General features: G+C 34.4%; 54 protein-coding genes and 1 pseudogene (2 of these 55 cut by a window edge). 9 read left to right on the top strand and 46 right to left on the bottom strand.

Annotated elements, in window-relative coordinates; all coding sequences use genetic code 11:
- From EDD63_RS01345 to EDD63_RS01300, 10 genes are all read right to left on the bottom strand, one after another.
- Nucleotides 1-872: the 5' portion of an aldose epimerase family protein gene (locus EDD63_RS01345; protein WP_134167700.1), read on the bottom strand. Its footprint begins 139 nt before the window's first position; only the first 872 of its 1,011 coding nucleotides appear in the window; the start codon lies at nt 870-872; the stop codon falls past the left edge of the window.
- 23 nt (nt 873-895) lie between these two features.
- Complete coding sequence (locus EDD63_RS01340) at nt 896-2,380, bottom strand: UDP-glucose--hexose-1-phosphate uridylyltransferase (protein WP_134167698.1); 1,485 nt, start codon at nt 2,378-2,380, stop codon at nt 896-898.
- Nucleotides 2,380-3,357: a UDP-glucose 4-epimerase GalE gene (gene galE / locus EDD63_RS01335; RefSeq protein ID WP_243833715.1), complete on the bottom strand. Its 978-nt coding sequence runs from the start codon at nt 3,355-3,357 to the stop codon at nt 2,380-2,382. The genes EDD63_RS01340 and galE overlap by 1 nt, the downstream gene beginning before the upstream one ends.
- 14 nt (nt 3,358-3,371) lie before the next feature.
- Complete coding sequence (locus tag EDD63_RS01330; protein ID WP_134167696.1) at nt 3,372-4,655, bottom strand: galactokinase; 1,284 nt, start codon at nt 4,653-4,655, stop codon at nt 3,372-3,374.
- A gap of 13 nt (nt 4,656-4,668) precedes the next feature.
- Complete coding sequence (locus tag EDD63_RS01325) at nt 4,669-5,679, bottom strand: LacI family DNA-binding transcriptional regulator (protein WP_134167694.1); 1,011 nt, start codon at nt 5,677-5,679, stop codon at nt 4,669-4,671.
- A 188-nt stretch (nt 5,680-5,867) separates the two neighbouring features.
- Nucleotides 5,868-8,075: a glycosyl hydrolase 53 family protein gene (locus tag EDD63_RS01320; protein WP_134167692.1), complete on the bottom strand. Its 2,208-nt coding sequence runs from the start codon at nt 8,073-8,075 to the stop codon at nt 5,868-5,870.
- Nucleotides 8,076-8,107: 32 nt separating this feature from the next.
- Nucleotides 8,108-8,767, bottom strand: coding sequence for an HAD family hydrolase (locus EDD63_RS01315; protein WP_208318276.1), 660 nt, complete (start codon nt 8,765-8,767; stop codon nt 8,108-8,110).
- The gene (gene lacG / locus EDD63_RS01310; RefSeq protein WP_134167690.1) at nt 8,764-10,167 is read right to left on the bottom strand and encodes a 6-phospho-beta-galactosidase; all 1,404 of its coding nucleotides are present in this window, start codon (nt 10,165-10,167) and stop codon (nt 8,764-8,766) included. Before lacG ends, EDD63_RS01315 begins: the two co-directional genes overlap by 4 nt.
- Before the next feature lie 68 nt (nt 10,168-10,235).
- Nucleotides 10,236-11,894: a PTS transporter subunit EIIC gene (locus EDD63_RS01305; protein WP_134167688.1), complete on the bottom strand. Its 1,659-nt coding sequence runs from the start codon at nt 11,892-11,894 to the stop codon at nt 10,236-10,238.
- 2 nt (nt 11,895-11,896) lie between these two features.
- Nucleotides 11,897-12,217: a PTS sugar transporter subunit IIA gene (locus tag EDD63_RS01300; protein ID WP_134167686.1), complete on the bottom strand. Its 321-nt coding sequence runs from the start codon at nt 12,215-12,217 to the stop codon at nt 11,897-11,899.
- Between the two features lie 360 nt (nt 12,218-12,577).
- On the opposite strand from EDD63_RS01300, the gene EDD63_RS01295 reads away from it, so the two are divergent.
- Nucleotides 12,578-13,345, top strand: a complete 768-nt coding sequence (locus tag EDD63_RS01295; protein WP_134167684.1) for a DeoR/GlpR family DNA-binding transcription regulator — start codon at nt 12,578-12,580, stop codon at nt 13,343-13,345.
- Between the two features lie 35 nt (nt 13,346-13,380).
- On the opposite strand, the gene EDD63_RS01290 is transcribed toward EDD63_RS01295, so the two are convergent.
- Nucleotides 13,381-14,733: an MATE family efflux transporter gene (locus EDD63_RS01290; RefSeq protein ID WP_134167682.1), complete on the bottom strand. Its 1,353-nt coding sequence runs from the start codon at nt 14,731-14,733 to the stop codon at nt 13,381-13,383.
- Between the two features lie 84 nt (nt 14,734-14,817).
- A complete protein-coding gene (locus EDD63_RS01285) occupies nt 14,818-15,708 on the bottom strand; it encodes a DMT family transporter (RefSeq protein ID WP_134167680.1) in 891 nt (296 codons plus the stop codon).
- A gap of 113 nt (nt 15,709-15,821) precedes the next feature.
- On the opposite strand from EDD63_RS01285, the gene EDD63_RS01280 reads away from it, so the two are divergent.
- Complete coding sequence (locus EDD63_RS01280; protein ID WP_134167678.1) at nt 15,822-16,544, top strand: DUF5131 family protein; 723 nt, start codon at nt 15,822-15,824, stop codon at nt 16,542-16,544.
- Nucleotides 16,545-16,581: 37 nt separating this feature from the next.
- Here the strand turns inward: EDD63_RS01280 and fucO are convergent, their stop codons facing one another.
- The 5 genes from fucO to nrdD all read right to left on the bottom strand — a co-directional run bounded on the left by fucO (nt 16,582) and on the right by nrdD (nt 21,403).
- Nucleotides 16,582-17,739 (bottom strand): lactaldehyde reductase, encoded by a 1,158-nt coding sequence (gene fucO, locus EDD63_RS01275; RefSeq protein WP_134167676.1) that lies wholly within the window; start codon nt 17,737-17,739, stop codon nt 16,582-16,584.
- A gap of 126 nt (nt 17,740-17,865) precedes the next feature.
- Nucleotides 17,866-18,177, bottom strand: coding sequence for a PTS sugar transporter subunit IIA (locus EDD63_RS01270; protein ID WP_134167674.1), 312 nt, complete (start codon nt 18,175-18,177; stop codon nt 17,866-17,868).
- 103 nt (nt 18,178-18,280) lie between these two features.
- Nucleotides 18,281-18,772 carry a dCTP deaminase/dUTPase family protein gene (locus EDD63_RS01265; RefSeq protein ID WP_134167672.1) on the bottom strand — a complete coding sequence of 164 codons (492 nt, stop codon included), beginning with the start codon at nt 18,770-18,772 and terminating at the stop codon, nt 18,281-18,283.
- A gap of 9 nt (nt 18,773-18,781) precedes the next feature.
- Nucleotides 18,782-19,267, bottom strand: a complete 486-nt coding sequence (gene nrdG, locus EDD63_RS01260) for an anaerobic ribonucleoside-triphosphate reductase activating protein (protein WP_134167670.1) — start codon at nt 19,265-19,267, stop codon at nt 18,782-18,784.
- Between the two features lie 3 nt (nt 19,268-19,270).
- Nucleotides 19,271-21,403, bottom strand: coding sequence for an anaerobic ribonucleoside-triphosphate reductase (gene nrdD, locus EDD63_RS01255; RefSeq protein ID WP_134167668.1), 2,133 nt, complete (start codon nt 21,401-21,403; stop codon nt 19,271-19,273).
- 406 nt (nt 21,404-21,809) lie between these two features.
- On the opposite strand from nrdD, the gene EDD63_RS01250 reads away from it, so the two are divergent.
- Nucleotides 21,810-24,146, top strand: a complete 2,337-nt coding sequence (locus EDD63_RS01250) for an ABC transporter ATP-binding protein/permease (RefSeq protein WP_134167666.1) — start codon at nt 21,810-21,812, stop codon at nt 24,144-24,146.
- A gap of 32 nt (nt 24,147-24,178) precedes the next feature.
- Here the strand turns inward: EDD63_RS01250 and EDD63_RS01245 are convergent, their stop codons facing one another.
- Complete coding sequence (locus EDD63_RS01245; protein WP_134167664.1) at nt 24,179-25,789, bottom strand: ABC transporter permease; 1,611 nt, start codon at nt 25,787-25,789, stop codon at nt 24,179-24,181.
- Between the two features lie 12 nt (nt 25,790-25,801).
- Complete coding sequence (locus tag EDD63_RS01240) at nt 25,802-26,692, bottom strand: ABC transporter ATP-binding protein (RefSeq protein ID WP_134167662.1); 891 nt, start codon at nt 26,690-26,692, stop codon at nt 25,802-25,804.
- Between the two features lie 79 nt (nt 26,693-26,771).
- Between EDD63_RS01240 and EDD63_RS01235 the strand changes: the two genes are divergently transcribed.
- Nucleotides 26,772-27,395 (top strand): TetR/AcrR family transcriptional regulator, encoded by a 624-nt coding sequence (locus tag EDD63_RS01235; protein WP_166667501.1) that lies wholly within the window; start codon nt 26,772-26,774, stop codon nt 27,393-27,395.
- A 24-nt stretch (nt 27,396-27,419) separates the two neighbouring features.
- Here EDD63_RS01235 and EDD63_RS01230 read toward each other — a convergent pair whose 3' ends face one another.
- The 8 genes from EDD63_RS01230 to EDD63_RS01195 form a co-directional block, all read right to left on the bottom strand.
- On the bottom strand, nt 27,420-27,839 hold the full coding sequence (locus EDD63_RS01230) for a flavodoxin (RefSeq protein ID WP_134167658.1): 420 nt from the start codon (nt 27,837-27,839) through the stop codon (nt 27,420-27,422).
- A 267-nt stretch (nt 27,840-28,106) separates the two neighbouring features.
- Nucleotides 28,107-28,775 (bottom strand): Crp/Fnr family transcriptional regulator, encoded by a 669-nt coding sequence (locus EDD63_RS01225; RefSeq protein ID WP_243833714.1) that lies wholly within the window; start codon nt 28,773-28,775, stop codon nt 28,107-28,109.
- A 43-nt stretch (nt 28,776-28,818) separates the two neighbouring features.
- Nucleotides 28,819-29,115: an iron-sulfur cluster repair di-iron protein, ric gene (locus tag EDD63_RS01220; RefSeq protein ID WP_134167654.1), complete on the bottom strand. Its 297-nt coding sequence runs from the start codon at nt 29,113-29,115 to the stop codon at nt 28,819-28,821.
- An 18-nt stretch (nt 29,116-29,133) separates the two neighbouring features.
- Nucleotides 29,134-29,361, bottom strand: a complete 228-nt coding sequence (locus tag EDD63_RS01215) for a heavy-metal-associated domain-containing protein (RefSeq protein WP_134167652.1) — start codon at nt 29,359-29,361, stop codon at nt 29,134-29,136.
- Between the two features lie 73 nt (nt 29,362-29,434).
- The gene (locus EDD63_RS01210) at nt 29,435-31,288 is read right to left on the bottom strand and encodes a heavy metal translocating P-type ATPase (protein WP_134167650.1); all 1,854 of its coding nucleotides are present in this window, start codon (nt 31,286-31,288) and stop codon (nt 29,435-29,437) included.
- A gap of 123 nt (nt 31,289-31,411) precedes the next feature.
- Nucleotides 31,412-34,018 carry a cation-translocating P-type ATPase gene (locus EDD63_RS01205; RefSeq protein ID WP_134167648.1) on the bottom strand — a complete coding sequence of 869 codons (2,607 nt, stop codon included), beginning with the start codon at nt 34,016-34,018 and terminating at the stop codon, nt 31,412-31,414.
- A 92-nt stretch (nt 34,019-34,110) separates the two neighbouring features.
- Nucleotides 34,111-34,899, bottom strand: coding sequence for an ABC transporter permease subunit (locus tag EDD63_RS01200; RefSeq protein WP_134167646.1), 789 nt, complete (start codon nt 34,897-34,899; stop codon nt 34,111-34,113).
- Entirely contained in the window at nt 34,889-35,803 is a 915-nt protein-coding gene (locus tag EDD63_RS01195) for an ABC transporter ATP-binding protein (RefSeq protein ID WP_134167644.1), read from the bottom strand. The genes EDD63_RS01200 and EDD63_RS01195 overlap by 11 nt, the downstream gene beginning before the upstream one ends.
- Before the next feature lie 942 nt (nt 35,804-36,745).
- Here EDD63_RS01195 and EDD63_RS01190 point away from each other — a divergent pair.
- Both EDD63_RS01190 and EDD63_RS01185 read left to right on the top strand, forming a co-directional pair.
- Nucleotides 36,746-37,084 carry a PadR family transcriptional regulator gene (locus EDD63_RS01190; RefSeq protein WP_166667500.1) on the top strand — a complete coding sequence of 113 codons (339 nt, stop codon included), beginning with the start codon at nt 36,746-36,748 and terminating at the stop codon, nt 37,082-37,084.
- On the top strand, nt 37,077-37,454 hold the full coding sequence (locus tag EDD63_RS01185) for a DUF6120 family protein (RefSeq protein WP_134167640.1): 378 nt from the start codon (nt 37,077-37,079) through the stop codon (nt 37,452-37,454). Before EDD63_RS01190 ends, EDD63_RS01185 begins: the two co-directional genes overlap by 8 nt.
- 120 nt (nt 37,455-37,574) lie before the next feature.
- Here EDD63_RS01185 and EDD63_RS01180 read toward each other — a convergent pair whose 3' ends face one another.
- Nucleotides 37,575-37,925 carry an iron-sulfur cluster biosynthesis family protein gene (locus EDD63_RS01180; RefSeq protein WP_134167638.1) on the bottom strand — a complete coding sequence of 117 codons (351 nt, stop codon included), beginning with the start codon at nt 37,923-37,925 and terminating at the stop codon, nt 37,575-37,577.
- Nucleotides 37,926-37,986: 61 nt separating this feature from the next.
- The gene (locus tag EDD63_RS01175; RefSeq protein ID WP_134167636.1) at nt 37,987-38,274 is read right to left on the bottom strand and encodes a rhodanese-like domain-containing protein; all 288 of its coding nucleotides are present in this window, start codon (nt 38,272-38,274) and stop codon (nt 37,987-37,989) included.
- A gap of 127 nt (nt 38,275-38,401) precedes the next feature.
- Between EDD63_RS01175 and asnA the strand changes: the two genes are divergently transcribed.
- Nucleotides 38,402-39,415 (top strand): aspartate--ammonia ligase, encoded by a 1,014-nt coding sequence (gene asnA, locus EDD63_RS01170; protein ID WP_134167634.1) that lies wholly within the window; start codon nt 38,402-38,404, stop codon nt 39,413-39,415.
- A gap of 27 nt (nt 39,416-39,442) precedes the next feature.
- On the opposite strand, the gene ytvI is transcribed toward asnA, so the two are convergent.
- From ytvI to EDD63_RS01145, 5 genes are all read right to left on the bottom strand, one after another.
- On the bottom strand, nt 39,443-40,549 hold the full coding sequence (ytvI, locus tag EDD63_RS01165) for a sporulation integral membrane protein YtvI (RefSeq protein WP_166667499.1): 1,107 nt from the start codon (nt 40,547-40,549) through the stop codon (nt 39,443-39,445).
- 122 nt (nt 40,550-40,671) lie between these two features.
- Nucleotides 40,672-41,208 (bottom strand): HdeD family acid-resistance protein, encoded by a 537-nt coding sequence (locus EDD63_RS01160; RefSeq protein ID WP_134167630.1) that lies wholly within the window; start codon nt 41,206-41,208, stop codon nt 40,672-40,674.
- Between the two features lie 61 nt (nt 41,209-41,269).
- Complete coding sequence (locus EDD63_RS01155) at nt 41,270-42,010, bottom strand: YaaA family protein (RefSeq protein ID WP_134167628.1); 741 nt, start codon at nt 42,008-42,010, stop codon at nt 41,270-41,272.
- Nucleotides 42,007-42,525, bottom strand: coding sequence for an SMI1/KNR4 family protein (locus EDD63_RS01150; RefSeq protein WP_134167626.1), 519 nt, complete (start codon nt 42,523-42,525; stop codon nt 42,007-42,009). Before EDD63_RS01150 ends, EDD63_RS01155 begins: the two co-directional genes overlap by 4 nt.
- A gap of 18 nt (nt 42,526-42,543) precedes the next feature.
- Nucleotides 42,544-43,029 (bottom strand): hypothetical protein, encoded by a 486-nt coding sequence (locus tag EDD63_RS01145; protein WP_134167624.1) that lies wholly within the window; start codon nt 43,027-43,029, stop codon nt 42,544-42,546.
- A gap of 90 nt (nt 43,030-43,119) precedes the next feature.
- On the opposite strand from EDD63_RS01145, the gene EDD63_RS01140 reads away from it, so the two are divergent.
- Nucleotides 43,120-44,349: an MFS transporter gene (locus tag EDD63_RS01140; protein WP_208318275.1), complete on the top strand. Its 1,230-nt coding sequence runs from the start codon at nt 43,120-43,122 to the stop codon at nt 44,347-44,349.
- Nucleotides 44,350-44,388: 39 nt separating this feature from the next.
- Here EDD63_RS01140 and EDD63_RS01135 read toward each other — a convergent pair whose 3' ends face one another.
- From EDD63_RS01135 to EDD63_RS01125, 3 genes are all read right to left on the bottom strand, one after another.
- The gene (locus EDD63_RS01135) at nt 44,389-45,954 is read right to left on the bottom strand and encodes a putative ABC exporter domain-containing protein (protein ID WP_134167620.1); all 1,566 of its coding nucleotides are present in this window, start codon (nt 45,952-45,954) and stop codon (nt 44,389-44,391) included.
- Nucleotides 45,935-46,651, bottom strand: a complete 717-nt coding sequence (locus EDD63_RS01130) for an ABC transporter ATP-binding protein (protein WP_134167618.1) — start codon at nt 46,649-46,651, stop codon at nt 45,935-45,937. The genes EDD63_RS01135 and EDD63_RS01130 overlap by 20 nt, the downstream gene beginning before the upstream one ends.
- A 76-nt stretch (nt 46,652-46,727) precedes the next feature.
- The gene (locus EDD63_RS01125) at nt 46,728-47,810 is read right to left on the bottom strand and encodes a glycerol dehydrogenase (RefSeq protein ID WP_134167617.1); all 1,083 of its coding nucleotides are present in this window, start codon (nt 47,808-47,810) and stop codon (nt 46,728-46,730) included.
- A 94-nt stretch (nt 47,811-47,904) separates the two neighbouring features.
- On the opposite strand from EDD63_RS01125, the pseudogene EDD63_RS01120 reads away from it, so the two are divergent.
- Nucleotides 47,905-48,126: pseudogene (locus tag EDD63_RS01120) on the top strand (DnaJ domain-containing protein); the annotation flags it as partial.
- Between the two features lie 323 nt (nt 48,127-48,449).
- Here the strand turns inward: EDD63_RS01120 and EDD63_RS01115 are convergent.
- The 9 genes from EDD63_RS01115 to EDD63_RS01075 all read right to left on the bottom strand — a co-directional run.
- Entirely contained in the window at nt 48,450-48,680 is a 231-nt protein-coding gene (locus EDD63_RS01115; protein ID WP_134167615.1) for a hypothetical protein, read from the bottom strand.
- Between the two features lie 129 nt (nt 48,681-48,809).
- Nucleotides 48,810-50,333 (bottom strand): ATP-binding cassette domain-containing protein, encoded by a 1,524-nt coding sequence (locus tag EDD63_RS01110; protein WP_134167613.1) that lies wholly within the window; start codon nt 50,331-50,333, stop codon nt 48,810-48,812.
- 171 nt (nt 50,334-50,504) lie between these two features.
- Entirely contained in the window at nt 50,505-52,367 is a 1,863-nt protein-coding gene (locus tag EDD63_RS01105; protein ID WP_134167611.1) for an extracellular solute-binding protein, read from the bottom strand.
- Nucleotides 52,367-53,191 (bottom strand): ABC transporter permease, encoded by an 825-nt coding sequence (locus EDD63_RS01100; RefSeq protein ID WP_134167609.1) that lies wholly within the window; start codon nt 53,189-53,191, stop codon nt 52,367-52,369. The genes EDD63_RS01105 and EDD63_RS01100 overlap by 1 nt, the downstream gene beginning before the upstream one ends.
- Before the next feature lies 1 nt (nt 53,192).
- Nucleotides 53,193-54,764 (bottom strand): ABC transporter ATP-binding protein, encoded by a 1,572-nt coding sequence (locus tag EDD63_RS01095; protein WP_134167607.1) that lies wholly within the window; start codon nt 54,762-54,764, stop codon nt 53,193-53,195.
- A 12-nt stretch (nt 54,765-54,776) separates the two neighbouring features.
- On the bottom strand, nt 54,777-55,307 hold the full coding sequence (locus EDD63_RS01090; RefSeq protein ID WP_134167605.1) for a helix-turn-helix domain-containing protein: 531 nt from the start codon (nt 55,305-55,307) through the stop codon (nt 54,777-54,779).
- Nucleotides 55,308-55,439: 132 nt separating this feature from the next.
- On the bottom strand, nt 55,440-56,615 hold the full coding sequence (locus EDD63_RS01085) for an SPFH domain-containing protein (protein ID WP_134167603.1): 1,176 nt from the start codon (nt 56,613-56,615) through the stop codon (nt 55,440-55,442).
- Nucleotides 56,616-56,627: 12 nt separating this feature from the next.
- Entirely contained in the window at nt 56,628-57,497 is an 870-nt protein-coding gene (locus EDD63_RS01080) for a TIM44-like domain-containing protein (protein WP_134167601.1), read from the bottom strand.
- A gap of 28 nt (nt 57,498-57,525) precedes the next feature.
- On the bottom strand, nt 57,526-57,671 hold the final stretch of the coding sequence (locus EDD63_RS01075) for a TIM44-like domain-containing protein (protein WP_279586072.1). It continues 748 nt past the right edge of the window; the window shows 146 of its 894 coding nt (coding positions 749-894); its start codon lies off the right edge, out of view; its stop codon occupies nt 57,526-57,528.

The following is a 57,671-nucleotide window of genomic DNA, read 5'->3' as shown; positions in this document are numbered from 1 at the left end:
GCATGATTTTGTTTGCCTTGAATTGCTGGTTCATAGTTAGGAACATATAAGTGAAATCCAGGTAAATCTGTTTTTACAATCAGTTTATTTCCACTTTTTGCATCTTTTACAATAACTTCCTTTGGTTGATCTTCATCAAAAATAAAGAAATTATCAAATCCATCACATGTTTTGATTTGTTCATCTTCATCATGTTGCAATGCATCTACAATCGAACTTGTTGTACGAAAATCATGTGGTCGACCTTGTACTGATGCAATTTTACCTGTAGCTAAATGATCTGTTTGGTTTTCCATGAACGTGCTAGCTTGTACTTGCATCGTTTGATATTCAATACTGCCATTTCCTTCACCTTGTAAAGCAAAGTACATATGATTGGTTAAATTAATCAATGTATCTTTTGAAGGTGTTGCATGATAAGAGATGCTTAATGTTTCTTTATCTAATTGAAATACAACTTGCACATCTAAATCACCAGGATAGCCTTCTTCACCATCCGCACTTAGATATTGCATGCTCACACCGTTTGCAATGGTTGTCGCATGAAAGATCTTCTTATTAAATCCTTCTTTTCCACCATGCAAAGAATGAATTCCATCATTTGGATATAATTCGTAATCTTTACCATCTAATGAAAAGGTTGCATTTGCAATTCGATTTGCACACCGTCCAATTGTTGCTCCAAAATAATTTGGATTCTCATCATATAAAAGAATATCATCGTAGCCAAGTATGACATCTGTGCCATCTTTATACATCACAGAAACAACACTAGCACCTAGGTTTGTAATTTTGATGGTTAGGTATTCGTTTTCAAGTGTGTATAATAAAATATTACTTTTCTTATCAATGACTTCATTATGTATATTCATTTTGTCCTTCTTTCCTTTGATGACTAATCAATTGTTTTTAAGAATCGTGTAAATGCTTGTTGTCCTTCTACATCTTGTTTAAACACACCAGCATTTTCTAATACATGTAAAAATACCTGTCCTACTTCATCTTGTAACATCGTATCTACTTTGTTAGCATCGATATTTGCATGTTTTTCTAACAAGTTTTCATACCAGTTTTGATGAACACGAATTTCTGTAGGCAATTGTGCTTTTCCTTGAAGAAAACTTTCTTTAATCACATCTAATTCATGTACAAGACGTGCAGGTAACACTGCAAGTCCCATTACTTCAATTAAACCAATATTTTCTTTTTTAATATTATGATATTGCCTGTGTGGATGGAATATTCCATCTGGATACGTATCACTTGTTCGATTATTACGTAATACCAAATCCATTTCATATATATCATTTACTTTACGAACAATTGGCGTAATCGTATTGTGTCTTTCTCCATTTGTATTTGCTAGAACATGTACCTTTTCATCTGAATACTTCTTCCAATGTTCAAGTACATCACAAGCAAATGAAACCATATCTTCTTTATTTTTAGAGGTTGCGCGGATTACAGACATTGGCCAATTTAGACGACCATAATGTAAGTCTGCATATCTTGTGCTTCCATATTCATCAAGTGTGTTTGCTTTTGCCATTGCAAAGGTATAGTTTCCACCTTGGAAATGATCATGACTTAAAATACTTCCTCCCACAATTGGTAAATCTGCATTACTACCAATAAAGTAATGAGGTAAGAAATCCACAAAGTCACATAACGCTTGAAACGCATTTTGATCAATTGCCATCGGCTTATGTTCCTTATTGAAGATAATGCAGTGCTCGTTGTAATACACATATGGTGAATATTGCATAAAATATGTTTGCTCATTTAATCGTAAAGGAATTATACGATGATTGCTTCGTGCTGGATGACTAAGTGTTCCAGCATATCCTTCATTTTCCTTACATAACAAACATTTTGGATACCCTGTAGATTTTACATTCTTTGCGGCTGCAATATCTTTTGGATCCTTTTCTGGTTTTGCTAGATTGATTGTAATGTCAATTTTCCCATATGGTGTTGCAGTTTTCCACTTACGATTTAAACCCATTCGATCTTTTTGAATATAGTTTGTATGAATCGAAAAATTATAATATTGGTCACTTGCATGTTTAGGATGTTGCTCATAGTCCACATAAAATTTTTCAATAACCGTATGTGGTCTAGGAACCATTGTATTCATTAGTTTTGCCCGAAAGATCTCTTTTGTTGCTTGCAAGTCTTCTAATTTACCTGCTTCTAGTTGTTGTGCTTGTATATCATCAAGAATCTCCACCAATTCTCGATTTTCATGAACTTCTTGTAGTGCAAATGTATCAAGCCCTAATACATCCAATATTAAATTTGCGCTATATACAACTTCCTCATCCCCAATAAGGTTTGTATGTATACCATAATTTAATAATTCACTTACTAAGTAATCCATTAGTTTTGTCCTTTGTGAAAGTTCCAAGCACTTTCAATAATTGCTTTTACGTCTGTCCATGCTGGATTCCATCCAAGCACTTCTTTTGCTTTTTTATTCGAAGCAATTAAACGAGCAGGATCTCCTGCACGACGTGCTTCGATTTTACGATTGATTGAATTACCAACAACTTCACTCGCTGCATCAATGATTTCAAGTACAGAGAAACCAACACCATTTCCTAAGTTAAATACATTGCTTTCGTTTCCTGCTTTTAAATATTCTAGTGCACGTATATGTGCATCAGCTAAATCTAGAACATGAATGTAATCACGAATACAAGTTCCGTCAGGTGTATCATAATCATCACCAAATACAGAAATGAATTCACGTTTTCCTAATGGAACTTGTAGCACAAGTGGAATTAAATGCGTTTCTGGTTGATGTAGTTCTCCAATTTTCCCATTTGGATGTGCACCACATGCATTGAAGTAACGAAGTGCAACATACTTTGTTCCATATGCAACGTCACACCACTTCATCATTTTTTCCATTGTTAGTTTTGTTTCCCCATATGTATTTGTTGGATTGGTGATATCTGTTTCTTCAATTGGCATTTTTTTAGCATCACCATATGTTGCTGCAGTTGATGAGAACACAATATCCTTCACACCTGTTTCATGCATCACTTCAAGTAATATTTGCGTACCATAGACATTATTATCATAGTAAGCTAATGGTTTTTGCATACTTTCACCAACTAGTGAATTTGCCGCAAAGTGAATGACTCCATCGACGTTTTCTTTTTTAAATACATCAAGTAAAAATTCTTTATCTCTTAGATCACCTTTGTAAAAGGTTGCTTTTGGATGAATTAAACTTTCAAAACCCGTTTGCAAGTTATCCACGATAACAACTTCATACCCGCGATCAATTAATGTGTAAACCGTATGTGAACCGATGTAACCAGCCCCACCTAATACTAGTACTTTCATCATTATTCCTTCTTTCTTTACGCAAATACTTTATATCCACCAAATGGACGGACTTTTAATACATAACAACTACCTTCACCAAATACTGCTTCAATTCCTTGTTTGTATGCTGTAAGCATTTCATTTGGTACAAATGCTTGAATCGTTCCAGCAAATCCTCCACCATGTACACGACATACACCTTTTCCTTGAAGTAAGTATTCACTCATCGCAAGACCAGTTGAGATATTTTGCTCATTGATGTTTTTATTTGAGTATACGTTTTGTAAGTATTTAAACGAACTACCTCCACTTGCCTTTACTAAGTTTTTAAATGTTTCAAAATCGTTTGCCTTTAATGCAGCTACTTCATCAACCACTCGATCATTATCGCCAAAGAAATGATATGCACGAAGTACTGGTCGATCACCAATCGCATTACGGATATCTCCTACATTTGCATAGAATTCATTTGGATCTACTTCACGTAATACATCTTTTCCAAAATAGTTTGCTACTTTTTTCATATCTGCAGGTACAGATGCATATTCATCTGTTAAATCTGCATGACTTCCTTTCGTATCAACAATACATAAGCTGTGATTTGAAGAGTCAAAATCAAAGTCTACTTTTTCGACAATTGGGTTTTTTGGATCCTTGAAGTCAATTGTAATAAAACTTCCTACAGAACTAGCCATTTGATCCATCAAACCACAAGGTTTCATAAAGTATTCATTTTCAGCATATTGACCAATTTTCGCAATATCGACTGCAGAAATACTTCCTTCGTTATATTCATGTGAAAGAATCGTTCCAAGTAATGTTTCAAATGCAGCACTACTTGATAACCCAGCTCCTTCAAGGACATCACTTGTCATATACGCTTCAAATCCACCAATAATTCCACCTTTGTTTTTGATACCTGCTGCAACACCACGAATAATTGCTTCAGATGTTCCTGCTTCTTTTTCATTGATGTCTAAGATTGCAGCATTTACTGGTTTGATGTTAAACCCTTCTGAATCTACCACAATGACATCGTCATCACGTTTTGCAACTACAGCAATCGTATCTAAATTTACTCCAGCAGCAAGTACACGTCCACGTTGGTGATCTGTATGATTTCCACCAACTTCACTACGCCCAGGTGCAGAGTATACACGAACCTCTTTATCACCAAAATGATCTTTGAATGTTTCAAGTGCAAGTACATAACGTGCTTTTTGACGTTCAATTACACTTTCATCCACATATAATTCCAATAAATCTGCATCATGTTTTCCGGTTTTCATTTCTTCAATGAGTGTTTGAATGTTTGCCATTTTATTTTCTCCTTTACGATTTGGCTGCTGATTCACGAACAATCAGACTTGTATTTAAGACAATGCGTTTTCCACGTTGTCCTGTTTCAATATTTTCTAAAACCAATCCACCTGCATTATAGCCAAGTAGATGCATATGTTGATCCACGGTAGTAAGCATTGGACTACAATATTTACTTAGTAAGGTATTATCAAACCCAATAAGTGCAAGATCTTGAGGTATTTGAATTTGTAACTTCTTACATGCACTCATACATCCCATTGCCATCAAGTCATTACAACAAAAGATTGCATCATATCTTTGCTTGGATAATACGTCATAGAGTAGTCTAGCTGTATTTTCAATTACTTGCGCACTATTTCCATCTCCACTAGTCACAATCCGGTTTGTTGCATCTAGTGAATGTTGTGCACAAAACTCGATGAAAATTTCTTGTTTGATATCGTATGAATAACTATCATTTCCTCTAACAAAAAGAATATCTTTATGTCCTATTTCCCAAAGAAAATCAAGTGCTTCTCTAGTTCCTTTTACTTCATCACTTAAAACAAAAGAGAAATCACTGTGACTTGGATCTCCGTTAATAAAGATTAGTGGAACATTTCCAACAATACTTTTGAAATTTTCTTGATCCATATTTTCCGTAACCGGGTCAGCAATAATAATCCCAGCAACATTTCTTGCAATTAAGTTACGTACACAAGCAAGTTCCATATCCTTTTGGTTTTTTGAAAACGTTAATAATAACGAATAGTTTTTCTCATTTAAAGCGCGTTCGACTCCATTTACAACCTCAGAGAAGAACATGTTATCAATACTAGGTACGATCACTCCGATTGTTTTTGATGCACCAAGCTTAATTTCCTGCGCTTGTACATTTGGCACAAACTGTAATTCATCAATTACTGCTTGTACTTTTTCCTTTGTTTTTATATTTACTGGATAATTTCCATTTACTACTCTTGATACAGTAGCTACAGATACACCAGCTTTCTTTGCGACATCATGTATTGTTACTTTCATAGACTGCCCCCTTACATATTTATAGTAAACGTTTACTATAATCGTGTCAATATGTTTGTTAATTTATACAAATGACTTGTTAAATAAGACAAATATGCATAGATAACGTTTACTATTTCATTTTAATAAAAAGGTTAGTCATAAAACCAACCTTTTTATTGATTATCATAAGTCAGAGATTCGAAACTTTATATATTACGATAGTTTAGTCTTTTTCTTACTGTGATGCCTACTATACTAAGTGAAGCCAGCACAAGAAGTAACCATGCGGCTTTATTACTTGCATCAAAAGTTGCAATACTTGGATTCTTTGATGCTTCGTTGTTTTTTGTATTATCATTTTGATTATTAATATTTTGATTTTTGTTACTTAAATCATTATTTTCTTTATCACTTTGATTATTCTGTTTATTTTCGTCACTGCTATCTATTTGAAGCTTCTTAAGATCTGCTTGCTTTTGTGTTAATAATTGAATTGCTTCATCAACTTGTTCTTGTGTTGCTTGCACATCATTTAACACAAATTTTGCATGATCTAAAGCAGTTACATAGTTTACCCAAGTTGATGATGTATAAAGATCTGCTTGTTCCAGTGGAATTGCTTTGTCGATTAGCTCTTGTAAGTTATCTTTATTAACTATGCTCAATTTCTCTTTTGTAACAAGTTGCCAATCATCACTAGTTCCCCAACTGAACGCTTCTGCTTTTACATACAGACCAACTTTTACTGTCGCTTCGGATTCCAAATCAAAAGTAATCGTTGGTTCTTGCCAATTGCACCAACCATCAAGTTCGATACGTTGTTTGTGATTTTTCTCTCCATCGATTTCAATAAATGAATAAATATCTGAAGTATCTGTATTTGCCCCACCTTGAATATGTAGTGTGAATTTATGTTTACCTGCTGGTAGACTCACTTCTTGACTTATCTCAAATTCAATTGGTTCCTCATTATAAAAGTGCACACTATAATCACCAGTAAGTGGATCATCCGTTTTACGAGATACATAACTTTGCGATATATCATACATTGTCATATCTTCATCTTCAAATCCTGGATTTTGGAGAAGGTTTATTACATCTACTTCAGGTTCTTCGTTGTAACCTGTAAAAACATACTTATATACATTCAATGAAGGTAAAGCATGTCCAGCAAAATCAAACATCGCTTGATTATCAACTTCAGTACCACCATAGTTTGAAGTAGTTGCAATCCCACTACCTGTAGGACTTTTATCATATGATGTTGCAGCTTTTGTTGCCCATCCTGATCCATACGTTTCCCATAACGCTAAGTTATCAGCGCGTTTTCCTTTTCCTTCGTTTACTGGAATCCAAGTATTCTCCCAATAAAAGACACCAATCCCTTTATTGTTCTTTACATCATTATTTACGGTATTAACAACATCTCTAAACATATCCGCTTGGCCATCAACTGAAGCTTCATATCCTTTAAGTTGGTTTGTGTTTTTAATTAAGTTTGCTTGATCATCACCATCTGCCAATGTATAAGGATACGCTGTTTCGGCTACCATCACCTCTTTATCAAAATCATCAGCAATTCGATTTAATTGCGTTGATAATTGTCCTAAAGTTCCATGCCACACTGGATAGTATGAAGTAGCAACAACATCAAAGTCTACTCCTGCATCATATAATTCTTTTGTATAATTATATGGATTTCCTTTTTCAGGATTTGTAAAATGTACTACCACTTTAATATCTGAATTTACATCACGAATCGCTTTACTTCCTGCATGAAACAACTTAACTTTATTTTCTAGTTTTGTTTCTCCACAGATTCCCTGACCTGTTGTCTCATTTCCTACTTGAACCATACCAACATCAACACCAGCTGTTTGAAAAGCTTCTAAACTTTCTTTTGTATAATTGTATATTTCAACAGCTTTTTGATCTGCTGATAATCCTTCCCATGCTTTTGGTGCATTTTGACGACCTGGATCTGCCCAAAAATCTGAATAGTGAAAATCAACTAAGAGTTTCATTCCATTTGCAGTTGCACGTTCTCCGATTTCAATCGCTTTCGCTAAGTCGGAGTTTCCTCCACCATACCCATTGCCATTTTCATCATATGGGTCATTCCATACTTTTACACGAATGTAGTTGACCCCTGCATCTGCCATAATCTCAAACACATCTTGTTCTACTCCATCAAAGTTATAGTACTTCCCTCCACTATCTTCAACAGATATTACACTTGATGCATCTGCACCCAGTATAAAATCACTACTCAAATTATCTACTTTTTGAACACTTATTTCTTCATTTGCATCTTCATCTTTCATCATTGTAGGATGTTTATAGTTCGCTAAACATGTAAGCACAATGAAAACACCCATTAAGAATATGGTTCCATTTTTAATTATTTTATTCATTTTTGTCCCCTTTTTTCACACATGAATTTTACTTATACTAATTCTGTAAAATCCTTAATTACCTTTTTTACATAAGGTAGTTTCTTATAAATCTCATATTGATTTGCTGAATCGACCACAACAATATTGCGACATCCAGCTTCTGCTGCATTTTTTATCCCACTGATAGAATCTTCGATAACTAGAATATCTTCAATTGGTGTATGTAATTTTTTTGCTGCATTTTTAAACATTGCAACTTTGTTTTTATAAGTTCCATCATCAAATATAATATCAGATGGTTGAATCCAAACATCTAAGCCAAAAGATTCTATAAAGAAATCGATGTTTTCCTTTATTGATGCACTTGCTATTGTAAATGGTATATTTTGGCTTTTGAGTTTATCAAAATATTCTACACTCCCCTTAACCAAATGAAATGTATCCGTATCTTTCTTACAAAAATCTCTATATATTTCTTCTTTTAGTAAGGAATACTGTTCCATCTGTTGGGCAGTAGCTTTACCATCCAACATATATTGGATAACTTTGTTGTTTGGAACACCATTAATGTGTTCCAACAACTCAGCTTCTTGAAGTTCGATTCCACGTAGTTTTTTTGAAATTTCTCCCCACGCTTTAATATGTTTGTCGTTATCAAAAAACAACGTTCCATTGAAATCGAAAATGACTGCTTTATAATCTATATTCATTCTAACTCCTTTGTTTGTGAGATACGTTTATACCAATATGCAGATGCTTTTGGATAACGTTTTTGACTTTCATAGTCAATGTAGAATAGACCATAACGCTTATTGTATCCATTTGTCCATGAGAACATATCCATTAACGACCAGATAAAATATCCTTTTACATTTACTCCTGATTCTACTGCTTTAAGCAAGTAATATAAGTGTCTTCTTACATAGTCAATTCTTGGTGTATCATCAATAATCCCATCTTCAAAATCATCTTTGTAACCCATACCGTTTTCTGTGATATAGATTTCTTTATAGTTTGGATACTGTAACTTAATTCGAAGTAACATATCAAACATACTTTCAGGATGGATTAACCAATCCCAATCCGTACGATCAATTCCATCTTTTTCCATACGTTCCCCAACGCCTTGCAAACGGAATCGAGAGGTACCTTTCTCACCAGTTCCATTATGGAAAATATCGTTTTCTCCATCATACGCTTGAATGAAACGACTTTGATAATAGTTCATTCCAAGATAGTCATTTACCTTTGCTGCTTTACGCATCACTTCTAAATCTTCATCACGAATGATAATCTTCCCACCTTGTAAAGATGCTAATTTATTTGCAATTTCTAATGTCTCACAACTGTATTCCCCTAAGAATGTAGCATCAAGTAAAAATTGATTTTGCAACACATCTTCATTTTTGGCTGCTTGAATATCTTCAATTTTCAACTCATTAAACGGATATTTATACTCAAGTGATTGTACAACACCGATTTTTCCTTCATAGTTTTTTTCTTTATACACCAAGACTGCTTTTGCATGCGCTAGCATCATATTATGCATGGCTTGAAATGCTTTGGTTACATTGTATTTTTCTCCATATGGAAACGTCCCTTCAATATATTGATTTGTTGCAACTGCCCATATTTCATTGAAAGTAAACCAATATGTGACTTCATCTTTGTATTCTTCAAAGCAGAATGCTGCATATTTCACAAATGCATCAATGGTATCATTACTTAAGAAATCTCCGTTTTTGTACAATCCGATAGGTGTATCAAAATGATGTAATGTAACAAATGGTTCAACCCCGTTCTTGCGACATTCCTTAAACACATCATGATAGTAATCAATACCTTGTTGATTGATAGCGCCAGTTCCATCTGGAAAGATTCTTGCCCAAGAAATAGAAATACGAATTCCATTAACTCCAAACATTTTGCACAACTTCAAATCAACTGGATATTGATGATAGAAATCACTTGCTGGATTTGCTTGGAATCGTCCTTTTTCTTCTAAAAACTCATCCCAAGACACAGCCCCTTTTCCATATGCTCGTGTGCTTCCTTCACATTGATATGCTGCAGTCGCTCCACCAAAAATAAAATCTTCTGCGAATTTCATGTTTACCTCCAAATTTCAAACCTATATTTGGAAAGTAACAGTTAAGTTACTTTCCGTATTCATTATTTTTATTTTTCTAATACATCCAAAATAAAGTTCACAGCTCCTTTTGGATCTTTTGTTAATGCGATATACTGTGCACCTTTTGTTGCTACAACTTTAATACCTAAATCTTTTGCTGCATCTTTGACTTCATCTAAGTGCGATTGAACTTGTGGTGATAAAACCACAACATCGAAGTTTTTAAGAATGTCATAATGTGACCCATACGCTCCAGCTTGTGCAGTCATTGGTGTTCCAGATTCTTTTGCACCTTCTTCAATTGCATTTGCAAACATTGCACTTGTTCCTGCACCAACGCAAAGTACAAGTACATTTACATTATCTGTAAGTTCTTTACGTACTTTTTCTACTGTAACTGTTGTCTCTTGTGCATCCATCGTTTCAAGTTCTTTTGCCTTTTGCGCTTCTTCGATTAGTAAACTATCATCATATGCTTTAATAAATGGTAAATATATTATTGAATCCACAACAATAAGAACAACTGCTAATACAACTGCTAAAATACTAACTCCGGTTCCAAGGATCAACCCAACTGGTGCTGGCGTTGCCCATGGAAGTACGTACATAAATGAATCCATATTCAAGACATCTACAAAGAACTTGAAGATACTAACATTTACCATTGGTGCTAATAAAAATGGCACAAAGAAGTATGGGTTCAATACAATCGGTGTAGCAAATAGCAATGGCTCATTTACTGCAAAACATACAGGCACAAATGATGCTTTACCAACTGCTTTTAATTGTTTTGATCTTGCAAATAACATGAATAAGAATGGAACAACTAATGTAGCTCCTGTACCACCCATCGTACCAACAAAGTTTCCTAACCCAACTGTAAGTACATTTGATGCATGTTCACCTGCTTTGAATAACTGTAAGTTTGTTTCTACATTTGCATAAATAATTGCGGCAATTGCAGGTTCAACAATTGATGGTCCATGTACTCCAACAAACCAGAACATTGCCATAGCTCCCCAAATAATACAAATCCCTAAATATCCATCAGCAGCACTAAATAATGGTTGTAATAATGTAATGACTGCTTCAGCAAATGTCGTTCCTACTGTATATGTAGTAACAACATCAATAATCACACAAATAAGTACTGCAAATGAGAATGGGAAAATATCTCTAAACATTTGTGATATTGTTCCTGGAACTTCTTTAGGCATACGAATCGTAATGTCTTTCTTAACACAGAAACGATATACCCAACATGTAATAAATGCTGCGATAAAACTTGCAATTAAACCTTTTGTTCCCATGAACGCAGTTGAGAAGTTTCCATCAACTTGCGCAACACTTAGGAATAAGAATCCACAAATACTTGCCAACATAACGGATACTGGATTGATCTTTTTGTTTTGTGGCATTTTACGGTTCATTGATTCTGCTAAACAACGTGCTGTTGTTGCAGTTACAAGCAACCCAACAACTCCCATCGTATATCCATATACTTTCCATAACCAAGTAGATACTTCCTCTGGCCATGCAAATCCGAAAATTTCAGGAATTGCTGCTGCTAGAATGAATACACTAGAGAATAGAATTGCAGGCATTGCTGTTAAAAATCCATCTCTAATTGCCCCTAAATAAATGTTTTGTGCTAATTTATCAAAAAACGGTTTTGCTTTTTCAATTTGGCGAATAATTCCCCCCATATTTATTTCTCCTCCTTTTGTTTGTAAAGTTCAATAAAATCAGTAACGATATCTCTTAGTAAAATCGTAGTCATTAAATGGTCTTGTGAGTGAATAAAAATAAATCCAAGTTCCATTTCTTGACCAGCTGCTTCCTCAGCTAAAATCTTTGTTTGTGCTTGATGTGCAAGATTAAGATTTTCATCAGCTTCCTGTAATCGTGCATCCACATTTTCAAAATTTCCTTTTCTTACTTCTTTTAATAATTCAAGAAGTGAACTTCTTGCATCTCCTGCGTAGGCTACGATTTCAAAACCTACCATAATCAATTCGCTTTTTTCCATCGATTATTTCTCCTTACTTTTAAATTTTGATACATCGGTAATTCGTTTCAAACAATAGAAGCTCTTTCATATATATAAGATTCATATGCATAAGAGCCAACACGTATCAATCTCATATATACTTCCCCTATGAAGCAAAAGTTTGAATTCCTTGTATATTCAAATTGTAAACGCTCACAAAAAATGAGTCAACACTTCCAAACATTTTTAATCAAATAAAAACGCATTAATTTCAATATTTGTTTGATTTTCGACACAGAACTATAATAATTGTTTGTTTTTGTTTGTTTCTTGTTGACTATGAGTATATCAGGGTGTATATTCAAAGTAGATAGAAACTATAAATATAGGAGATAGAACATGTTAAAAAGAGAACGTTTATTAAAAATATGCAACATGGTAAACGAATTTGGAATTGTAACTGTAAATGATATTATCAATGCACTTGATGTATCAGATATGACTGTGCGACGTGACTTAGATGAACTTGAGAAATCCGGGAAACTTCTACGTATACATGGTGGTGCGCAGAGTTTAACCTTTTCATTAGACCATGAATTGTCACACGTTGAAAAAGCAACTGTTCAATCTATAGAAAAACAGCAAATCGTAAAACATGCGAGTTCCCTTATAAAAGAAGGAGAGACTATTTTCTTAGGACCAGGAACAACGATTGAAATGTTGGCAAACCGAATTCGCGGTAGAAACATTCGCGTAGTTACAAACAGTTACCCTGTATTTGAAACGCTCATTAATCACAAACCAACAGAAGTAATTCTTACAGGTGGTGAATATCGTAGTCATACGGGAGCCTTTGTCGGTCCTATTGCAAATTCCATTTTACTTAAATTGAAATATACAAAAGCTTTTATTGGTTGTAATGGTATTTTCAATAGTCAAATTACAACATACTCACTTGAAGAAGGTGAAGTTCAGGCAATTGCTTTAAGCAATTCTCGCAATCGATATTTACTTGCAGACTATAAAAAGTTTAATCGTGAGGATTTTTATGTATACTATGATTTACATGATTTTGATGCAATTATCACCGATCAAAATCTAAGCAAAGATACGCAAGAACACTACCAACAATATACTGACATTATTATCGCAAGTACAAAGTTTTAAAAAGGATGAACTCCGATATGAAGTTCACCCTTTTCTTATACCCATTGATTATTGTTTTTAGAATAACGATTCATAATGTAACGATAAATGATTAACAGAAATAAAGCAGCAGTAATCCATGCCGCTGGACTTGCTAAACAAATCACATCATAGCTTTTCATACCAGCACCAATAAACCCTACAACAATTCGTGCAAGTAGTTCAACGACACCTGCAAACATCGGTAGAAAACCAAATCCCATTCCTTGAATTCCACTACGATACGATAAGATAATATGTAATGGCACAAAAGTTAATCCTACATACAGCATATATGTATCAACATAACCAATAATTCGATCCACATGATTACTTACAAATAAATACGTTACATACTTACCAAAAAAGATAACAACGATTCCAATAACAACGGAATATGTAATTCCAAAGATATTTGCTGCTTTGAATCCTTCTTTGATTCGATCCAAACGACTTGCTCCCATGTTTTGTGCACAATACGTTGCCATCGTTGTTCCTATAGATGCTAACATCTGTGTTGCAACTTGTTCAATTTTAACTGCAGCTGCAAAACCTGCAGCAGGAATGCTTCCAAGTGTATTTAGTGCACTTTGTACAACGATGGTTCCAATTGCAGTAATTGAAAACTGTAATGCCATGGGTAATCCAATTGCAAGTTCACGACGAATCAAATATCCATTTAATTGCCAATGCTTCTTACGTGTATGAAACTCTGGCACTTTCTTAAGTATGTAATACAAACATAAAAGTCCAGACACACCTTGTGAAATTACAGTTGCTAGTGCTGCCCCATCTGCTCGCATTTTAAATATAATAATAAACACTAAATCTAAAATGACATTTAAAGCTGCAGCTAACACAAGAAAGTATAATGGACGTTTACTATCACCAATTGCACGCAATAATCCAGCTAGTAAATTATAGAGCACTTGCCACACAATCCCTAAGCAAATGATATACATATATCCATACGCATCTTGATACATATCTTGTGGTGTATTCATAAGTTCTAATATTCCATCAAGAGAATAGATACTTACAAATGTTAGGATAACAGAAACGACAATAGAAATAATACATGCCATAGCAAAAGACTTTTTGATTTCTTCATGATTTTTTGCACCAAAGAAGTTGGCAACCACGACCCCAAACCCACTTGTTAGTCCCATCAAAAAACCAATGATTAAAAACACAAGCGTTCCACAAGATCCCACTGCCGCTAATGCTTCATGACCAACAAATTGACCAACGATTAACGTATCTGCTAAATTATAAAACTGTTGAAATAATCCACCTAAAAATATCGGCATGGTGAAAGCCACAATTATACGCATTGGCTTTCCAGTAGTCATATCACTTCGTCCACTCATAAGCTTTCCCCCCCAATAAAAATCTTTCCCCATTATACTTCTTTATACTACATGAAACAATATGTACATCGCATAATTCGCACACTATTTCTTTATAAAGCGATTGCTTTCTGATAGCCATAATCCAAGTAAGGTTAAACCTGCTCCAATAAGTAAAACTGGTGTTAATTTCTCATCAAGAATGATAACTGAAGAAACAAGTGTTACCACCGGAACTACATAGATATACACACTACTTTTTAAAGCACCAAGAATTCGTACTGCTTGATTCCATGTCACAAAACAAATCGCAGAAGCCCCAACACTCAAAAATAGTAGATTTGCAATTACAGGTACAGACTGAAAGTCTTCAAGCTGAATATGAAAATCCATAAAAAATAAAAACGGCATCATAAATAGTAATCCATACATAAATATATGACGTGTCATTTGTATAGTCGGAAACCCCAAATCACTAATTTTACGAATACATATGGAATAAACTGCCCACGCTAATGCAGCAAGTAAGGCTAGAAAATCTCCTACTGGATTCAATGAAATACTTTGATCACCAGGCAAACTAATAAGTATTACACCAATCATTGCCGCAACAAAACCGATATAAAACTGAATTTTTGGCTTTTCTGTTTTAAGAAATATAGTGGCAAGAATACTTGTGAAAAATGGTGCAATTGTAATAATAATGCCAACATTAGAAGCACTTGTCATAGTTAGTGCAATGTTTTCAAGTAAATAGTACAGTGTAATCCCACTAATTCCTGCTCCTACAAAAAGCAATTGATGCTTTGCTTCCATCTTGATTGGTTTTGGATACATCAAATAAAGTAAAATGAACGCAATCACAAAACGAATAAACAAAATTTCGACAGGAGAAAAATACGCTAAAAGTACTTTTGTTGAAACATAGGTAGTTCCCCAAATAATAATAGTTATCATAGCTAAGATATGACCGAATACTTGATCTTGCTTTTTCATATAATCCCCCACATTTTTGTAAAACAATAGAGATATTATACTTCATGCGATTCATACTTGTATATAGTGAATGAATACGCATATAATAAATGTATAACAATAAAGGAGATACAATGAACTGGGAACCATGGACTGGATGTTATCCATTAAGTGATGGATGCAAAAACTGTTATTTTTACGGACCACACGCGAAACGTTATGGTCAAAATGAAATAACAAAAACCGATAAATTTGATTGGCCAATTCGCAAAAAGAAAAATGGCGAATACAATATCAAGGGAGATAAAATACTCGCTACTTGTTTTGCGACTGATTTTTTCTTGCCAGAAGCGGATGAAATGCGAAAAGAAGTTTGGGCGATGATCAAAGAACGCCAAGATATCGATTTTCTAATACTCACAAAACGAATTGATCGTTTTTATGAATCGCTACCTGAAGATTGGGGAGACGGTTATGATAATGTCAATATTGGTTGTACAGTTGAAAACCAAGAAATGGCAGATCAACGCTTACCTCTATTTATTTCATATCCGATAAAACGACGCTTTGTTGCATGCGCACCATTGCTCGGTCCTATTGATTTAACAAACTACATACATGCAATTGATCATGTTTCGGTTGGCGGTGAAACAAGCCGGGAAGCACGTGTTTGCGACTATCAGTGGGTATTAGACTTGCACGAACAATGTAAGCAAGCAAATAAAACCTTTTGGTTTAAAAACACGGGTTCACAATTTCTACGTGATGGCATCATTGAAAAAGTAAATCCATTTAAACAAACAACGTATGCTAAAGAACTTGATATTAACATATCCGATGGGAAACCATTATTCTAAAAAGCCTGAAGACTCAATTCTTCAGGCTTTTACTCAATTATCCGTTATACGCTTTTTTGTATACTTCAAGAACTTCTTCATAATTACAAGCTCTTGGGTTTCCTGGTGTACATGCATCTGCCATTGCTGATGTTGCAAGTTCACCTAAATCTTCTTCTTTCACTCCAATTTCTTTTAATGTCGCTGGAATGTTTACATCTTTTGATAATTGTTTTACTGCATCAATTGCTGCTTGACGATATTCGTCTTGTGACATTTCATCTACATTTGCCACACCCATTACACGTGCAATTTCACGATATTTTTCACCAGTGTAATCTTTGTTGTATTCCATTACATATGGAAGTAATACTGCATTTGCAATACCATGTGCAGTGCCATAGAATGCTCCTAGTGGGTGTGCCATTCCATGTACAACTCCAAGACCAACATTTGAGAATGCCATACCTGTCATATATTGAGCAAGTGCCATGTCTTCTCGTCCTTTTGGATCATTATTTACCGCATCACGTAGACTTCTTGAAATAATTTCAATTGCTTTTAAGTTTAACGTATCTGCTAGTTCCCATGCTGCTGCAGTTGTATATCCTTCAATTGCATGCGTTAATGCATCCATACCGGTAGCAGCAGTTAATCCTTTTGGCATACTTGCCATCATATCAGGATCAACAATTGCAACTACTGGAATATCATGTACATCTACACAAACGAATTTACGTTTCTTTTCTGTATCTGTAATTACATAGTTGATTGTTGTTTCTGCAGCTGTACCAGCAGTTGTTGCTACTGCAATCATTGGTACTGCTTTATTTTTTGTAGGTGCAACACCTTCAAGACTTACCACATCACTAAATTCTGGGTTGTTGATGATAATCCCAATTGCTTTAGCTGTATCTTGTGGTGAACCACCACCGATTGCAATAATGTAATCCGCATCTGCTTTTTTAAATGCTTCGACTCCATCTTGTACCATTTTTACTGTTGGATTTGCTTCTACTTCATCAAAAATTTCATATGGTAATGAAGCTGCATCTAATAAATCTGTAACTTTTTTAACGACACCAAATGTAACCAAATCCTTGTCAGTAACTACAAGTCCTTTCTTAAATTGACGTGCTTGTACTTCAGTTACAATCTCATTGATTGCTCCTTTTCCATGATAACTTGTTTCATTTAAAATAAATCGATTTGCCATAACCTGACCTCCTATATGAAAAACGATACGCCTTTTTCTTATTTCTTGCAAGTATTTCGTCTTCACGTTCATAAGTTTTTTCTTTATAGCATCTACTAAAAAAGCAACCATATGGCTGCTTGATTACTATTTATCTAAACGTTTGTATACGTCGATAAATTCATTTGCTAGAATTTTAAATGCTTCTGCACTCATTAATTGATCTTCTGCATGAAGCAATAATAAAGTAACTTTTTCAAGTTCTCCATTTGCTTCTTGTTGGATCAATTTTGCGTGTGCGTGATGCCCTTCTGTAAAGAACTTTTCACCTTCACTAATTGATGCTTCCGCTTTTTCATAATCCCCTACTTTCGCATGTTGAATCGCTTCAATAAAACAACTTCTTGCGCCACCAACATTTGAAATAATTTGAAAACAAACTAATTCTAATCCTTCCATACATTCCTCCATTTTTATGTCATTTTGACTTATGTGTAGTATATCATATATTGATTCTTGCTACACAAAAAAATAGAAATACCGAAGCATTCCTATTTCAAAGTTATTTACTTGTACTTCCAAAACCACCATTACGAACGCCAGTTGCATCATCATCTTCAACAATTCCATATTCCATGAAGATTCCTTGCATGAATCCATCATGTGCTTTTAATGAAATGGTTTTATTTTCATTTGAGTCGTTTGTGATTTTCGCAAAGATGTGACCTTCATTATCACTATAGAAATAATCAGCATCAATAATACCCACAGTATTATTTAGTTGTAGACGGAATTTAAATCCAAGTCCACTACGTGGATATAATTGTAATACCCAGTTTGCTAACATTTCAACACGAATTCCTGTTGGAATTAATTTAGTTTCATTTGGTGCTAGTTCTAAATCAAAAGGTAAGAAAAAGTCATACCCTGCACTTTGTGCAGTTGCTCGTTTTGGCAAACAGATTGCGTCATACATTTCATGTACATCTTTACCATCAAAACTTGAACTAAATTGTTCATAACTCACCTTGTGAAATTTCGCTACTTTTTTCATGGATTCTCCTTATACTTCAACAATTTTCTCTTGTGCTCTTGTGGCTTTCACATCAATCACTTTTTGATTTGATGATCCTACCCAAGGGGTTGTTGGTGAAAGTTGAGCTTCAATAAATTTCCCATCAACTAACACATCGATGTATGCCATTAATTCAATATCTTTGACATCATCGTATAGATATCCAGTATACACCCAAATACTTTTCTTTGGAAATTTTTCTTTTAATTCTTTAACCAATTCGGTTACATCTTTACGGTTGTGTAAGTTTAGTGGATCTCCTCCACTAAGGGTTACACCATCAATGTAATCATTATCTAATGAAGCAAATAATTCTTGTTTTGCATCATCATCAAATACGATTCCACCTTGTAAAGACCAAGTGATTGGATTGTGACATCCAGGACACGCATGATCACAACCAGCTAACCATAATACTGAACGTAATCCCTTTCCATTTAGCATATCGTCTTTTGTAATATTGTGATATCTCATAAACTACATCGATTTTCTCTCTTTTATTTCTGCCATTTTCGCATCATTTAAACGAGAATCTCCTTTTACACGTGAGTATGATAAATATCCATTCATACGATCAATTTTAGTTAAGTTTGCACTTCCACATTTTGGACATACTTCCATTTCTAATTCTTCATGTCCACATTCTTCACAATATGCTAATGATAAGTTAACTCCTTCATAGAATCCCATTCCCATGGCTCTACGTACTAACGTTTTAATTGCATCCGTATTGTATCCAATTGGATATTTTACGTATTGAATTTTACCACCGTTAGCTAAATCCCAGAAACGTTTTTCTAAGTTTTGTTTTTCGATCGGTGAAATATCTTCTGTAACATGACAGTGGAATGAATTGCTTACATATTCACGGTCACTTACATTTTCAATTACACCGTATTTTTTACGGAATTGTTGGATTTGTAATCCACATAGACTTTCTGCTGGAGTTCCATAAATTGCATAAAGTCTTCCATCTTCTTTTTTGAATTGTTCAATTTTCTTATTGATGTATTCAAGTACTTTTAAAGCAAATCCTCCATCTTGAACTAATGAACGTTTGTTGTAAAGTTCTTGTAATTCATTTAACGCAGTGATTCCAAAAGATGCTGTTGCACTTTCAAGAATTGGTTTGATTTTGTCATGTAAACCTAAGTTTCCACCAGCAAAACCACCTTCACAGTATGCAAGAGGGTTCACACTTGCTTTCATTTCTCCTAGGTAGTCATATGTACGTAAGTGTAAGTTACGAATAAGTTCCATATATCCATCTAACACTTCGTAGAAATCACGACTTTCTTGTTGGGCTTTCGCTAAAATCATTGGTAAGTGTAATGAAATCGCACCAATGTTAAAGCGACCAACAAAGAATGGTGAATCGTTTTCATCTGCTGGTTCAAGTCCACCACGACGGTAGTAAGGACTTAAAAACGCACGACATCCCATAGGTGAAATTATTTCACCATATTTTTTGTAGATGCTAGGTACATATCCTTCACCAGTTAAACTCAACCAGTCTGGATACATTGTTTTTGAACTACATTCAATACCTTCATTAAATACATTTTCTAATGGCTTACCTTCTCCGTGTAAGTTTTCATCATATAAGAATACAAGTTTTGGGAACAACACTGGTTTTTTGTGTCCTTTCTTTCCTTGTCCTTCTTTACGTACACGTAACATTTGAATACTTGCCATTTGTTCGAATTCACTTTGTCCAATTCCCATTGACATCGTAATAAATGGGTAATCTCCTCGACTACTTGAAACAGAGTTAAACTTGTATTCCCATCCTTGGAAACCTTGTCTAAAGTCTCTTTCAATGTCTTTCATTGTGATTTCTTTTGCTTTTTGTTCATCTAAACCTAAATCTGTATAGTGTTTTAAATAGATCTTGTATGATTTTTCAGCATATGGTTTTAAAATCGTTTCTACATTAGGAACGGTAAATCCACCATATTGTTGACTTGCTGCACTAAGGACAATATCCCCAATAACATCAAAAGCAACATCTAATGTTTTTGGTTCATTGTACCAAAGGTTTCCCATCTCAAACCCACCACTTAGTACATTTTGCACATCAAATAAACAGCAGTTCATCGTATCACGACGTGCACTCATATCATGAATATAAATATATCCATCACGAATTGCTTGTAGTTCTTCTGTTGTTAAGAAGAATTTTTTGTATAGTTCCTTATTTAATTCATTAAATATTAATGAACGTTTTGTCGAAACTAATGCGCTGTCTGTATTTGAGTTTTCTTTGTCTCCAATATACATAATGCTTTGACTTTTCTTATACACCTCATCAAGCATATGTACAAAGTCAATTTTGTAGTTACGGTAATCACGGTAACTCTTTGCGACTTTTGGATTTGTAAGTTCAAGTGCAGCTTCTACGATATTATGCATTTCTTGAATCGTAATCTTTTCATTCTCCACTTCACTTACTTGTTTTTCTACATCTTTACAGATGCGATCAATTTCCGCACTCTTAAATGAATATAAGGTACGGAAAGCACTTTTATTGATTGCTACTACGACTTTATTTATGTTAAACACTTCTAGTGTTCCGTCTTTTTTAACAACCCTAACTTTTGATAGTTCCATAACACTTCCCTCTCTCTTTCAAAATTTTTGCCTGCCACTATTGTACACATTTTCAAGCAAGAATGGGCAACATCTAACTGAAAACTTTCACCCTTTTTTACAATCGCTTTCATAGAATTTTCATGAATGCAAAAAGTGCCGAAACCATCGACTTTAATGAATGCGAGAGATTTGTCAACGACTTTTTATCATGAACTTTCACATAATTTGTCGTTGGTATTTTATAAGCATTTCATACGTTTCTAACATAAGAGGTGATACATTGACCCCAAATTTCTTACATCTTAGTCTTGGTTAATAACCACTTATCCTGAAAATGTATCCGCAAAGTCTAAATCACGATATAGTTTACGCATGTTCATGCGTTTACTATGACGGATGTGCAGTGAGTATAGAGGAGAAAAACATGCTTAAACTAAAACATATAAAGAAAAGTTATAAAACTGGGGATTTTCAACAACATGCACTGAAAGATGTTTCCTTGAGTTTTCGAAAAAATGAATTCGTAGCGATCCTTGGACAAAGTGGTTCAGGTAAAACAACCATGTTGAATATCATTGGGGGATTGGACCAATACGATAGCGGTGATTTAGTAATCAATAGTAAAAGTACAAAAAACTTCAAACAAAAAGATTGGGATGCATACCGCAATAACTGTGTCGGATTTATCTTTCAATCGTATAATTTGATCACACATATTAGTGTACTATCCAATATAGAAATGGGTATGACACTAAGTGGGATCGATAGTAAAACACGTCGCAAAAAGGCAATGGAAGTATTACATAAAGTTGGCCTTAAAGATCATGCACACAAAAAACCAAATCAACTATCTGGAGGACAAATGCAACGTGTTGCGATTGCTCGTGCCCTTGCAAATGATCCTGATGTGATTTTAGCTGATGAACCTACAGGTGCACTTGATAGTGATACCAGTGTACAAATCATGGATTTGATTACAGAGATTGCTAAAGATAAACTTGTAATTATGGTGACTCATAATCCTGAACTTGCTAATGATTATGCAAATCGCATCATTGAACTTAAAGATGGATTGGTCACAAGTGATTCTCATCCTGTACAAGAAGATAGTGAGAAACCTTCAACATTTTCAATACGTAAAACTGCAATGAGTTATCTTACTGCCCTTGCCTTATCTTTCAACAATATCAAAACGAAAAAGGGTCGTACTTTACTTACTTCATTTGCTTCAAGTATTGGAATTATAGGTATCGCATTAATTCTGGCATTGAGTAATGGATTTCAAGTAGAAATCGATAACTTTGAAAAGGATTCTTTATCTAACATGCCAATACAAGTTGCTAGTCAAGCTATGCAAATGGATGCAGCATCATTTTCAAATACATCCAAAACCAACGATCTAAAAAAATATACAAGTGAAAAAAGTGTATATGCACAAGATGATGTGATGGATAGTATGATTCATCAAAATAAAATTGATGAAGACTATATCGATTATATTAAAAAAATGGATACAGATTTACTTTCAGGAATTTCATACCAAAACACAACACAACTAAATATGATTACAAAACAACAAAACGGAATCTATCAACCAATTGTTTTTGATATACAAAGTGCATGGATGCAACTACCAACACAGTTCAAAAGTGATGCAAATCAAAGTGTCTTGACAGCAAAAAAAGAAACTGGAATCATTGACTCTTTATACGACACATTAGTTGGAGAGATCGATATGAATCAACCTGGTTTAGTTATCCAAGTTGATGCATACAATCAAGTAAGTAGCACCACCTTAAAACAACTAGGTTTTGAAGAAAATGAACATGTTACATTCGATGAATTATTACATAAAGAAGTCAAAGTAATTTTAAATGATAGTTGGTATAACGAAATCGGTCAATATTATATGCCAGGTTCTAATTATGAACAAATGTATAATTCCAAACAAACCATTACCTTGAAAGTACAAGCAATTATGCGTGGTAAAAAAGATAAAGAACTAATTACTTCTGGTAGCGGTGTTTTATATACACCAAGCCTTATTCAAGAAGTTATGTCTAGTAATTCAAGTTCTGCAATTGTTCGTGCACAACAAGCAAGTGAAACAAATGTACTGACAGGTCAACCATTTGATAAAGACCCTACTAGTCAAAATACAAAAGAGGCAACACTTGCCTACTTAGGAGCTGATGCAATTCCAAACTCCATCATGATTTATCCAAAAGACTTTGAAAGCAAAGATGATGTTATTGCATATCTTGATGCATACAATGTAGATAAAGCAACCGACGATCAGGTACTATACACGGATTTTGCGGCAATGTTATCTTCACTATCAGGTGAAATCATGAGTGCCATAACAATTGTACTTATTGCCTTCTCTGCAATTAGTTTGATTGTCTCTTGTATCATGATTGGAATTATTACCTATATTTCGGTACTAGAACGAACAAAAGAGATTGGAATACTTCGTGCCCTTGGAGCCAGAAAAAAAGACATCACGCGTGTTTTCAATGCAGAAACCTTTATCATTGGATTATGTTCTGGTTTATTGGGAATTGGAATTGCACAGTTACTTACGATTCCAGCTAATATCGTAATTGAAAATGTTTCTGGGCTAGCAAATGTTGCAAAACTCAATCCAATACATGCACTTATTCTTGTATGTATCTCCCTAATATTAACGCTACTTGGTGGATGTATCCCTGCTGAGATGGCAGCAAAAAAAGACCCTGTAGAAGCATTACGTAGCGAATAAGCAAAGAAAAAGGTTGCACTGACAACCTTTTTTTATACACCTTCATGTAAATCTCGTCTATGATAACCAATAGCACCAAGTATCATCATAACAATTCCAATAGCACCGACAATTAAAAATGCACTTACATTGAAACTTTCCATTGGTACGCGATTCATCCAATTCAAAGCCGATGTTTGATTTACCCATTCTGGCAAGTCTAGTAGATTTAGAAAATAACTTACCATAAACGAATATCCAAGATACAAATACAATAGTTTTCCTAATTTTGGTGCATATCCAATACACAAACCACCAAGCCCTATAAAGAATAGGAATACCGCAAAATAATTGAAACCTGCACCAATAAAATCAATAAACGTCATGGTGCTTTTACTCATAGATGCTATAGCCATTCCACCAAGTCCAAAAGATCCTGCTAGATTGGCAAATACACTTAAGCAAATGGCAATACCAATAACTGACCAGTATATTTGATTACGACTTACTTTTGTCGAATAGACTTGTGATAAATGTCCACGTCGTTCTTCATTGTATAGTTTGTTTAACATTACAATAGGCAAGATTATCGCAAGACCTTGTACCACAAACATAATCGTTGCTGTAAAAGAGACTTCAATTGAGATGCCTTGTACTGTAAACATTTGTTGCATCATTTCATTACTGTTTAAAAATGACTGCATATCTGCATATACAGAACCATAAGCTGCACCCATGACTGCAAAACCAATTAACCACGCAATATTTGTGCCTCGTGTAATACGCCAAAACATTCCTGGTACACTCAACATGCGTTTGCTTGCATGCGCTTTTCCTTCAAATTGAGGAATGTAGCCATCTTGCATATCGCGTTTACTTTCTAATACAAACGCCACAAAGATACCAACGATCGAGAACACGAGTGCATATACAATTGGTAGCCAGTTGTTCTCGACAAACGGATAGGTTAAATATCCCCATCCTAACGGGTTCATCATCGAAAGTGAAACATTGGAAATATCCGTTGTCGCACGAACGATATACAATACGATTAAAAGTGCAATACTTCCACCAATCGCTCCGGCTGAAGTAGACATAACTTGTGCCATCAACAAGCCAACAACTGCACCAACAATTCCAAGCATCGCAATGGATAAACCAAACAATAGCGATCCTGTAACATCGATTCCGGTTAAATTGAATGACACCATCAAACCACAAACAAATAAAGCAAGCACAAGGTTAATCAACACCGTTTCCACCATGACTGCAAGTGCATTTGCTTCGCGACCAACACGGAACGAACGAATCAATTCTTGAAGACCCAAGTCTTCTTCTCTACGTGTGTGACCTACCACATGCATCGCCGAAATAATAAAGGCAAACAAGCCACAAAACAATAACATTTCATTGGAATACATCGCTCCAATCGTATATGCTTGTGGATCACTAATCGGTGTTGGTCCAACAATGGAAATCATCGCTGGGTTTTGCATGGTTTCATACATACCTAACAGTCCATCACCTTTGGCAATTTCTTCAAAGAAAGGAATAAAACCTCCGCAAAACAAACCTAAACCAACAATCCAAAAAACAATCTTTTTCCAATCTCGCTTTAGATACTGAATAAATAAATATTCCCATAGCGCAAAATTACGATTCATCTTACTCACCACCTAAGCTTCATCATTTTCATAATGCGTGATAAACAATGCTTCAAGGGTTGGTGGAACTATTTCAAATTTGTCCATCGGCATCGTTGCTGCAACTTTCAACAAATCATTGATATGTTCATGATCGATTGAGAAACTCAATTCTTTGCCTTTTTGTTGAAAATCGTAAACTCCTGTCATGTTTTTGAAAACAGACAAGTCACCTGTTGTTTGTAAAATAACATTGGAACGTGTTAGATGACGCATTTCATCAAGTGTTCCTTGTTCCACAACGACACCTTCACGAATGATAACCACACGGTCTGCAAGTCGTTCTACTTCACTTAAAATATGACTCGATAACAAAATCGATTTTCCTTCGTTTTTTAATTGTTCAATTTCTTCTTGGAAGACGGCCTCCATTAACGGGTCAAGTCCACTCGTGGGTTCATCCAGAATGTACAAATCACTATCTACACTCAAAGCTGCAATCAAACCTACTTTTTGGCGATTTCCTTTGGAATAGTTCTTTGCCTTTTTCTTTGGATCCAATTCAAACTTTTTAATAAGTTCATCACGTTTGTTGCGTTTTGCCCCACCATGAAGTTTGATAAATAAATCAATGATTTCTCCACCTGTCATGTTTCCCCATAAGGCAACATCTCCAGGCACATACGACAAACGTTTGTGGATTTCGATTTCATCATCCCAAGCATCTTTTCCAAACACTTCAACTGAACCTCCACTGCGTTTTAAAATCCCTAATAGCACGCGGATTGTTGTACTTTTACCAGCACCATTTGGTCCAATAAAACCAACAACTTCTCCTTTTTTTACTTCAAAACTAACATCTTTAAGTGCTTCAAATTTTCCAAATTTCTTTTGAAGCTTATCAATTTTAATAACTGTATCCATAACTTACCTCTCCCTTAGTCATCGCTAAGAATGATTTCATTATACATCAGTTGACCACATTGGTCAACTGATGTATACTATGAATATGAAAGAAACATTAGACAAGATAGAAAAAAGTAAGCAAATCCCTTTAATGAACGCAATAATTAAAGAATTTGCCAACCACGGGTACCAAAAAGCAAGTACAAATCAAATGGTAAAAGATGCAGGAATTTCAAAAGGATTGTTGTTTCATTATTTCGGTAATAAAAAGAATATGTTTGAAGTTGCCTTTGTTTATGTCATCCGCATTGTGATGGATGGGCTGCAAGAATCAAACTATTTGGAGATTTCAGATATCTTTGAATTTATATTGCATTCTATGCACACCAAAGTAAAGGTGATGAAAAAACATCCAGACAGCTACAGTTTTCTTTTACGGGTTTACAACGATAACGATCCCTTTGTAAAAGACATCATTGTCAAATATAAAAACGAAATGGTAGATGAAGCATGGAGTTCTCTTATCGAACGTGCAGACACGTATAAATTTAAAGATCCAAACGATATTCCATTGTTGCTTGAACTAATCACTTATGCATCATATGGTTACATCGAGACAAATCAAAAACTGCTACAAGATGATATTGATGCGGTCATTAAAAACTTTGAAGCGTACTTCATTATGCTGCGTAAACGTTTTTACAAAGATGAATATTTATAAAAAAAATTCCAAGTTGGAATTTTTTTATGCAATAAATGCTTTCGCGTACGCTTTACAAGTTGCAAGATCATCATCACTTGGACTTTCATTAACAATAAGACCTTCTTGATATAGATTTGCACCGGCTTCTTTGGTACGAATGACCCAGTCACGCATCCATTGACCATCACCCCAACCATAAGAACCAAAAAGAGCAACCTTTTTGTCTTTTAAATCTGCTTCAATTGAAGTAAACCATGGATTGAATTCTGCTTCATCCAATGCATCGTCCCCCATGGATGAACAACCAAATAGGTACGCGTCATATCCATCCAAACTTGGACTTTCAGAAACATTCACACATGTGACCTCATTACCTGCTTCTGTACATCCTTCTGCTAAGGCATTTGCCATTGCTTCTGTATTACCTGTCATTGACCAGTATACAATTAGAACTTTATTCATTTATTATCCTCTACTTTCTTATATTTCCTAGTAGTGTTGGCATCTAGCATGAAACTCATGAAGATGAACACTTGTGCACGTACTGAACATTGCAACCAGTTTCTTTATGTTGATAGACATACGCCAAGCGTGATCCAACCTACAACTACTTTCCATTGCAAGATGCATACTTCTCACCCTTAGGTTAGATAACGCTAACTTAAGGTGTAAAAAATATGGTCATCTATATCCGCTTCACGCTTCGTGTTTTGACAACCATTTTTTTGATTAACGCATATTTGAGATGATACTTTCTAGGCCTTCCCTATCTAAAATTTCCACCAGTTTTTGTTGACGACGTAGATACATTTTACTTTCAAGTTGTTTGAATTTACGTGACAAGGTTTCTGGAGTTGTCCCTAGAAAGGTAGCAAGTTCCTTCATTTTTAAAGGCAATGTATATTTTGTAGTACCCACAACTTTCGTTACATCCAGTAAGTAGGTAGCCAAACGTTCTTCAACTTTTTCCATGGAAAGAAAACGTGCCTGTTGTTCCAAGACTAGCGATTTTTGTGCGTTGATTTCTAACAATTTCAATGTCAATTGTGGATACTCAAGCAACAGTTTACGAAAGTCTTCTTTGTTTATAAAACAAATTTCCATATTTTCCAAAGCTTCTCCAAAGACACTGTCATTTGTTGCACCAAACAGTTGGTTTTCACCTTCATAACCGCCCGGTTCAACCACACGTAACAGTTGTTCTTTTCCATTCGCGGACAGCTGATAAACTTTCATGTTTCCACTGGCAACAATGACAAGTTTTTCATCACCAGGCGAAAAGATTCGTTCACCTTTGGTAACATCCTTATGTCTAGCTAACGTATTGATAACTTTTTGATCCTTCATATCTAAATGATTAAACAAAGGAACAAGCGATACGCAAATATGTTCACTCATCATCATTACCTCCTTTTCATTATCTTAGAGTAGTGCGTTAAAACTAGCAAGCACTTTGCCTTTCACTAGCAGCGATTTCAGCAAGTTCACCTAACATTTCATAGGTTTGTAAAAACGTTTGACAAACATCACTGGGAACAGCGAAATCACTTGTTACTGCTTTAAGTCTGGCAACCGTTTGCTGTATATCTTGATGATGTAAGCTACGCATTTCAATTTCCTTATACAGTTCACGCACTTCATACACTTCTGGATGATGTTGACCATGCGCGTTAACAATTGCTTTCGTATACAAATCCAAACGTTCTTGATGTTCTTGTATATAGTCTTTTACAGTCATGGTATCACTCCTTTCCTGTTACTTTTCACTGGCTTTTAGTACTTCATAACCAATTGTTTCTACAGCTTTTTGAATGTTTGTTAATGTAGTTTTTGTTGCATCAAAATCAAGCTTTGCCTTACTGGCATTAAATAATATTTTGACACTTGCTTTATCAACACCATCCACGTTTTTTAGTGCAGCTTCAATTTTTTGCATACATGTTGGACATGCCAAGGTTTCGAGTTGTAGCACGGCTTTTTGCATATTTCACACCTTCTTTCTATACGCTAACTGTAACGCAAAGGTTTCAAAAGAAAATTGATACCTATCAAGTTTTTCATTTTTTTAATTTATATTTCAATAAGCGCATACCATTAAGGATAACAACAAGAATGCTACCTTCATGGACAAACATACCAATTGCCATATTCATCCATTGACTGAAAAACACACCAAGCAAAAGGAAGATGACTACTGCTATTGCAATTATAATGTTTTGTTTCATATTTCGATTGGTTGCTTTGGCCAATCCAAGTGCATATGGTAGTTTATGAAAATCAGAATTCATTAACACAACATCAGAGGTTTCAATGGCTACATCAGTCCCTGAACCCATGGCAATACCTATATCTGCTTGCGCAAGAGAAGGGCTATCATTAATGCCATCCCCAACAAATGCAACAACATGTCCTTGTTGTTGAAGTTCTTTCACATATGCCGCTTTATCTTTAGGCAACATCTTCCCAAAAGCTTTTGAAAGACCCAGTTGATGAGCGATGACATCAACAGCACTTTGACTATCTCCAGACAGTAAAACTAAGTCACTTATACCCATTTTCTGTAAATCTAGAAGATCTTTTACAATATCTTGACGCAAGACATCACGAATGGCAATCAATAATGCTACACTTCCTCCTACACTTACAAGTACAAGTGAATGACCTTGATTTTCGAGTTCTGCAATATCAGCTTCCATCTGTTTGTCAAATATAACCTGATGATTTTTTAATAAGGTCGGCGTTCCAACCATCACCACTTCTCCAGCGACTTTTGCAATGATTCCATCACCACGAATAACACGTGTTTGACTTACTGGTAAACTTTGAATATCTTTGTATGCTTCAATGATTGCTTTAGCTAGTGGATGCTGAGATTCCCTTTCAACGCTCACCAGATATTGCAATGCTTGATCTTGTTTTTTTGTATAACTGATTACATGTACCACTTCAGGGTTACCCACAGTCAGTGTCCCAGTTTTATCAAATACCATTGTATCAACTTTGCTAAAACTTTGGATGACACTACTTCCTTTTAAGAGCACACCGTGTTTCGCTCCATTTCCTAAACCAGACACATTGGATACGGGGACACCAATCACCAACGCTCCTGGACAACCCAAAACCAAAATTGTAATAGCTAGTTCCACACTTTGCGAAACCCACCAAACAACCAAAGCGAGTAATAAAACAACCGGCGTATAGTATTTAGAAAATCGATCAATAAACCGCTCCGCTTGAGATTTGGCATCTTGTGCTTCTTCGACAAGCTCGATTATTTTACCAAAAGTAGTATCTTCTCCAACCTTTTGGGCATAAATACGCAAAGTTCCATTTTCTAGGATTGTTCCTGCATACACTGGGTCATCTTTTTGTTTAAACACAGGCAGTGACTCTCCAGTAATGGTTGCTTCATTACTATAACCTTCACCGGCAATGACCAAACCATCCACCGGAATTTGACCCCCCGTTTTTACAAGCAGTACATCCCCAAACTGCAAATCATCAACATCAACTTCTTCTACAACATCATCAACTCCAACTCGTAACGCTCGTTTGGGTGCCATAGAAACAAGCTCTTGAATTGCCAATCGAGTTTTTGCCAATGTTCTTTGTTCTAAGGAAAGTCCAAACAAAAACAAGAATGTAACAATGGCAGATTCCTCATAGTTTTGAATGGTCAACGCACCAATGATTGCAATACTTACTAGTAAATCAATGCTAATGATTTTAAGACGCAACGCTTCCAATGCTTGCATCCAAATAGGTATACCCCCAACAATGGATGCAACCAGTAATAAGATTTCACTTTGTTGCGTTTGGTGAAAAGCGTAGTGAAGCACAAAGGCAACAACTATGACAACCAATGTAAAGATTGTTATTTGATTTCTGTGTTTTAGTATATATCGTTTCATCTATACCACTTCCTTTATCTACTCCTAGTATAGAAGATCACTTATAGATAAAAATTGATGGATATCAAGTTTCATCAAAAAAGCACAAGTATTTGCTACTTATGCTTCTTTATAGTATTTTGATTATTTTGCTAGACCTAAAGCTTTGGCAATTTCCAAGACAATAACTGGGGTAATACTTAAGATCCAGGCCATGGCATATAAATGGATGGATAAATGATCCAAGCCAAAGATTGTCGTAATCGGTTGAATGAAAATTACGATAAGCATCAACGCGATGGATACTGCTGCTGCTTTATTCAAACTCTTATTTGTAAATGGTCCAATTTTAAATAGACTTTTATGCGAACGCATACTAAATGCATGGTGTACCTGTGATAAACCTAAAACAATAAATGCCATCGTACGTCCATCTGCTAATCCGCCATCATCCATTCCAATTTTAAATGCAATTAGTGAGAGTAGACCAAACATAATTCCTTGTAAGACAACTTGTACGCCCAGTCCATTAGCGAAAATACCTTCTTGTTTTGGTCTAGGTTTTTCGTTCATTACACCTTCGTGAATTGGTTCCATTCCTAAAGCAATCGCTGGTAAAGAATCAGTAGCCAAGTTAATCCATAAAAGTTGCATTGATAGTAGTGGTGTTTTTCGCCACAATAACATCGCAAAGAATACAACTGCGATTTCTCCAATATTCGTTCCTAATAAGTAACCAACGACTCGACGAATATTATTATATATGCCGCGACCTTCGCGTACTGCTTCAACAATTGTCGCAAAGTTATCATCCATCAAGATTAAATCCGCAGCACTTTTTGCGACATCTGTTCCTGTGATTCCCATTGCACAACCTATATCCGCTGCTTTTAGTGATGGTGCATCATTTACACCATCTCCTGTCATCGACACGACTTTATCTTTTGCTTGCCATGCTTTGACAATTCGAATTTTATCTTCAGGCGATACACGTGCATAGACAGATATTTTTTCTAACTGATCACTGAGTTCTTCATCGCTCATTTTGATAAGTTCTTGTCCACTAATTGCTAGATCACCTTCTTTATAGATACCCAGTTGACTTGCAATAACCGTTGCAGTTAAGACATGGTCACCTGTAATCATAATTGGCTTAATTCCAGCTTTGATACATGTTGCAACACTTGCTTTTACTTCTTCACGTGGTGGGTCAATCATACCAACCACACCCATAAATGTTAAATCATTTTCAAGTATTTCACTTGTGAGTTCTGTAGGTATTTCATCGATTTCTTTGTATGCGACAGCAATTACACGTAATGCTTCTTTACTCATCGCTTCAACTACTTCTGCAGCTTTACCTAAATCCCCATGAATCATATGTAAATTCATCTCGTCATAAGCACCTTTTACTATGACAATATTTTTTCCATCGATTTGATTAATGGTTGACATCATCTTACGATCACTATCAAAAGGAAGCTCTGCTAGGCGTGGATATGTTGTAGCTAAGTCATCTTGCATCATGCCATTTTTTCGTCCTGCTGCAATAATACTTGTCTCAGTTGGATCTCCTACGCTGACTTCCTTACCTTCATCATCAATATAAATACTTGCATCACTACATAGAATCGCATAAGCAAGCAGTTTCTTTACTTGTTCATCATTGTGATCACTTATATCTTCAATTTCTTGCCCATCAACGTATGCTTTTAATAACGTCATCTTGTTTTGAGTCAGTGTTCCTGTTTTATCTGAACAGATAATCGATGTGCTACCTAATGTTTCAACCGCAGGTAAACGTTTCACGATTGCATGACGTTGTGCCATACGACCAACACCAATCGATAATACAACTGTAACGATTACTGGAAGCCCTTCTGGAATCGCTGAAACAGCTAAACTCACTGCAGTCATAAAGATTTCTAATATTGGCATTCCATCCATAATCCCCATCACGAAGATAATCGCACAAATAATCAAGGCAACAATTCCTAAGTATGTACCTAGTTTTGCAAGACGTTCTTGAAGTGGTGTTTTTTGATTATCATCACCATCCAACAATCCAGCAATCTTACCCATTTCTGTTTGCATTCCAGTTTCTGTAACTACTGCAATAGCTGTACCATTTGTCAGTACACATCCTGAATATACCATATTGACACGGTCACCAAGTGGTTCATTTTCCGCAATGATTGCATCCGCTTTTTTATCAACTGGAACACTTTCTCCAGTTAATATCGATTCATCACTTTTTAATGCATTTGCTTCGACTAGACGACAATCTGCAGGAATAAAATCCCCTGCTTCAAGTTTTACAATATCACCTGGAACCAAATCACTCGTTTGTATAATTTGTTCTTTCCCATCGCGAATCACTCTTGATTGTGGTGTCGTCATCTTTTGCAGTGCTTCAAGTGATTTCTCTGCTTTATTTTCTTGATATACACCAACAATCGCATTCAACACTACGATAAATAAAATCAATAATGGTTCAAAAAATGCAGATGCGCTTTTTTCTTCAAATGCAACAACAAAACTAATTGCAGCAGCAATTAATAAAATAATAATCATTACATCTTTGAATTGCTCAATAAAACGCTGTACTAATGTTTTTTTCTTACTTTCATGTAGTTTGTTATATCCATAAGTAGACAATCGTTTTTCTACTTCTTGTGTTGATAATCCATTGCTAGGATCACTTTGCAAATCTTGCAAAACATACTTTGCTTCATTTGTATAGGCACTCATAATCTTCCTCCAATTAATTAGTTATATTATACTTGCTATTACATAAAAAAGCCATTGAGGTAAACCGTAAAAAAATAGCCTTGATGACAAGACTATTGTATAAGTTTTTCATATGTAAAAGCAGCAGTTGCTTTTTGCAATAACACATAGCTAATAACAAGTAATACTGCACCAGCTATAAGTATATAAATTGGTTGAATCATCAACAATCCTGTAAACTGACTAATAAATATCAACACGATTGGCATAACTAGAAAACTTGCTCTTTGTTGTGCTTCTTCCATCGTTTTACTTTTCGCAGAACCTTTAACAATAAACACGATTGACATTAACGTCACTGCAGGAACCAGTAAACACATCACCCATAGCCATGTAAACCCTGGAATAAAAGTACTTTGATCGATGAATTGTAATTCAATATTGAGTATAACCACCATAAGTCCAAAAGTCGCAAAGGTAATTACTAAACTCATAATCGTTGAAGCTAACACCTTTGCTTTAAAAACATCACGCAAAGACAGTGGCGAATATAACAATGTTTCCAATGTACGTTTTTCTTTCTCTCCAACAAAGGAACTCGCTGCCATAACAGAAGCACACATAATCGGGATTAACATAAAGAAAATTGGAATCGTTTGATTTAAAATCATATCCAATAGTGCATCAAAAATCTCAGCTTCACTTAAATTCTGTGGAAGTAAGCGAATCAGTGCATCCATATCATTCATATCCGTCGGTACAAGTTTTACAAGTACGACAAAGATGCTTGGAAAAACTACACCTAAAAATATCGGTAGCAACAATAATGTCCATAAATAACGTTTATTATCGATAATTGAACGTATATCTTTACGAATGATCGCTTTCATTTTACGATTCATCTTGCATACCTCCTTGTTTCATTAGAGCAAAATAGATTTCTTCTAATGACATTTTACGACTTGATACATGCGTAATATTTCCATTACGTTGCACAATATCACGAATAATATCAGCAATACGATCTTCACTATCTAATTTAAATTCAATTTGACCATCTTCAACTTCAACATAATCAACATGGATAGGCATAACTGAAGTTTTCATTCGTACCGTATACCCATCATAAATTTGTTTACGTAAGTCTTCTAATGTACCACTTGCAAGTAATTTTCCATGATCAATTAATCCATAGCTTGTACATATTTCTTGTGCATACCGAAGTTGGTGCGTACATAGAAAAATAGTAACCCCTTGCTTAGCAAGTTTCATAATAAGTTGATTTACACGAAGTGCACTTTCTGGATCTAAACCACTTGTTGGTTCATCAAGAAATAACACACGCGGTTTATGAATAAGTGCTCGGGCAAGTGATAAACGTTGTCGCATCCCTGTAGAATATGTACCAAGTTTCTGATCTTTTGCATCTAGCAAATCCAACTCTTCAAGCAACTTCATTCCTCTTGCGATACTTTCTTCTTTCTCAAGTCCAAAAACTTCACCAAAGAATACCAAATTGTCCATCGCTGTTAGATGATCATACATCATCGCATGTTCAGTTAATACTCCACTAATTGCGTGTATCGATACACCATCTTTTGTTGAATCTATATTCATAACACTGGAACTTCCAGCACTTGGCTCTAACATTCCAACCAATAATTTAACCATTGTTGTCTTACCAGCCCCATTAGGTCCAAGAAAACCAAAGATCTGACCTTCTTCTATTTGCAGACTGATATCATCGACTGCAACTTTATGCTCTGAAAACACTTTTCGAATATGTTCAATTCTTATTGCATTCATAATTCCTCCACCTATTTCGATAAATATCTAAATAGATAGTATCATATCTATTTTAAAAAGAAAAGCGTTAGTCATATCGACTAGTTAATAAATGTAAAGTAGTATGCTTTATACTGAATTACATTAATAATTGACACAATAATTAAAACAATATATTCAACTGTAACTAAGAATAATTCAAAGAGATAAAATTGATTTTAAACAGAATAACAAAAAAGACAAAAGCTAAGTTGACGCAACTTTGTTTTGTCTTAACTCATTATTTTCACATACTAAAGATTCTTCTGACACTCGCAGCTAAACATACTTATATCAATTTAACAATCTCTTACTTAATAGATTTTGACTATCGTCTATTTTTCAAACCATAGATTATAAAATAGACAAATACCAGTGTAACAACCATTATTGATAGAGATGCGTACTTACTCAATTTATAGCAACTATAACAATAGTATCCACCAATGAACAGCGAATATAGTATAGTAATTCCTCTTTGAAGTTTAAAACGAGAGTTGAGTGTAACATTTTGATCAATGTAATCATCTATAAATAGAGCCAAGACAAAATATATGAAATATACAAAATTCACAGTGTTAAACTTATCAGTTCCCCACATAGCTATAGCCCCAATCAAATAAATGATTACATTGTAAACATTACGTATTCTTATTATTTTCATTGCATCCATAACTTACCTCTAATATTTGACGTCTATTATTAACTTCCACGTATAATTATGTTTGTTTTTACTGTAGTATGACTAAAACACGACTACATAAGAGTTTATCCACTTGTTTAAAACCATTAATTCAAATTTTCAAGTAGAATTCAAATTGAAATATCCATATATGTATATTATCTAAATATACATATATTGTCAATATTCTTTTTTTATTGAACACATCCAACAATTGAAGTAGAATGTACTTGGAGAAAGATATGGGTAAACAAAACAATATATTCAAAATGGAACTCCTAGTCTTGTCTGTTTTAAATCAGAACACTTGCTATGGATACGAAATTACTACAACTATTAAACAACTTTCATCTGGAATTTTTGACGATATAAAAGAAGGTACCTTGTATCCAATTTTGTATAATTTAGTAGAAAATAAGTATGTAGAAAGTTACAACAAAATTGTTAACAACAGAGTACGAGTCTATTACAAACTAACAGATGAGGGACAAGCTTATTTTGAAAATCAAGCCAACATTTTTCTTGAAAACATAGAAATTATTCAGGAAATCGTTAAAAGGGGGTTATCAAGAAATGAATGAGTTAAAAAAGTTTAAACGTAGAATCAGAAAACAGTTTGCTTTACCGACAAGTAAATCTAGAGATTTCTTACATAAACTAAATGCTTTGATTGATATCTACGGAAAACCTAACCCAACTATTACACAAGATGACCTTGAAAAAGAGTTTGGTAGCCCAAAAGAGATTTATATCTCCTTTCTAGAATGCTGTTCTGAGGAAGAACTATTACAAGCAACGAAGATAAAAAGACTATCTAATGTTATGCTAGTTGTTATGCTAGTTGTTATACTAGTTTTGTCACTAGTTGCAATAACTGCAATTGTAAAATCATACTACGATAGTTATGAAAGTATTCCTGAAAAAGTTGAAATCATCATCACAGAAGATTAATTAATAAACCACTTTACCTTCATTTTCTTGGATCACATTTATACATACATAATACAAAAAAGAGATCATATCACAATGCTGTGGTATGACCTCTTTCATTATATTCAAAATGTTATTGCTTTAATCATATCGACTAACACTAAGATTTGCATCAATATTTCCACTGTAGATTCCAATCAGTTGATATTCACCATAACTACCTAAGCGTATTGTGTTTTCTGGATCTAAATACATTGACGAATAATCTTTTAGATAAATCGGTCCAATGTTGGATTCTGCTTCAATTTCATACTCTGGATACTTTGTATGATCTGCTACAGATAACAAACGAAAATGTAAAGTTAATCCACATGAAACATGTTCATGGAAATCAATTCCTTGTCCATCATCTAAATGTAACAAGAAGTCTTGATTCATAGGGACTTCATTTTCCATGCGTTTGATTGCATCTTTATCTACTACTATTTTCATACTCGTTCCTCCATTCTATGTCTACAAATACATCATCTTATACAACAAATCAAATAAACTATTATTCCAGTGGTCCATCCCACTGTAACATTCCATCGATTACACGTTTTGTCCGATATCCCTTTTCATCCAATATCAATTTCGCCACAAACGATTGTCTTCCTGTTTGACACACAAGTATTGCTTCATCATCTAATTGAAGTTGATCCACTTTATCTAGTGGAACATTAATTGCACCTGGGATATGCCCATGTGCAAATTCTGATGGTTGTCGCACATCGATAATTAATGGATGCGTATTCAACATATGCAATAACTCGTTTGTTTGAATTTCAAATTTTGAGTTCAAAGTACATCCCTCCCTTACTATAATTGTAGTCCAACTATCAACAAATACCTATTGTTATGCTTGAATTATGTTTATTTTTGAAGGCTTTATGTTATACTTATCTACATATAAGTAAGGAGTTATGTATATGGGGAAAACATTTATTCCAGATGGATACAAACCTACATTAAGTTTGTTGGAAACGGAAATCGCAATTAAATTTGTTAAAGATATGTTTGAACGTCGTTTAGGTGAAGCACTTCATCTAACAAGAGTTAGTGCACCACTTTTTGTACAAGCAGATAGCGGACTTAACGATGATTTAAACGGGGTGGAACGCCCAATTGATTTTGTGGCACCAGATGTTAACGATCGCAGCATTGAAATTGTTCACTCACTTGCAAAGTGGAAACGTGATGCACTTAAACGTTATGGCTTAAGAAAAAATGAAGGATTGTATACAGATATGAATGCGATTCGTCGTGATGAAGAACTGGATAACTACCACTCAATTTACGTTGACCAGTGGGACTGGGAAGTAATTATCACACCAAAACAAAGAACCTTAGATTATTTACAAACAACAGTTCGTAAAATCTATGATATCTTACTCGAAATTGAATATATGGTCATTCGTCAATATCCACAAATTGGAGACCCGATTTTACCAGAAAAAATTCATTTTATTTCAAGTCAAGAACTTGAAGATATGTATCCTGATCTAAGTCCAAAAGAACGTGAAGATCGTATTGTTAAGGCATATGGAGCTGTCTTCTTAATGGGGATTGGTGATACCTTACGTTCTGGAAAGAAACACGATGGACGTGCACCAGATTATGATGATTGGACACTCAACGGAGATATTCTTGTTTGGTATCCAGTACTTGAAATGTCACTTGAATTATCAAGTATGGGAATTCGTGTAAATGATAAAAAACTTGATGAACAATTAAAAAAAGCCGATGCCGAAGCACGACTTAAATTACCATATCATCAAGCGATTATGAATCACGATTATCCATTAACCATTGGTGGTGGAATTGGTCAATCAAGATTATGTATGTATTTTCTACGTAAAGCACACGTTGGAGAAGTACAGGCAAGTCTTTGGTCAGATGAAATCATTGAAGTTTGTAAGAAAAATAACATCCCATTATTATAAAAGCACATCTCACGACGTGCTTTTTTCTTATTCTTTAGCTGGTAGATTTTTATATAGGTGAATGACACCTTCTTCATTTAAATTCTTAATAACAATAACAAGAATCGGTAAACTAATAATTCCAGTAAAGCCTAAAATTCTTGCTCCTAAGAAAATGGCTAGCAACATCAATACTGGGTTGGCATTTACTTGTACACCAACAATCTTTGGTTCAATGATATTACGGATAATTGTCACGATTACATATACAATAAACAATCCAATTGCCAATTCCACATTTCCATTAATTAAGGTGATTAAAGTCCAAGGAATCATAATTCCACCAGTACCGAGTACCGGTAATATATCAAAGATTGCAATAAAGAAAGCGAGTCCAATTGCATTGTCTACACCAAGTATAGATAATCCAATAGCTACTTCAACAAATGTAATCGACATAATCATCGCATATGATTTAATAATCTTTGCAAGCGTTCCTACAGCAAAACTTTTCACTTTGCGAACCACTACTTTTTGATTGTCATTGAATTGCAACATAAAGAATTCTGCCATACGATCAAAATCAATCGCAATAAAGAACGATGAAATAATCATCATCAACAATCCAATCAAGAATCCAGGCACAAACATCACAAAGCTTGTTGCTATATCAATCCCTTGTTTTGAAACCGTAGGAATTGCATCTTTTAGAATCGTGATTACTTGATTGTTGAGATCTTCAACATTACTTGCAATATCAGGACTAATTCCATTGACCAATTTATAAATCGAGTTAAATAGTGTATCGATTGCTGGTTGAATTGTCGAAGCATAGTAATCAGGAAACGAACGGAATAATTCCGTTAATGAACTACCCAATTGAATACTAATCAGTAAAATTGCTCCACCGATAAATACATAAAATAATGCGACACAGAGAATGGTAATTACCTTTGAAGGTAGTTTGATTTTCTTTGCTAGATAACGAACCGGTTTTTGCATAATGGCAGCAACCAATAATCCAAGCACAAATGGTAAAACCCAAGATAATACATAGCGAAATGCGAAAATAATCAAACCTATAATAATTGCAATATATGCCATCTTGATAATAAACGCACGTTGTTTTTCAGTTTTTATTTGTTCTTCATTCATAAGATACCTCAATATTACGTTCATTATATCAAGGATTGAAGTATAGTAAAAGAAACTACCCTTGATATTCACAAAGTTTCAGACAATGTTCAAAAAAAGGAACCTTGAAAGGTTCCCATAAATTACGCATTTCTACTTGTAAAAGCAATTACGATACTTTGAATACCAAATACGGCAAAGCTCACAGATAGTAATACTGGAATGGTCATTGCTGAAACAAGTGGTTCAAATAACAACATCACTCCAACTACTAGTGAAATAATATTCAAAATAATCATAAGTACATACATACCTGGCATTACATTTTTATAATACCCCGCATTTGTTAATCTAAAAATTGAATCAAAAATCAACCAGAATGCAACCATGACTCCAAGTGTAGCTACTCCACTAGCAATATCGCTTAAGAATAATACACCAAGCACAATTTCTAGAATTCCGACAACAAGCATCATCACTGGTTTAAAATCACCATAACTCTTGATATCAAAATACAAGATGATTGCTTCAATTCCTCTGACAAATGCAACTGCTGCAATAACTACTACAAGAGTAATCAGTGTTACTCCTGGATTTGTAATCGCTGCAATTGAACCAATAATACAAAATATTCCTAACACTAACATTAGCCAGAAAAAACTTTTTTTACTTCTTTCCATAATAAAACACCTTCCTTATCTTTCCCAAGATAATTATAGCATGCATATATTTTGTTTTGTATTATAACACTTTATGGAATGTGTATTGTTTTTCATTTGATGCTTGCTTCGCATATATAAAGCCATCATAACTGAATTCTTTCAATGCCTCAGGAGAAAAGATTTGATGTTGCAAAATATATTCCAACATTTGTCCACGTAATTTCTTCACTGTTGCTGAATTACGTTTTTGCTTATCCTTATCAACTTCAACAAAATCAATGGTTATCATTTTCTCTTTAAGCTCTTTAGCAAACACTTTACTATATTCTTTACTTGCTAAATCTATGATGATTGGATTTTCTTGCTTACCCAACAAAGATGCCATTTCTTTTGAAAGCGTATCTTTCCAATATGTATATAAATTGTTTGCATCATCTATGGCCAGTTTACATTGCATCTCTAAACGATATGGAACAATCACATCATATGGTTTCAATAACCCATATAGTGCTGACACAATTCGAATATGAGTATTTGCAAATGCCTTTTTATCTTGATGATTGGTAAGTTGTTGAAACTGCAAACCTTGATACGCTTCAATTGCATAACTTCCTTTATCTTCTTTCTCGAATGCATGAAACTTATCTTTTGTCTCTTTAGCGATCGTATCACTTATATGCATCAAATCTTTCAACTGTTCATGTGAATACGATGCAAGTTGTCTAGCAAGTCTTGTTGTATACGAAGCAAAAGGAAGTGAAGTAAGACACACTTCCCTATGTACTTGCATTGTTTTCGCTGGTGAAACAATTACAATCATACAATTTCCTTTAATTTCTCGATTGTTGTTGTCAACAATTGTGTAAAAGAATCAGCAGCTTTAGTTACACATACTTGCGTACCAAATTGATATTCTAAAATCACTTGTTTTTGCGTATCTAATAGTAGAAAGGAACCATCTTCACTTGCTGCAAAGGCAATCCATGTTGGATCTTCAATATGATCATATCCACTTGTACTTTTACTTGGTTCTATCTTGTTTTGGAAATACATTTTTAGTTCAATCATTGCGGCTAATGATAACATACGATATCTTCTTTCTTTACTTGTCACAATGACTTCTAAAGTTCCACTACCATTTTTATAATGATAAAACTCTGCTAAATCTGCAGGGAATGTAAATCCCATCAAATCTAATACATCATGGTATTCCACATCACTAACAGGTTGTTCTTTTAAATAAAACTGCATAATTTTTGGATGCATTTCCATTTCATCATAACGCTTTTGACCTTGCATATATAGCATTTCAATTTCTCTTAATTTATCTAACATTTTTTTACCTCTACTATTTTACGCTTCAAGTGCAATCACAATCGGTGCATTTTTATATTTACTTAATACAAAAACACGTTTGAAGTTGGATGCTGCAATTACTTGATGCATTTCTTCATTTTCCTTTAATAGTGTAAAGAAATCCTTATCAGCATTAATAAATTGTTTTTCACAATCATCAATGACTAACTCTAAATATGCAACATCTTTACTGTATTGCATACTCTTTTGATTTTTATCCGCAATGACTTCAAGCAATTTTTGTTTATATCGCTCATAACTTGGTGAAATCATTTCAGCATTTTGACTTTTTAGATTCATTGCTTTTGCATGATTTTCAGACAAATATAACTCCGTTATTTCTACACCAAAAACTTCATCTTTGTTTTTTGCTTTTAGTGTAAAATCAGGTCGTTCGCTAGGAATGATTTCATAGTTTGTATCACTATAAACATGATTTAGGATTGCCTTTTCTTTTGCTTTTTTCTTTTCATCTAGTTTCATCGTACATTTATTATAGCATAAAGCTTTTATTCAATTTGTAATATTCGCCTTCCTCACTTATACTAAAGAAAAAAGACGAGGGGAAATATAATGAAACAAAAACTGACAAAACTTGAAAAGTATTGGATTTTATATGATGTTGGTAACTCAGCTTTTATCATGCTTGTCTCAACGATCATTCCTATTTACTTTAACTTTCTTGCGACTGAGGCACATATCTCAGAAGTTGATTATCTAGCATATTGGGGATATGCAGCAAGTATATCTACATTAATCGTTGCCTTTATCGGACCAATTTTAGGAACGATATCAGACACGAAAGGCTATCGCAAACCTGTCTTTATGATCGCCTTGGGGGTTGGTGTCCTTGGTTGTGCAAGTTTATCACTTACAAGTTCATGGAAGATTTTCCTTTGCATCTTTGTGATTGCAAAAGTTGGATATGCTGCTAGTTTAATTTTCTATGATTCAATGTTAGCAGATATTACTACGGAAGAAAGAATGGATGAAGTATCAAGTCACGGATATGCCTGGGGATATATTGGAAGTTGTATTCCATTTATTATTTCCTTAATCTTTGTCTTATTTAACACATCCTTTGGTTTATCTTTAGGAACTGCAATGATGATTGCCTTTATGATTAATGCATTGTGGTGGCTAGCAAATTCAATTCCACTACTAAAGAATTACAAACAAACGCACTATATCGAAAAGCAAGCGCATCCAATTCGAGCAAGTTTTCAACGCTTAGGCTCTGCATTGAAAGATTTGAAAGCCAATCGTAAAGTACTCTTTTTCTTAATTGCTTTCTTTTTCTATATTGATGGTGTATATACAATTATTGAAATGGCGACCGCATATGGAAGTGCACTTGGTTTAGACTCACAAGGTTTACTTCTGGCATTGCTTGTCACTCAACTTGTTGCCTTTCCTTTTGCCTTACTTTTTGGAAAGTTATCGAAGAGTCAAGAAAGTACAAAGTTAATCAAACTATGCATCATGGCGTATACAGGTATTGCAATCTTTGCTTTACAACTAGATAAACAATGGGAGTTCTGGGTACTTGCCGTATGTGTGGGTATGTTCCAAGGGGCCATCCAAGCACTGTCACGTAGCTACTTTGCCAAAATCATCCCAAAAGAAAAGAGTGGTGAGTTCTTTGGAATCTATGATATTTGCGGTAAAGGTGCATCATTTTTAGGAACCTTTATGATGGGTCTATTTGCCCAAATCACTGGATTTGTTGGTGGTGGAATCATCGTCTTGGTGATCATGTTTATCATTGGTTATATTTTCTTTCATAAAGCCAGTCAATTATAAAAAACAATCCATGTGAATGACATTCACATGGATATTTTATTATTCGCTTTGAAGTTCGCGTCCATTTAGCATATTGCGACACAAGAAGATAATAATTCCTGCCACCACAATATTTGCAAAAATAGATACGATTGAGAATAATTGTAAGATTTGACCTTCTTGTAAGGTTAAAGTAAATAACAACCAAACAGATAAGGCAATACTTGGAATAATGCAAAGAATAACAATCAGCATTTGCATCAATAAGACAAAGGTACGATTTGCTGTACTTTTGAATAAACGCAGTGTCAGAATGTTTGCACTAATACAAACAAATAAGTATCCGACAACCATCATGATTGCATAACCGATATCATAGATTTTTTCTTGACCAATTACACCAACAACTGTAATCGCTAATGCCACAACAACGATATTTTTCAAAATCGTTGGTCCGACAATTGCTAACATCTTTTTCAATGGTGAATCAGGGATTAAATAAATCATATAGTTTTGGAATTCTTCTTTGAAGTTTGCCGTTTGTGAGCTAATAACCACCCAGTATACGAGCATCCCACTAAACCATACGATACCAAATTCTAAAATTATCGACATACCTGCAAAAAGTGCAAGTGTGATTAATTCCTGTATCGAAACAAGTTGCTTACGTTTTCGCATTTCAAGAATCAGCTTACTTGAAATCGCCCAAGCTCCAAGTTTGAACTTACTGTTATAATTTTTTAATTTTGATGTATCTCTCATTGCATCAGTGTTTCCACTTTTTGCGGCTTTCATTTTATTACTTAAGGCAAATGAATCTTCTATTGCTTTTTCATGGTAATCATATGGAAAGTTTCTAAATAAGATAAAGATTACAATTGAACTTACAACAAGTAAACCCAATCCAAGCAGTGTATATAATGTGTTTCCATCAACTGCACCACTAATAAACATTTTTGCCCAACCAAATACAGGAATAAAATAGAATGCATCTGTTTGTGCAAATTTCAGTAAAGCAGTTTGTAAATCAAAACCGGTTTCAAATACAAAGTAGCCTGCAACCGCAAACACACAAATTAAAATTGCATACCCTACATATTTAGCAACATTTGCTAGTTTTGGAAATACAATTCCTACAACATACAAATAATCTGTGAGTCCTAAAAAGAACACATAAATAAAATAGTTTGCTAGAAAGATACATAAAATCACAAGCATGCTTGTCGATCCTACAAGTGAAATCACCATAAATAGTGAAAGTAGCGACATATAAATCGCTTGTACATACGTATAACCAACAACAAATGATTGAACTTGTCGACGACTAAATGGACCGCCTAATAAATAGAATGCATCTTCACCCATCAGCATCGCTTTATTTTTATTCATAAGTTGCATAATTACCATCAATGCACTCATTGCTAGAGATACTAATATTCCTATATGAATATCAATGGACATACCAATAACATCTTCGCTCGAGGAATTCATAAAGTTACCAACAATAATTGCCCCATATAATAGCACCATAAATATCGTTGCTACTGCACTGGTTGGTTTAGAAAATAACGCTCTAACTTGTCCGCGCATTTTCAATAAAGATAGTTTAATCAAGGATTTCATCATTCTTTACCTCAACACTTGTATATTTAAAGAATAAATCTTTCAGACTTTCTCCATTCATATGACTACGACTAGCAGTTTTTACAATACGTCCGTGATCCATGATATAAGCTTCATCCCAAATGTTCTCGATAATATCAATAATGTGCGTACTAATTAAAATCGAACATCCTTCATCTTTTAGCTTCACAAATAAATCAAGTGTTTCTTCAATACTTGCAGGGTCAAGTCCAACCATTGGCTCATCTACAAGTAATGCTTTGGGTTGAATCACAAGCGCTAATAACATACTTAGTTTTTGACGCATCCCTTTACTTAATTCTTTTGCGACTTTTTTTCTTTTTTCCTCTAAATCAAATAATGTAATGTAATGATCTGCAACTTCACGATAGTTTTCTACTTTATATGCACTACCGATGAAATCCACATGTTCATCAATTGTTAGTAAATCATAAAGTACTGGTGTATCTGGAATATAACCAAATGCTTGTTTAGCTTCAACTGTACTATTTGGATATCCGCAAATATCAATTTCTCCATCAAATTTTAATAAATTGGCAATACTTTTAATCGTTGTACTTTTCCCAGCACCATTTGGCCCTAACAGGATAGTAATACATCCATCTTTAGCCACTAGATTTACATCTTCTGCTGCTTTAAAACTTCCATAAGATTTTGTTAAGTTTTTTACTTCTATCATAATGTCCCCTCTTTGTATTAACGTCTTGATACAATTATACAAGTCACTTTATATCTAGTCAACAAAAAAGAGAAGATCAAATTCTCTTCTCTACAAATTCCATTGCTTGAAATACAATTTCAGGACTGATTTCATAAGGTACATGATACATACTACTACCTTCAAAGAAACATGTTTGTTCAATGATTGTTTTTACCTTTTCATCTAAAGTTAAACCAAAATCAGCAAGTTTCGTTGGTAAACCAAGTTGTAAACATAGATCTCTATATTGTGTAAATTCATGACTATTTTCAGTAGCTAGCTGAACAAGTGTTGTGTATGCAATTACTTCTCCATGCATGAATCGACGCTCACTTCTAAGCTTTGTTAATCCATTATGCAGTGCATGTGCAATAGATAATCCACCACTTTCAAAACCAATTCCACTTAAATATATATTCGCTTCAATCATTCGTTTGAATGATGGTGTAATCATTTTTTCTTGCAAACTTTTTACTGCATCAACTGCATCTTCAAAGATGATTTCCTTGCAACTTCGTGCAATCATTAATGAGGAGAATGTATCTAGACCCCCTGCATCATTTACTGACATTGATAAATAGCAAGCATTAGCTTCTACATACGTAGATAGTGCATCACCAATTCCAGCAATAAATGTACGTACTGGTGCTAATGATAATATATATAAATCCACGATGACATATTCTGGTGATTGTTCACGCACCATATAGTGTGAGAAACCACCATCTTCATGATAAATTGCTGACAGTCGAGAACATGGTCCATCCGTTGAAGCAATACTTGGAACTAAGACAACCGTAGTTTGAAGCAACGTAGATACTGCTTTTGCAACATCCATAATCGTACCTCCACCAAAACCAAGAACCATATCGTAATCTAATTCTTCATGTTCTTTAACAATCACTTCTAAACGTTCCATAGTTAGTAAACCTTCAAATACGACAAACTCAAACATTTGTGCAGTATCTAGCGATTTTTCAATTCGCTGGCGATAATCTTTCATCGTATACGTATCAACAATAATTAATATCTTTGCATCTTCACTAAGTTCCAACACATTGGATAAATCTAACGTAATATTTATTCCTTGTAAGTAATTGGATGGTGTTCGTAACACTTGATTCATTTGTTCGTTCATAATCGATTCCCCTTTTCCGTTTTTATTATAGCAAAATGTGAACAAATACTGAAAGTTATTTCAACACTTGTATTTTTCTTCGTTTCGGTTTATGATGTGCACAATGAAAAGAGATTATTACGAAGTACTTGGAGTCAGTAAAACTGCAACTCCAGATGAAATTAAAAAAGCATACCGAAAAAAAGCAAAAATGTATCATCCCGATGTAAACAAGGCAGCGGATGCAGAAGCGAAATTTAAAGAAGTAAATGAAGCATACGAAAACCTTAGTGATGCGGATAAGAAAGCTGCATACGATCGTTATGGACATAATGCTGGTCAATATCAACAACAGCAACAGGCATATCAACAATACTATGGACGTTCACAACAAGGTGCACAGTTTACAGATATGAATGATTTCTTTGAGCAAATTTTTAGAGCGCAAGCACAACAGCAACAACAAAGAAATAGCTATGGCGGACAACAATACTACTATCAACGTAGCAATCAACCACGTCAAAGTGGTCTATCAAGAATTATTGTATTAATCTTCCAAGTATTCTTTTATTTGATGATTTTCCAATTCTTCTTTGGTTGGATGTTTAGATAAGGCAAAAGCACTTCAAAATGATGAAGTGCTTTTCTTTTGCCAATGATTTAATGAGTCAAATATGTAATATCTTTTGTTGAATCCACACAAAATGAAACATAGTCCAAATCGTGTCGCGTAAATGCTCTAGCTATGTTATGAACTGCAGTCTTATGCAGTATGCTTTGACTTACATCTTGAATCATTTTTTGGCTTGCCAATTTATTTAGTTCCAATGAGATAATGATCCGATTTTTCTTCAGATACAGTTTCTTTGTTTGTTTTGAAACACCACTCATATCTACGCCTACTTCTACTGAAATATTGTGTTTGATGGTATCACTTCCTTTTCATATAACATAGCTTCTATACTTATATTATACACGAGGAAATGAAAACGTGTGACAAATCAAATGGAATTTGATGAATTATAATTTATACAATTTTTGATTTTCTATTTTGTATATACTTAGATTTAAGGAATCTAACACGAAACGATCATGTGTCGTTAATAAAAGTGCACCTTTATAATTCTCTAATAATTCAATAAGTACAGGTTTACTTAATGGAGATATGTTTCGCGTTGGTTCATCCATAATAAGTACTTTTGGATTTTTTGCAATTACATATGCTAAGCAAACTTTTGCTTTTTGCCCTTCACTAAGTGAACCAATAGGCTCACTCATTTCACGTACCGATAAGTGAATCGAACCAAGTAGAGTTTGTACATCAGCAAGTAATAAAGTCGTTTTTTCAAGCATAAAGTCAATTGGACTTACTTGATAATCAAGTAGTTCTTCATAGTTTTGTGGCATATAAATAACATCCAACTCTTTTTCTTGCATCATAGCATAGATTGCTTTTAGCATGACACTTTTACCCGTACCATTATTTCCAATAAGTGCTACTTTATCTTTTCCATACATTTCAAGATTTGCATCTTGTACAAGTAGGCGATCCTGAATATACACATCTTGTTCAAAGTGAATAATTTCTTTACCTGCAGGATATCCAGTATCCGCTAATTTCAAATGAATCGATTCTTCATACGTATCAATTGAGAAATCTTCTTCACTCATGCGTCTTTCAATACCTTTAACCACACGCATCTTCTTTTTTAATAAGCGTCCCATTGCAGGATTTTGTCTAGATACACTATTGTGTGCATGCGTTACTTTATTTTTTAAATCATTCATGTGATCCATCTTTGCTTTGTGGACACGTTTTTCTTTTTGTGTAATGCGCACATCTTCTTCATACTTCTCATTACGATTTTTAGCATAACTATGATAGTTTTCATAGTGCAATGACCAAACAGGTTTATTGCGTTTATTTCGTTGCTCAAGATGTAAAATCACATCAGCACACGCATCAATAAGTTCGATATCGTGTGAAATAAACACAATGGTCGCATCACTTTCTTTAATAAATGTAGTTAACCATTCAATTGTTTCTAAATCGATATCATTGGTTGGCTCATCCATTAAAAGCAAATCTGGTTGATGATACAACATCTTTACAATTTGCATTTTTACACGTTCTCCTCCACTTAGAGAACTCATTTTTTGATCTTTATACAACAGTTCGTTATCGATGTGGATAGAAGCACAAATTTCTTCATACCTCTGGTATCGATTGTAATCACATTCTTCGTCTATTTCGTCCCTCAACAAGTATTCATATAAAAAACATGCATTCCACTTCGCCTCTAGTTTTTGCGCTAGATATGCCACGAGTGAAAATTGCATGTCGATTGTTCCTGATAGTTTTGCATATTGTTCAATCCACATAGGATTGTAGATGGCTTTCAATAAGGTACTTTTTCCATTTCCCTCTTCGCCAATAATTGCCATTTTATCTTTTTGATTGATGATGAAGCTTAAATCTTCAACCATCACTTTCCCACTTATATCGCTAAGTGTAACGTTTTTAACTTGTAGTGTGTTTTGCATAAGTAAACCTCCCTTTCTTTGTTGAAGGGACAATAGACATGAACGTTGTATTTTTCATTGATCTATTTGTTTACGTACATTACAACACCACCTCTCTTTTGATAGTATAACAAAACCCAGCCACTTTGTCATCATAAAAAAGCATGAGCTATTTCTAACTCACGCTTTTTACTATTTTGCTTTTACTTTAACCCACAATTCGGAAATCACTTTTCGAATCTTTGGATTGTATTTAAAGATTTCATCTTTATCATAACCACTACGTGGTAAATAACTTGGTAAATCTTTGAATTCACCAGCGATTAAATCATCCATAACACTTTGTACACTTGATGTATATCCAACATATTCTGAGTTTTCATAAGCAATTGTTTCATCTAAATTGAAATCGATATATGCTTCTGCTAATAATGGACATGCACTGTTTTTTGGAATTACCATTGCATCACTCCAAATATTTGTACCTTCCAATGGCTCATAATATGCCATGTCTGGATTTTCCATTTGAATGTATGTTGCATCACCACTGTATACAACTGCAATATCTTTTTCACCATTGATCATTCCATCAATAACTTCGTCAGTAACAAATACTGGATCATTTGCTCGAATATCACGTAACCATTCATAGGCTTCATTAATCTCATCTAAGTTACTCGTATTCATCGAATATCCTAGATGTTTTAATGCCATCATAAATGAATCACGTTCACTATCATAAACAAAGATGCGTCCTTTGTATTTTGGATTTTGTAATATTCCAAATCCTTCTGTTTCTAAGTCTTCTTGTGAAACTTTATTTTTGTTGTACATAATTCCTACACTACCCCAGAAATATGGAATACTGTATTCATTTTTCGGATCGTAATCAAGACCAGTTACCATTGGACTTAATGCATCATAATTTTTAATGTGATCTAAATTGATTTTCTGTAAGCGATCTTCTTGCATCAGTTGTTCAATCATATAATCACTAGGAACAAGTACATCGTATGATTCACCACTTAACAATTTTGTGTACATCTCTTCATTTGAGGCAAACAGTGAATAATTTACATGTACATTGTATTTCTTTTCAAATTTGGCAATCGTATCTTCACCAATATATTCTCCAGCATTAAATACATTTAACGTATCACAACCGTACGTTTCAATTGGATCAAAATCTCCACCTGTATTACTTCTAAGTTTTTGCAGACCAAAGATGGTAAGTCCTACACATGCAGCAACAACTGCAAGTCCAATCCGTTGCCCCGTTTTGTTGGTCTTTGTTTTTTTCATACTCATTAAGTTCACCACAATTAAGACAATTGTGATAATAACAACAATAATTGTGGATAACGCATTAATGGATGGATTGATTCGTTTACTCATTGTATATACAAGAATCGAAATATTTTTAATTCCATTTCCTGATACGAAATATGAAATGATAAAATCATCAAAACTCATCGTAAAGGCAATTAGTGCACCAGCAACAATACCTGGCATCAATTGCGGAATAATAACTTTACGTAAGGCATAACTTGGTGTAGCTCCCAAATCCATTGCTGCATTGGCTAAGTTAGGATCCAAACGTCGTAATCTTGGACTTACACTTAACATGACATACGGAATACAAAAAGCAATATGCGCAAGTAATAATGTTATAAATCCCTTTTCAATTTTCATTGTGGTAAAAAATAACATCAACCCAATTGCAGTTACAATTTCTGGGTTCATAATTGGCAAATTGTTAATTTGCTCAACATAAGTTTTTAATACTTTTTTTGATTTCGATAAACCAATACTTGCAAGTGTTCCAACAACTGTTGAAATGATTGTCGCAAGTATGGCGATTACAACCGTATAATAGATCGCTTCAATCATTGATTTATTGGCAAACATTTGTTCGTACCAACGCAATGAGAAGCCTGTAAATTTTGATAAAGACTTGCTTCCGTTAAATGAGAAGACAATCATATATAAGATTGGTAGGTAGAAAAACACCATCAACAATCCTAAAAATACTTTTGAACCATATTTCTCTTTCATTAGTCTTCACCTCTTTCTTTATCCAATTTATTGGTGAAGTACATCGAAAGCATAATAATTACAGCCATAATTAAACTAATCGCACTACCAAAGTTCCAGTCACCTGTTGTCACGAAATAGTTTTCAATCAAGTTACCAACTAAGATTGTTCCTCCTCCAAGTAGACGTTGAATAAAAAACGAACTTGTTGCTGGTAAGAATACTAACGTAATTCCACTAATCACTCCAGGTAATGAAAGTGGGAAAATAATACGTTTAAACGTTTCAAATTTACTTGCTCCTAAATCACTACTTGCTTCAACTAAAGATGGATCCATTTTTGAAAGTGATGCATGAATTTGCAATATCATAAATGGTAAGAAGTTATACACCATTCCAAGCACAATCGCAAATTCTGTATGAATCATATGCAATGGTCCTAAACCAAAGAATGATAGGATATTATTGATAACTCCATTATCACTTAAAATACCAACCCATGCATATGTACGAACTAACATGTTAATCCACATCGGTAAAGTAATTAAAAGAATAAAGAATGCATTGCTTTTTACTTGCATCTTACTAATAAAATAAGCTGCAGGATATCCAATAATAATACAAAGAATCGTTGTAATTAAAGCAATTCGAAACGAGTCAATCAAAACTCCAATAAACACATTATCATTAAAGAATCGTGCAAAGTTGTCCAAAGTAAAATGGAAAGTTAGTACATCGTTTCCTCCTGTTGTAAATGCATAAAGTACGATCAATATCATTGGCAACACTAGAAAGATGCTAATCCAAAGCACGTATGGTTGGATAAGTCGTCTATAGTTGTTCATCTTAGAACCCCATTTTTTCCATTACATGGATATCTTCTGGACCAAATGATAACCCAACGTTTTTATCGACTTCACTTGATTTCGTCGTATGAATTTTGAACTCACGTCCAACTGTCGAGAATGATACTTTATATTTACCTGGTTTTAAATCTTCAATTTCAAAATCGTAATCAACATTACGCACTTCAATTGCTTCATCTGTATCTAAATCCCAACTTACTGCATCTGCCCAAGTCTTTAAATCTGTATCAAGTGCTTGTGATTCTTCAATTTCATCAAGTGTTTTAAAGAAATCAAAAGCTGCAATCCCAATACGTTTTTTCTCATCTTGAATATAGCGTTGTTTTACCCCAATCATTTGAATGGTAATACTTGTTCCTTTACTTGTTGAGAAAGTAACTGGGTATGTATCTTCACCTACTAATTCTTCATATGTCACATTGGAAAATCCAACATATTCTTCAGTTTCAGCATCCCAAGCTTGTGCATCTGCACGAGCGATAATATCATCATCTGTCAATTCATCGAAATCTTGTACATCGACATAGAAGTTGTTGGCACTAATGTATTCTCCAGCATCTTCATTAAAGATTGGTTCTTTATTATAGATGGTCATAGTTACTTCGACATGACTCCCACGTGCTGTTTCCACAATAATTTCATTATGTACTCCTTTAAATAACATCGATTTTACTTTCCCATTCAGAACCCCGCGTCCGCGCCCAACAATTTCAATATCTTCAGGACGAATCACGATATCTACTTCTTCATTTTCTTTAAATCCATGATCGACACATGTGTAATCTTTATCATCAAAAGAGACAAGGTAATCTTCTTTCATTACACCATCGATGACATTACTTTCTCCGATGAAGTTTGCAACATACTCGTTTACTGGTTCATTGTAAATATCTACAGGTGTACCTACTTGTTCAATTTCTCCTTCACGCATAACCACGATTTTATCTGACATCGTTAGTGCTTCTTCTTGGTCATGTGTTACATAAATAAATGTGATTCCAACTTCTTGTTGAATCTTTTTTAATTCCAGTTGCATTTCTTTTCTAAGTTTTAAATCTAGTGCTCCTAGTGGTTCATCAAGTAACAGTACTTTTGGTTCATTTACAAGTGCACGTGCAATTGCAATACGTTGTTGTTGTCCACCAGAAAGTTGATCAATTTTACGATCCTCATACCCTTCTAAGTTTACTAATTTCAACATACGTGTAACTTTTTGACGAATGACATCATCACTCATCTTTTTAATTTTCAAACCAAATGCAATATTATCAAATACATTCATATGCGGAAATAATGCATACTTTTGAAATACTGTATTTAACTCTCTTTTATATGGTGGTAAATCTGCAATATTTTCATTATCAAAAATCACTTCACCAGAATCAGCTTCTAAAAATCCTCCCAAAATTCGTAATAATGTGGTTTTCCCACAACCAGATGGTCCAAGTAAAGTTACGAATTCATTTTCATAAATATCTAACGTAATCCCCTTTAAGATGACTTGGTCATCAAAGCTTTTTACGATATTTTTAAACTGAATAATCTTGTTCATAATGTTCTCCTTTTAAAAATTTGGTGGGCTCATAACCCAAATAATTGTTGCCTCATTGTTGGAATCATTCACAAGATAGTGAATATGTTTTCCATTCAAATAAAAGGTTTCTCCTTGTTTAAGTTCGTCGCTTTTATCCCCATTAACTAGCGTGACATTTCCTTTGATAACATACCCAAATTCTTCTCCTTCATGTGGATTAATACTCTGCGATCTACTTTTCGCATCGAGTGTCAAAAGAATTGGTTCCATATCATTTTTCTGTGCATTAGGCACAACAAAAGTCGTGGTAATACCATCCTTTTCACTAACGTAATAATCCTCTTCACGAAAAACACTTTGATTTTCTTCTTCATTGAAGAACTCTGACAAGTTTGTTCCTAGTGCTTCTAAAATGTCTTGAAGGGTTACGATGGATGGTGATGTAAGATTACGTTCCAACTGACTTAAAAATCCCTTGGAAAGTTCACTACGGGCGCTCAATTCATCTAAAGTTAACCCATTCTGGGTTCGTAGTTCTTTTAATTTCAATCCAATATCCATATATAACTCCTCTCTGTTTAGTAACACTAAACTTTTCATGTTTCTTTATAGAACAATTCAATTATAAAGAAATCTTGCATTTTTGCAACAACTTTCACAAAAAAAAGGAAGCATTAACTGCCTCCAATGATTCTATTCTTTCGGTTTTCCGCATTCGCTGCAAAATTTACCTGTATTTTTTGTCCCATCATTTGGACAAATCCATGTCCCATCACTTGGTTTTGGATTTCCACATTCAATACAGAATTTTCCTGTATTTTGAATACCGTCTTCAGGGCATGTCCATGTTGCATTTTGACTTGGTACAGGATGATCTGCTACTGGTTTTGCATTGTCATCAAACATTCCAGCAATATTATTTCCTGCTTGGTTTGCCATACCATACCCCATGAAACCTTGCATGGCACCTGCTTCATTACTTGCTGCTTTTTCCATCGCTGAAGCTTGTGCATCTACTAGACGCCCAGCTGCTACACGTTTATCACTGTACATAATCGCATCATCGATATCTTCAATACGTTTACGACTTTCATCATCTGGTGTTACCTTTTCAATTGCAACTGATGAAATCACAATTCCACGTCGATCATTCCACTCTTCATCAAGTGCATCGTTCATGTATTTAGCAAGTTCCATTTGTTTTTTTGGAATGTCATTATATTGCACATTTTCATCTGCTAGTTTTGCGATTGTTGTATCTAATGCATTCACAAATTCTGCTTTGCTTTGTGCATCAAATTCATCTTTTGTATACGTATTAGAAACGTTTCCTGCTACATTTGTATAAAACTTGATTGGATCTTCAATCTTAAATGTATATTGTCCATAGTAGCGAATATAAATTCCACGATATGTTGGATCTTTATATGCCATTGGTGAAGCTGTTCCAAACTTATTATCAAAGATTTCTTTTAGATTGATGAAGTATACACGTTGATCTTTTCCTGGTGTTCCTCCCATTGTAAAACGTTTTCCAAATGTTTTAAATGAATCAATCAAGCCAGAAAATCCACCAGAGAATAAACTTGGTTCACTTGAAGAATCCCAAGTGAAACGTCCCGGTTCCATACAAAATTCTACAATTTTTCCATCTTCAACAATGATTACTCCTTGCCCTTCATTAATGGCAATACCTGTACCATTACTAATAATGTTTTCACTTGCTTTGGTGTTACTTCCTTTGCTTACAACTTTCACACCTTTTTTCATTAATTCGTTGTTGCTTAAACTCTCACAGTAGAAATACTCTAACCACTGATCTGCAAGTGTACTTGAAGCACTTGCAATTGCTGCTTTAATTAAACCCATGTCGTTTCTCCTTTACCATGCTTTAAAGACATTTAATACCCATCCATAATCACCTTTAGTAATTACAGAATTACAATATTCACATTCACCACTGCTATTTACTTTTATTGGTGCTCCACAATTTGGACATTGATTTGGAACTAAACCATCTGCAGTTGCGCTTGTTTTTACTCCTGTTTTACGAATGAATTCAAAACGGTATTTTCGATTAAATACTTTGTTTGGATCTCCACTAGTAATGTTTCCACTTTGATCATCGACCATGTAATCTGTACATGATGCATGTACTTGTACGGTGAGTACTTCATGATCTCCATCGATTCTATAACTAGCAAGTGTGACACTTTTTACATCTTGGTCATCCAATTTATTCGTAATTTTCTTTTCGATATATTCTTCCATTTGTTTATTGTGCATATTGAATAGTGCATTACTCTCAAATGGTCGAACCGTATGCCAATTTTTTGCCTCCCAGGCTTCTTGCAATGTGATATATAGTGTTGCAACCCATGTTTTAAATTCATCAGCAGAAAATTCTGGATCACTTGCTTGTATATCTTGAATGGTCTGTTCTTCATTTATACTCGATGTTGCTTCTGGAATTGGTTTTCGACTATTGATAATCACAATTGTAAATACACCAACACCGAAGAGAATTGCAAATGCTGTAAAAGGTGTGAATTCTCCACTACCTCCACCGCTGCTTGAATAATCATCATCACTATCCCAGCTTGACCAATCACTACCACCAGAATCGCTTCCACCACCATCATCAAAGCCTCCAGTGTTTCCTACTTCGGCATGTACACTTGCAGTTGCAAGTATGCATACACTAAAGACCATCAATAAACTAAGTAATACTCTTTTTCCCTTATTTCTCATAAACTTCCCTCTTTATAAACACGTATATCTACCAAGCTTTAAAGACATTTAATACCCAACCGTAATCACCACGTGTAATGACAGAGCCACAGTACTCACACTCTCCACTACTTGTTACTTTGGTTGGAGCTCCACAATTTGGACAGTTTGTTGGTACCAATCCATCTGCTTCTA

The sequence above is a fragment of the Breznakia blatticola genome (assembly GCF_004365815.1).
GTDB classification, from domain to species: Bacteria; Bacillota_I; Bacilli_A; order Erysipelotrichales; family Erysipelotrichaceae; genus Breznakia; species Breznakia blatticola.
The sequence above is the reverse complement of the archived record's forward strand: the minus strand, read 5'-3'. Positions and strand labels throughout refer to the sequence as shown.

Bases quoted from the DNA above. Each gene is read 5' to 3' on its own strand.
- nrdG (WP_134167670.1), bottom strand. From the start codon at position 19,267: ATGAGATATCACAATATTACAAAAGACGATATGCTAAATGGAAAGGGA.
- EDD63_RS01085 (WP_134167603.1), bottom strand. From the start codon at position 56,615: ATGGGTTTAATTAAAGCAGCAATTGCAAGTGCTTCAAGTACACTTGCA.
- EDD63_RS01130 (WP_134167618.1), bottom strand. From the start codon at position 46,651: ATGATAGAAGTAAAAAACTTAACAAAATCTTATGGAAGTTTTAAAGCA.
- EDD63_RS01210 (WP_134167650.1), bottom strand. From the start codon at position 31,288: ATGAAACGATATATACTAAAACACAGAAATCAAATAACAATCTTTACA.
- EDD63_RS01135 (WP_134167620.1), bottom strand. From the start codon at position 45,954: ATGATGAAATCCTTGATTAAACTATCTTTATTGAAAATGCGCGGACAA.
- galE (WP_243833715.1), bottom strand. From the start codon at position 3,357: ATGATGAAAGTACTAGTATTAGGTGGGGCTGGTTACATCGGTTCACAT.
- EDD63_RS01270 (WP_134167674.1), bottom strand. From the start codon at position 18,177: ATGGAAGGATTAGAATTAGTTTGTTTTCAAATTATTTCAAATGTTGGT.
- EDD63_RS01200 (WP_134167646.1), bottom strand. From the start codon at position 34,899: ATGAATCGTAAAATGAAAGCGATCATTCGTAAAGATATACGTTCAATT.
- EDD63_RS01340 (WP_134167698.1), bottom strand. From the start codon at position 2,380: ATGGATTACTTAGTAAGTGAATTATTAAATTATGGTATACATACAAAC.
- EDD63_RS01185 (WP_134167640.1), top strand. From the start codon at position 37,077: ATGAATGAGTTAAAAAAGTTTAAACGTAGAATCAGAAAACAGTTTGCT.
- EDD63_RS01205 (WP_134167648.1), bottom strand. From the start codon at position 34,018: ATGAGTGCCTATACAAATGAAGCAAAGTATGTTTTGCAAGATTTGCAA.
- EDD63_RS01225 (WP_243833714.1), bottom strand. From the start codon at position 28,775: ATGAGTGAACATATTTGCGTATCGCTTGTTCCTTTGTTTAATCATTTA.
- lacG (WP_134167690.1), bottom strand. From the start codon at position 10,167: ATGAAATTCGCAGAAGATTTTATTTTTGGTGGAGCGACTGCAGCATAT.
- EDD63_RS01180 (WP_134167638.1), bottom strand. From the start codon at position 37,925: ATGAAAATAGTAGTAGATAAAGATGCAATCAAACGCATGGAAAATGAA.
- EDD63_RS01315 (WP_208318276.1), bottom strand. From the start codon at position 8,767: ATGAATATAGATTATAAAGCAGTCATTTTCGATTTCAATGGAACGTTG.
- EDD63_RS01090 (WP_134167605.1), bottom strand. From the start codon at position 55,307: ATGGATATTGGATTGAAATTAAAAGAACTACGAACCCAGAATGGGTTA.
- EDD63_RS01250 (WP_134167666.1), top strand. From the start codon at position 21,810: ATGCTTAAACTAAAACATATAAAGAAAAGTTATAAAACTGGGGATTTT.
- EDD63_RS01150 (WP_134167626.1), bottom strand. From the start codon at position 42,525: ATGTTAGATAAATTAAGAGAAATTGAAATGCTATATATGCAAGGTCAA.
- EDD63_RS01215 (WP_134167652.1), bottom strand. From the start codon at position 29,361: ATGCAAAAAGCCGTGCTACAACTCGAAACCTTGGCATGTCCAACATGT.
- EDD63_RS01220 (WP_134167654.1), bottom strand. From the start codon at position 29,115: ATGACTGTAAAAGACTATATACAAGAACATCAAGAACGTTTGGATTTG.
- EDD63_RS01195 (WP_134167644.1), bottom strand. From the start codon at position 35,803: ATGAATGCAATAAGAATTGAACATATTCGAAAAGTGTTTTCAGAGCAT.
- EDD63_RS01155 (WP_134167628.1), bottom strand. From the start codon at position 42,010: ATGATTGTAATTGTTTCACCAGCGAAAACAATGCAAGTACATAGGGAA.
- EDD63_RS01240 (WP_134167662.1), bottom strand. From the start codon at position 26,692: ATGGATACAGTTATTAAAATTGATAAGCTTCAAAAGAAATTTGGAAAA.
- EDD63_RS01105 (WP_134167611.1), bottom strand. From the start codon at position 52,367: ATGAAAGAGAAATATGGTTCAAAAGTATTTTTAGGATTGTTGATGGTG.
- EDD63_RS01245 (WP_134167664.1), bottom strand. From the start codon at position 25,789: ATGAATCGTAATTTTGCGCTATGGGAATATTTATTTATTCAGTATCTA.
- nrdD (WP_134167668.1), bottom strand. From the start codon at position 21,403: ATGGAACTATCAAAAGTTAGGGTTGTTAAAAAAGACGGAACACTAGAA.
- EDD63_RS01140 (WP_208318275.1), top strand. From the start codon at position 43,120: ATGAAACAAAAACTGACAAAACTTGAAAAGTATTGGATTTTATATGAT.
- EDD63_RS01145 (WP_134167624.1), bottom strand. From the start codon at position 43,029: ATGAAACTAGATGAAAAGAAAAAAGCAAAAGAAAAGGCAATCCTAAAT.
- EDD63_RS01100 (WP_134167609.1), bottom strand. From the start codon at position 53,191: ATGAACAACTATAGACGACTTATCCAACCATACGTGCTTTGGATTAGC.
- ytvI (WP_166667499.1), bottom strand. From the start codon at position 40,549: ATGAATGAAGAACAAATAAAAACTGAAAAACAACGTGCGTTTATTATC.
- EDD63_RS01110 (WP_134167613.1), bottom strand. From the start codon at position 50,333: ATGCAAAACACACTACAAGTTAAAAACGTTACACTTAGCGATATAAGT.
- EDD63_RS01295 (WP_134167684.1), top strand. From the start codon at position 12,578: ATGTTAAAAAGAGAACGTTTATTAAAAATATGCAACATGGTAAACGAA.
- EDD63_RS01320 (WP_134167692.1), bottom strand. From the start codon at position 8,075: ATGAATAAAATAATTAAAAATGGAACCATATTCTTAATGGGTGTTTTC.
- EDD63_RS01125 (WP_134167617.1), bottom strand. From the start codon at position 47,810: ATGAACGAACAAATGAATCAAGTGTTACGAACACCATCCAATTACTTA.
- EDD63_RS01330 (WP_134167696.1), bottom strand. From the start codon at position 4,655: ATGGCAAACATTCAAACACTCATTGAAGAAATGAAAACCGGAAAACAT.
- EDD63_RS01115 (WP_134167615.1), bottom strand. From the start codon at position 48,680: ATGAGTGGTGTTTCAAAACAAACAAAGAAACTGTATCTGAAGAAAAAT.
- EDD63_RS01305 (WP_134167688.1), bottom strand. From the start codon at position 11,894: ATGGGGGGAATTATTCGCCAAATTGAAAAAGCAAAACCGTTTTTTGAT.
- EDD63_RS01095 (WP_134167607.1), bottom strand. From the start codon at position 54,764: ATGAACAAGATTATTCAGTTTAAAAATATCGTAAAAAGCTTTGATGAC.
- asnA (WP_134167634.1), top strand. From the start codon at position 38,402: ATGGGGAAAACATTTATTCCAGATGGATACAAACCTACATTAAGTTTG.
- EDD63_RS01290 (WP_134167682.1), bottom strand. From the start codon at position 14,733: ATGAGTGGACGAAGTGATATGACTACTGGAAAGCCAATGCGTATAATT.
- EDD63_RS01280 (WP_134167678.1), top strand. From the start codon at position 15,822: ATGAACTGGGAACCATGGACTGGATGTTATCCATTAAGTGATGGATGC.
- EDD63_RS01080 (WP_134167601.1), bottom strand. From the start codon at position 57,497: ATGAGAAATAAGGGAAAAAGAGTATTACTTAGTTTATTGATGGTCTTT.
- EDD63_RS01265 (WP_134167672.1), bottom strand. From the start codon at position 18,772: ATGAAAAAAGTAGCGAAATTTCACAAGGTGAGTTATGAACAATTTAGT.
- EDD63_RS01235 (WP_166667501.1), top strand. From the start codon at position 26,772: ATGAATATGAAAGAAACATTAGACAAGATAGAAAAAAGTAAGCAAATC.
- EDD63_RS01190 (WP_166667500.1), top strand. From the start codon at position 36,746: ATGGGTAAACAAAACAATATATTCAAAATGGAACTCCTAGTCTTGTCT.
- EDD63_RS01300 (WP_134167686.1), bottom strand. From the start codon at position 12,217: ATGGAAAAAAGCGAATTGATTATGGTAGGTTTTGAAATCGTAGCCTAC.
- EDD63_RS01160 (WP_134167630.1), bottom strand. From the start codon at position 41,208: ATGGAAAGAAGTAAAAAAAGTTTTTTCTGGCTAATGTTAGTGTTAGGA.
- EDD63_RS01285 (WP_134167680.1), bottom strand. From the start codon at position 15,708: ATGAAAAAGCAAGATCAAGTATTCGGTCATATCTTAGCTATGATAACT.
- EDD63_RS01325 (WP_134167694.1), bottom strand. From the start codon at position 5,679: ATGAAAGTAACAATACATGATGTCGCAAAGAAAGCTGGTGTATCTGTA.
- fucO (WP_134167676.1), bottom strand. From the start codon at position 17,739: ATGGCAAATCGATTTATTTTAAATGAAACAAGTTATCATGGAAAAGGA.
- EDD63_RS01230 (WP_134167658.1), bottom strand. From the start codon at position 27,839: ATGAATAAAGTTCTAATTGTATACTGGTCAATGACAGGTAATACAGAA.